General features: G+C 40.1%; 52 protein-coding genes (2 of these 52 running past the window's edge). 35 read left to right on the forward strand and 17 right to left on the reverse strand.

What is annotated here, in order from left to right; genetic code table 11:
- Together glyA and M1F17_RS07660 are read left to right on the forward strand one after the other, a co-directional pair.
- On the forward strand, positions 1-1,027 hold the 3' portion of the coding sequence (gene glyA, locus M1F17_RS07655) for a serine hydroxymethyltransferase (protein WP_004264933.1). It extends 227 nt beyond the left edge of the window; only the last 1,027 of its 1,254 coding nucleotides appear in the window; its start codon lies beyond the left edge, outside the window; the stop codon is at positions 1,025-1,027.
- A gap of 81 nt (positions 1,028-1,108) precedes the next feature.
- Positions 1,109-2,260: a 3-phenylpropionate MFS transporter gene (locus M1F17_RS07660; protein WP_094961706.1), complete on the forward strand. Its 1,152-nt coding sequence runs from the start codon at positions 1,109-1,111 to the stop codon at positions 2,258-2,260.
- A gap of 38 nt (positions 2,261-2,298) precedes the next feature.
- Here the strand turns inward: M1F17_RS07660 and M1F17_RS07665 are convergent, their stop codons facing one another.
- The 10 genes from M1F17_RS07665 to M1F17_RS07710 all read right to left on the reverse strand — a co-directional run bounded on the left by M1F17_RS07665 (position 2,299) and on the right by M1F17_RS07710 (position 13,972).
- Complete coding sequence (locus M1F17_RS07665) at positions 2,299-3,003, reverse strand: molecular chaperone (protein ID WP_318837344.1); 705 nt, start codon at positions 3,001-3,003, stop codon at positions 2,299-2,301.
- 13 nt (positions 3,004-3,016) lie between these two features.
- Positions 3,017-4,096 carry a fimbrial protein gene (locus M1F17_RS07670; RefSeq protein WP_036959002.1) on the reverse strand — a complete coding sequence of 360 codons (1,080 nt, stop codon included), beginning with the start codon at positions 4,094-4,096 and terminating at the stop codon, positions 3,017-3,019.
- An 11-nt stretch (positions 4,097-4,107) separates the two neighbouring features.
- Complete coding sequence (locus M1F17_RS07675) at positions 4,108-6,612, reverse strand: fimbria/pilus outer membrane usher protein (protein WP_318837345.1); 2,505 nt, start codon at positions 6,610-6,612, stop codon at positions 4,108-4,110.
- Positions 6,613-6,626: 14 nt separating this feature from the next.
- The gene (locus M1F17_RS07680) at positions 6,627-7,316 is read right to left on the reverse strand and encodes a molecular chaperone (protein ID WP_168697636.1); all 690 of its coding nucleotides are present in this window, start codon (positions 7,314-7,316) and stop codon (positions 6,627-6,629) included.
- Between the two features lie 49 nt (positions 7,317-7,365).
- Positions 7,366-7,956: a fimbrial protein gene (locus M1F17_RS07685; protein ID WP_036958998.1), complete on the reverse strand. Its 591-nt coding sequence runs from the start codon at positions 7,954-7,956 to the stop codon at positions 7,366-7,368.
- A 419-nt stretch (positions 7,957-8,375) separates the two neighbouring features.
- Entirely contained in the window at positions 8,376-9,653 is a 1,278-nt protein-coding gene (locus tag M1F17_RS07690) for a TRAP transporter large permease (RefSeq protein ID WP_004264925.1), read from the reverse strand.
- A complete protein-coding gene (locus M1F17_RS07695) occupies positions 9,644-10,123 on the reverse strand; it encodes a TRAP transporter small permease (RefSeq protein ID WP_004264924.1) in 480 nt (159 codons plus the stop codon). Before M1F17_RS07695 ends, M1F17_RS07690 begins: the two co-directional genes overlap by 10 nt.
- Before the next feature lie 77 nt (positions 10,124-10,200).
- Complete coding sequence (locus M1F17_RS07700) at positions 10,201-11,205, reverse strand: C4-dicarboxylate TRAP transporter substrate-binding protein (protein WP_004264923.1); 1,005 nt, start codon at positions 11,203-11,205, stop codon at positions 10,201-10,203.
- 51 nt (positions 11,206-11,256) lie between these two features.
- The gene (locus M1F17_RS07705; RefSeq protein WP_172412247.1) at positions 11,257-12,702 is read right to left on the reverse strand and encodes a tagaturonate reductase; all 1,446 of its coding nucleotides are present in this window, start codon (positions 12,700-12,702) and stop codon (positions 11,257-11,259) included.
- A 364-nt stretch (positions 12,703-13,066) separates the two neighbouring features.
- Positions 13,067-13,972, reverse strand: a complete 906-nt coding sequence (locus M1F17_RS07710; protein WP_094961710.1) for a GntR family transcriptional regulator — start codon at positions 13,970-13,972, stop codon at positions 13,067-13,069.
- A gap of 132 nt (positions 13,973-14,104) precedes the next feature.
- Between M1F17_RS07710 and M1F17_RS07715 the strand changes: the two genes are divergently transcribed.
- Positions 14,105-15,133, forward strand: a complete 1,029-nt coding sequence (locus M1F17_RS07715) for a zinc-binding alcohol dehydrogenase family protein (RefSeq protein WP_318837346.1) — start codon at positions 14,105-14,107, stop codon at positions 15,131-15,133.
- 102 nt (positions 15,134-15,235) lie between these two features.
- On the opposite strand, the gene suhB is transcribed toward M1F17_RS07715, so the two are convergent.
- Positions 15,236-16,039, reverse strand: a complete 804-nt coding sequence (gene suhB / locus M1F17_RS07720; RefSeq protein ID WP_004264919.1) for an inositol-1-monophosphatase — start codon at positions 16,037-16,039, stop codon at positions 15,236-15,238.
- Positions 16,040-16,162: 123 nt separating this feature from the next.
- On the opposite strand from suhB, the gene trmJ reads away from it, so the two are divergent.
- The 24 genes from trmJ to rluF all read left to right on the forward strand — a co-directional run bounded on the left by trmJ (position 16,163) and on the right by rluF (position 45,891).
- A complete protein-coding gene (gene trmJ, locus M1F17_RS07725; protein WP_004264918.1) occupies positions 16,163-16,894 on the forward strand; it encodes a tRNA (cytosine(32)/uridine(32)-2'-O)-methyltransferase TrmJ in 732 nt (243 codons plus the stop codon).
- Between the two features lie 119 nt (positions 16,895-17,013).
- Positions 17,014-17,511, forward strand: a complete 498-nt coding sequence (gene iscR / locus M1F17_RS07730) for a Fe-S cluster assembly transcriptional regulator IscR (protein ID WP_004264917.1) — start codon at positions 17,014-17,016, stop codon at positions 17,509-17,511.
- A gap of 121 nt (positions 17,512-17,632) precedes the next feature.
- Positions 17,633-18,847 (forward strand): IscS subfamily cysteine desulfurase, encoded by a 1,215-nt coding sequence (locus M1F17_RS07735; RefSeq protein WP_004264915.1) that lies wholly within the window; start codon positions 17,633-17,635, stop codon positions 18,845-18,847.
- 24 nt (positions 18,848-18,871) lie between these two features.
- On the forward strand, positions 18,872-19,258 hold the full coding sequence (iscU, locus tag M1F17_RS07740) for a Fe-S cluster assembly scaffold IscU (RefSeq protein WP_004264914.1): 387 nt from the start codon (positions 18,872-18,874) through the stop codon (positions 19,256-19,258).
- Between the two features lie 201 nt (positions 19,259-19,459).
- Complete coding sequence (iscA, locus tag M1F17_RS07745) at positions 19,460-19,783, forward strand: iron-sulfur cluster assembly protein IscA (RefSeq protein WP_004264913.1); 324 nt, start codon at positions 19,460-19,462, stop codon at positions 19,781-19,783.
- Between the two features lie 88 nt (positions 19,784-19,871).
- Positions 19,872-20,393 (forward strand): co-chaperone HscB, encoded by a 522-nt coding sequence (gene hscB / locus M1F17_RS07750; protein ID WP_094961711.1) that lies wholly within the window; start codon positions 19,872-19,874, stop codon positions 20,391-20,393.
- A 12-nt stretch (positions 20,394-20,405) separates the two neighbouring features.
- A complete protein-coding gene (gene hscA / locus M1F17_RS07755; RefSeq protein ID WP_262961072.1) occupies positions 20,406-22,256 on the forward strand; it encodes a Fe-S protein assembly chaperone HscA in 1,851 nt (616 codons plus the stop codon).
- Positions 22,257-22,258: 2 nt separating this feature from the next.
- Positions 22,259-22,594: an ISC system 2Fe-2S type ferredoxin gene (fdx, locus tag M1F17_RS07760; protein ID WP_004264910.1), complete on the forward strand. Its 336-nt coding sequence runs from the start codon at positions 22,259-22,261 to the stop codon at positions 22,592-22,594.
- A 757-nt stretch (positions 22,595-23,351) separates the two neighbouring features.
- Positions 23,352-24,545, forward strand: a complete 1,194-nt coding sequence (locus tag M1F17_RS07765) for an MFS transporter (protein ID WP_318837347.1) — start codon at positions 23,352-23,354, stop codon at positions 24,543-24,545.
- Positions 24,542-25,345, forward strand: a complete 804-nt coding sequence (locus M1F17_RS07770) for a hypothetical protein (protein ID WP_196724319.1) — start codon at positions 24,542-24,544, stop codon at positions 25,343-25,345. The genes M1F17_RS07765 and M1F17_RS07770 overlap by 4 nt, the downstream gene beginning before the upstream one ends.
- A 70-nt stretch (positions 25,346-25,415) precedes the next feature.
- On the forward strand, positions 25,416-25,616 hold the full coding sequence (gene iscX, locus M1F17_RS07775) for a Fe-S cluster assembly protein IscX (protein ID WP_004912658.1): 201 nt from the start codon (positions 25,416-25,418) through the stop codon (positions 25,614-25,616).
- Positions 25,617-25,789: 173 nt separating this feature from the next.
- The gene (gene pepB, locus M1F17_RS07780; RefSeq protein ID WP_112308277.1) at positions 25,790-27,085 is read left to right on the forward strand and encodes an aminopeptidase PepB; all 1,296 of its coding nucleotides are present in this window, start codon (positions 25,790-25,792) and stop codon (positions 27,083-27,085) included.
- A gap of 112 nt (positions 27,086-27,197) precedes the next feature.
- Positions 27,198-27,650 (forward strand): enhanced serine sensitivity protein SseB C-terminal domain-containing protein, encoded by a 453-nt coding sequence (locus tag M1F17_RS07785; RefSeq protein ID WP_004264902.1) that lies wholly within the window; start codon positions 27,198-27,200, stop codon positions 27,648-27,650.
- A gap of 316 nt (positions 27,651-27,966) precedes the next feature.
- Positions 27,967-33,006, forward strand: coding sequence for an alpha-2-macroglobulin (locus M1F17_RS07790; protein WP_318837348.1), 5,040 nt, complete (start codon positions 27,967-27,969; stop codon positions 33,004-33,006).
- Positions 33,007-33,084: 78 nt separating this feature from the next.
- Positions 33,085-35,406, forward strand: coding sequence for a peptidoglycan glycosyltransferase PbpC (gene pbpC, locus M1F17_RS07795; protein WP_318837349.1), 2,322 nt, complete (start codon positions 33,085-33,087; stop codon positions 35,404-35,406).
- A 277-nt stretch (positions 35,407-35,683) separates the two neighbouring features.
- The gene (ndk, locus tag M1F17_RS07800) at positions 35,684-36,109 is read left to right on the forward strand and encodes a nucleoside-diphosphate kinase (protein ID WP_004264899.1); all 426 of its coding nucleotides are present in this window, start codon (positions 35,684-35,686) and stop codon (positions 36,107-36,109) included.
- Positions 36,110-36,270: 161 nt separating this feature from the next.
- The gene (locus M1F17_RS07805; RefSeq protein ID WP_004912645.1) at positions 36,271-37,452 is read left to right on the forward strand and encodes a bifunctional tRNA (adenosine(37)-C2)-methyltransferase TrmG/ribosomal RNA large subunit methyltransferase RlmN; all 1,182 of its coding nucleotides are present in this window, start codon (positions 36,271-36,273) and stop codon (positions 37,450-37,452) included.
- A gap of 202 nt (positions 37,453-37,654) precedes the next feature.
- Complete coding sequence (gene rodZ / locus M1F17_RS07810) at positions 37,655-38,599, forward strand: cytoskeleton protein RodZ (RefSeq protein WP_110591955.1); 945 nt, start codon at positions 37,655-37,657, stop codon at positions 38,597-38,599.
- A 192-nt stretch (positions 38,600-38,791) separates the two neighbouring features.
- Entirely contained in the window at positions 38,792-39,910 is a 1,119-nt protein-coding gene (ispG, locus tag M1F17_RS07815; protein ID WP_004264895.1) for a flavodoxin-dependent (E)-4-hydroxy-3-methylbut-2-enyl-diphosphate synthase, read from the forward strand.
- A gap of 219 nt (positions 39,911-40,129) precedes the next feature.
- Positions 40,130-41,407 carry a histidine--tRNA ligase gene (gene hisS / locus M1F17_RS07820; protein WP_004264894.1) on the forward strand — a complete coding sequence of 426 codons (1,278 nt, stop codon included), beginning with the start codon at positions 40,130-40,132 and terminating at the stop codon, positions 41,405-41,407.
- 10 nt (positions 41,408-41,417) lie between these two features.
- Positions 41,418-42,041, forward strand: a complete 624-nt coding sequence (locus M1F17_RS07825; RefSeq protein WP_004264893.1) for a YfgM family protein — start codon at positions 41,418-41,420, stop codon at positions 42,039-42,041.
- A 20-nt stretch (positions 42,042-42,061) separates the two neighbouring features.
- Positions 42,062-43,234 (forward strand): outer membrane protein assembly factor BamB, encoded by a 1,173-nt coding sequence (bamB, locus tag M1F17_RS07830; protein WP_094961718.1) that lies wholly within the window; start codon positions 42,062-42,064, stop codon positions 43,232-43,234.
- A 129-nt stretch (positions 43,235-43,363) separates the two neighbouring features.
- Positions 43,364-44,842 (forward strand): ribosome biogenesis GTPase Der, encoded by a 1,479-nt coding sequence (der, locus tag M1F17_RS07835; protein ID WP_094961719.1) that lies wholly within the window; start codon positions 43,364-43,366, stop codon positions 44,840-44,842.
- Between the two features lie 179 nt (positions 44,843-45,021).
- The gene (rluF, locus tag M1F17_RS07840; protein ID WP_094961720.1) at positions 45,022-45,891 is read left to right on the forward strand and encodes a 23S rRNA pseudouridine(2604) synthase RluF; all 870 of its coding nucleotides are present in this window, start codon (positions 45,022-45,024) and stop codon (positions 45,889-45,891) included.
- 121 nt (positions 45,892-46,012) lie between these two features.
- Here rluF and M1F17_RS07845 read toward each other — a convergent pair whose 3' ends face one another.
- Together M1F17_RS07845 and hemF are read right to left on the reverse strand one after the other, a co-directional pair.
- Complete coding sequence (locus tag M1F17_RS07845; RefSeq protein WP_164455470.1) at positions 46,013-47,149, reverse strand: M4 family metallopeptidase; 1,137 nt, start codon at positions 47,147-47,149, stop codon at positions 46,013-46,015.
- Between the two features lie 158 nt (positions 47,150-47,307).
- On the reverse strand, positions 47,308-48,225 hold the full coding sequence (gene hemF, locus M1F17_RS07850; protein WP_004264888.1) for an oxygen-dependent coproporphyrinogen oxidase: 918 nt from the start codon (positions 48,223-48,225) through the stop codon (positions 47,308-47,310).
- A gap of 136 nt (positions 48,226-48,361) precedes the next feature.
- Here hemF and M1F17_RS07855 point away from each other — a divergent pair, with 136 nt between their 5' ends.
- The 3 genes from M1F17_RS07855 to M1F17_RS07865 all read left to right on the forward strand — a co-directional run bounded on the left by M1F17_RS07855 (position 48,362) and on the right by M1F17_RS07865 (position 50,632).
- A complete protein-coding gene (locus M1F17_RS07855) occupies positions 48,362-48,793 on the forward strand; it encodes a GNAT family acetyltransferase (protein ID WP_004264887.1) in 432 nt (143 codons plus the stop codon).
- A gap of 91 nt (positions 48,794-48,884) precedes the next feature.
- A complete protein-coding gene (locus tag M1F17_RS07860; RefSeq protein WP_050763802.1) occupies positions 48,885-49,490 on the forward strand; it encodes an RpoE-regulated lipoprotein in 606 nt (201 codons plus the stop codon).
- Positions 49,491-49,732: 242 nt separating this feature from the next.
- Complete coding sequence (locus tag M1F17_RS07865) at positions 49,733-50,632, forward strand: Dyp-type peroxidase (RefSeq protein WP_094961722.1); 900 nt, start codon at positions 49,733-49,735, stop codon at positions 50,630-50,632.
- A 65-nt stretch (positions 50,633-50,697) separates the two neighbouring features.
- Here the strand turns inward: M1F17_RS07865 and M1F17_RS07870 are convergent, their stop codons facing one another.
- Complete coding sequence (locus tag M1F17_RS07870) at positions 50,698-51,111, reverse strand: type II toxin-antitoxin system HicB family antitoxin (RefSeq protein ID WP_318837430.1); 414 nt, start codon at positions 51,109-51,111, stop codon at positions 50,698-50,700.
- A gap of 49 nt (positions 51,112-51,160) precedes the next feature.
- Complete coding sequence (locus tag M1F17_RS07875) at positions 51,161-51,346, reverse strand: type II toxin-antitoxin system HicA family toxin (protein ID WP_318837350.1); 186 nt, start codon at positions 51,344-51,346, stop codon at positions 51,161-51,163.
- 322 nt (positions 51,347-51,668) lie between these two features.
- Here M1F17_RS07875 and M1F17_RS07880 point away from each other — a divergent pair, with 322 nt between their 5' ends.
- The 5 genes from M1F17_RS07880 (at position 51,669) to cysM (ending at position 56,730) form a co-directional block, all read left to right on the forward strand.
- Positions 51,669-52,691 carry a sulfate ABC transporter substrate-binding protein gene (locus tag M1F17_RS07880; RefSeq protein ID WP_094961725.1) on the forward strand — a complete coding sequence of 341 codons (1,023 nt, stop codon included), beginning with the start codon at positions 51,669-51,671 and terminating at the stop codon, positions 52,689-52,691.
- A complete protein-coding gene (cysT, locus tag M1F17_RS07885; RefSeq protein WP_004264883.1) occupies positions 52,691-53,521 on the forward strand; it encodes a sulfate/thiosulfate ABC transporter permease CysT in 831 nt (276 codons plus the stop codon). The genes M1F17_RS07880 and cysT overlap by 1 nt, the downstream gene beginning before the upstream one ends.
- Positions 53,521-54,381, forward strand: a complete 861-nt coding sequence (gene cysW, locus M1F17_RS07890) for a sulfate/thiosulfate ABC transporter permease CysW (RefSeq protein ID WP_004264881.1) — start codon at positions 53,521-53,523, stop codon at positions 54,379-54,381. The genes cysT and cysW overlap by 1 nt, the downstream gene beginning before the upstream one ends.
- A gap of 2 nt (positions 54,382-54,383) precedes the next feature.
- Positions 54,384-55,472 (forward strand): sulfate/thiosulfate ABC transporter ATP-binding protein CysA, encoded by a 1,089-nt coding sequence (gene cysA / locus M1F17_RS07895; protein WP_206277523.1) that lies wholly within the window; start codon positions 54,384-54,386, stop codon positions 55,470-55,472.
- A 373-nt stretch (positions 55,473-55,845) separates the two neighbouring features.
- On the forward strand, positions 55,846-56,730 hold the full coding sequence (gene cysM, locus M1F17_RS07900; protein WP_036958988.1) for a cysteine synthase CysM: 885 nt from the start codon (positions 55,846-55,848) through the stop codon (positions 56,728-56,730).
- A 98-nt stretch (positions 56,731-56,828) separates the two neighbouring features.
- Here the strand turns inward: cysM and crr are convergent, their stop codons facing one another.
- Both crr and ptsI read right to left on the reverse strand, forming a co-directional pair.
- The gene (gene crr, locus M1F17_RS07905; RefSeq protein ID WP_004264878.1) at positions 56,829-57,338 is read right to left on the reverse strand and encodes a PTS glucose transporter subunit IIA; all 510 of its coding nucleotides are present in this window, start codon (positions 57,336-57,338) and stop codon (positions 56,829-56,831) included.
- A gap of 48 nt (positions 57,339-57,386) precedes the next feature.
- A protein-coding gene (gene ptsI / locus M1F17_RS07910) for a phosphoenolpyruvate-protein phosphotransferase PtsI (RefSeq protein WP_004264877.1) crosses the window boundary here: on the reverse strand, positions 57,387-57,671 show its 3' portion. It continues 1,443 nt past the right edge of the window; only the last 285 of its 1,728 coding nucleotides appear in the window; its start codon lies beyond the right edge, outside the window; its stop codon occupies positions 57,387-57,389.

Here is a 57,671-nt window from a genome sequence, read left to right on the forward strand (position 1 = left end):
ATTAGCGATTGACCGTGCGAAAGAACTATTTGGTGCTGACTATGCGAACGTGCAGCCGCACTCAGGTTCACAAGCTAACGCTGCAGTTTACATGGCGTTACTACAGCCAGGTGATACCGTTCTGGGAATGAACCTAGCACATGGTGGTCACTTAACTCACGGTTCACCGGTTAACTTCTCAGGTAAACTGTACAACATCGTGCCTTACGGTATTGATGAAAGCGGTAAAATTGACTACGACGATATCAAAGCGCAAGCGGAAAAACACAAACCAAAAATGATTATCGGTGGTTTCTCTGCGTACTCAGGTGTCGTTGATTGGGCAAAAATGCGTGAAATCGCAGATGGTATCGGCGCTTACCTGTTTGTTGATATGGCTCACGTTGCAGGTTTGATTGCTGCGGGTGTTTATCCAAACCCAGTTCCTCATGCACACGTTGTGACAACAACAACGCATAAAACTTTAGCGGGTCCACGTGGTGGGTTAATTTTAGCTAAAGGTGGTGACGAAGAGTTGTACAAAAAAATCAACTCAGCGGTATTCCCTGGATCTCAAGGTGGCCCTTTAATGCATGTTATTGCAGGTAAAGCGGTTGCTCTGAAAGAAGCGATGGAACCTGAATTCAAAGTTTATCAACAGCAAGTTGCTAAGAATGCGAAGGCAATGGTCGATGTTTTCCAAAAACGTGGCTACAAAGTGGTATCTGGCGGAACTGAAAACCACTTATTCTTAGTTGATTTGGTTGATAAAGACATTACAGGTAAAGATGCCGATGCTGCACTTGGCCGTGCGAATATCACTGTTAACAAAAACAGTGTACCGAACGACCCTAAGAGCCCATTTGTAACGTCTGGTGTACGTATTGGTTCTCCTGCGATTACGCGTCGTGGCTTCAAAGAAGCAGAAGCGGGTGAGCTAGCTGGCTGGATGTGTGATATTCTAGACAACCTCAATGACGAAGCGACCATTGAGAGCGTGAAGCAAAAAGTATTAGCAATTTGCAAAAAATACCCAGTTTACGCATAACATAACGTATTATTAATTACTGAAACCCGCTTCTACATGTATGTATGAGCGGGTTTTTTGCATTGAAAAAACGGAGGAGTGATGGTCATTCCATCAACGCGTTGGCTAGCTATTGATTATTTTACCTACTTTTTTGCCTACAGTATTTTCTTGCCATTTTGGTCAGTTTGGTTACAAGGTGAGGGAATTGATGCAGAAATGATTGGTGTTTTGTTAGGGGTAGGGCTAGCAGCCCGTTTCCTTGGTGCGATGTTTATTACTCCTTTAGTTAAAGAGCCCTCGAAACTTATTACTGCTCTACGCTTACTCGCAGGGCTTTCACTTATTTTTTCTGTCGGTTTTGCTCTGGGTTCTCACTGGGCATGGCTGTTGTTTGTAATGATTGGGTTTAACTTATTTTTTGCACCAATGGTTCCACTGGGTGATTCACTGGCGGGGACATGGCAAAAACAATTTACCTTTGACTACGGCAAAATTCGCGTTTGGGGTTCGATAGCTTTTATTATTGGTTCCTCACTGATGGGGTATTTAGCCGGTGTTTGGGGAAATAAAGCCATCATGGTGGCCTTGATAGTAAGCTGTTTAGCATTATTACTAGGCGCAATGCTGAAACCAGCAATTATGCCAATGGGGGCAGCGAAAGCGGATGGTGGTAATAAGGTTACGTTTAAACAATTGATTGCGGATAAAAACGTCGTTAGGTTTCTTATCTGTGTTACGTTACTGCAAGGGGCTCATGCGGCTTATTATGGTTTTGCTTCCCTATTTTGGAAAGAAGCCGGCTATTCAGATTTAGTTATCGGTAATTTATGGTCGCTCGGTGTGGTTGCTGAAGTCATTGTATTTATGTTAAGCCACCGTTTATTTAGGCGTTGGAGCGCTCGAAATTTACTGTTGTTATCTGCCTTCTGTGGAATTATTCGTTGGGGCTTGATGGGAGCGTTTACTGCATTACCGGTATTAATCGTGGTACAAATTCTTCACAGTGGTACTTTTACAATTTGCCACCTAGCCGCAATGCGCTTTATTAGTGCAAGAAAAGAAAATGAAATTATCCCATTACAAGGTGTTTACTCCGCACTCGCAACTGGCGGTGGGTTAGCCGTACTGACTATTATTGTCGGATACATTTATGAGCGAGTGCCTGCTCATCATGGTGTGGTGTTTTACTTAATGGCTCTTCTCGCTGTCCCTGCCGTGTTTATCCGCCCTAAAGTGGTGGCTCAATCTTAATATTCACCTGCCAAGTTATAGAAGCGGTTAAGCCTATTTTATAGCTTGGTTTGGTATTGAATTTGTTTTCCAGTATCGTCAATATAAATCATTGTTATATTTTCTCCGTGATTAATATCAGCGGTTGAAAAGTAAGTTTGTGATGAAAATGGCTCTACCATCGAGCTTTTTGCAATAGAACGACTTTTATTATTAGCTAGATAGATATTGGCAATATTTAAAAAATAAGGGGTCGGGTTGTTGACGACAATACCGTCTTTAGCTAAATGAAATTGGATGTTTTTGATGACATTGTTTGGCTTTTCTGTGAGGTTTGTAGGGCGATAAAAAACTTTAATTCGTGTTTGAATGGCAAACTGTAGCATATTGGCACTATTTATTTGCTTTGGCTTTGGCGCAATATCTAATACATTTAAATAAAATACAGACTCTTTATTCGTAGGGAGTTTGTCACCAATAAAACGTATTTGTAATTGAACTCCGTCATTTGCTGCGATTTTAGTGACGGGGGGCGTTACAATAAATGGTGCGTTCGTCGTTTCTGGTGTCGAGTCCGGATTACCTTCATCCACCCAGCTTTGAGTTAATGTGGCTTGTTCACTGTAATTAGTAAATTGAATTCTGACGGATTTTTTATCACTAGGGAAAATAATTCGTGTTCCTTGCAAAACAAGACTTGCACTTGTTTGGAAGCTAAAAAATAGTAATGTAGCGAACCCTGTAATTTTAATGAATTCCACCATGGTATTTTCCTTGTTAATTATATGACATCACAACTGTTGCCGTACTTGAGACTTGCCCTTGAGTGACACTATTGGTGTTGTATGCATAGTAATAAGCACCTAAATTTACTGAAAAAGAAGGGGAGATTGGATTTCCCTTGAGGACAGTAAAAATATTTGTCGCTCCATTTTTAGCTGCCACGCTATCTGAAAGCACTAACGGTGTATTGAGATTACTTGCGCTAACTAATCGGAAGCCAACGCCTTTAGCGCCTTGGCTAATGGTATTATTCAATGTTGCTTTATCATTTGAGAGCAAATTGCTACTGGATAAAAAAATAGATACATCACGAGAAGCATTACCGCCTGCTAAAAAGTCTTGGCAAGTAAAATTAAGTGTGAATGGCGTGTAGCCCGCTCTGGTTGCAGTTTTCACTGCATTGATGCTTACTGGGGGTAGCGAAACGACTAAACCTTGGTTAACAAAATTACAGGTAGTGAGGATTGGATTATAAGTTAAGGTAATTGGTTGTAAGTAGATATCATCAGCACTGGTTGGCCATTGCAGCGTTAACAGAAAAGTGACTAATTTAGATACAATATCTAATAGCCACTGTAAAATTCCCAAGCTGGATGCATCAGAGGCGAGTACGATAGGGGTAACTGTGGCGGTGCTTCCTGATACTTCGACATAGTTGGTTCCGGGTTTAGTCGCAAGCAAATTAAATTGAACGGTAAAATTTGTATCGAGTTCACTACCTTGATGTACACCTTCCGTAAGGCCGATAACCCTATCTTTTTCTAATGCAGTGACTGTAATTGAGACAAACTGCTTTCCACCATTAAAACCAATAGTGGCGGTTCTGCCTTGGAAAGGAGATGCGATACCAATAGAGTTAGGAAAAAGTATCCCTCTTGCAGTACAGGTAAAAGTCCCAGGGTAGATGGTTCTACTATTTTTACTAACTTGAGTCGATGTACTGGTGAGCTCTGTCGATAAATCAAAAGCAAGAGCGGGAGCCGTCACAGTAGAAGTTTGTCTACAATGTGCTGAGGAAAACTGGCTGTAAGCCAATATACTGGAAAACATCAGTGCTAAAGTGATTTTTTTCATCATATTTTCCTTTATCGACAGAGGTTTTTGTTCTTATCCATCGTGTTGAGTAGTGGCTCAATAACACATGTCTGTTTCCCTTTAAGCTTTATGTGTAATGCCATCGGTAATTGCTCACTTTTGATATACATCACGCCAGATTGGCCGACATAACCAATACTCTGTTGTTTAGCATCTGTGATTTCTGTTCCAAAAGGTAAGCTATCGCCATTAGCAAGAGCGCCACGGATGATATAAGTTTGTCGAGTATCGGTCTCGAGTTTGATGTAATTTACCGCCCCTTGATATGGACTTACATTTGCCATATTACCGAGCACCTCAGCGCCTGCGGTTTTCTCTGTATCTGTCAAGGTATAGGTATTGGTTCTATAGGGTGTGGAGTTAGCGACTAAAACAACACCTTGTTGATTAGTTAAAGTGGTTTTATCGGCATTGACCATCATGTCACTGGCCATTGGAGCATCAATGATGGTGTAGGTCTGTCCTGTTTCTCCTGAAAAAACAATATGTCCAGGAATAGCAACCAGAGTTCCTTTGGCACCTAAACCCGTTTGGCGGTAATTATTGGCCTCTGTGTAAGATCCTGAAAGCGTGCTAGAGGGAAGCTGATAGCTGACGTTCCCACCAACTAAGTTATTACCACCGCTTTGGTTCGTTGCAGTTAGCGTATAATTGACTTGGTCATTTTTACCTGCAATACCACTGACACTCAGCGTAGTTTGTTGATAACGAGAGTCGGTGAAATAGCTTCCCATACTAATATTGGCGCGTTTTTCAAATAAAGAAAAAGGAACACTAAAGTTGGCATAAATACGAGTTTCTTCTTCGCTGTCGTAATTGCGAACACGTGAAACAGACACACTATAGGAAATATCGTTATAATTGTTTGCATAACCGGCTTGATATTCACGGCTATTACCGTTTGCATTCCAATAATCACGGTGTGTACCCGATATGAATACCGAACCATAACCATCAGCTAATTGTTGGTTTAAATTCAACGTAAATGTGTTTTTAGCACGTGAACCACGTAAAGCGTCATAATTAGTGAGTGAAAGCTCAGGTGGAATATTATTGCCGAGTTTTTCTGATAACTGGTCTTGATAAGCTTTCCAAGCGCGATAATTATCTTGGGAATAAATGGCATCAATAAAGCTATAGTAACCACTAGTGGAATAACGATATGACGCCAAGGTTAAATTGGTCGATGTTGCATTAATATATTTGTTATAAGTCAGGCGGTAGCTTTGCCCACTGTGATTTCCTGAATCCAATTTAGTATTTGCTTGCGTAATGTCAGCTGAAATGGCCCCAAAACTAAAATTCCAACCACTCCCTATAACGCCAGAATAGTATTTTTCGCTAAATAGCATTCCTGCATAAAGTGTCACTAAATTATTTAATCCATAGTGAAACTCACCTTGAGTAAATTTGGGTTGATAATGGGTATTGTCGATTTTAGTTTGCCCAGCAATAAGGCTGTAATTATAAACGCCCTGTTTGAGCATGTCAGGTACAGCAGAATAGGGCACAGTAAAGGTTTCTTGCCTTCCATTAGCTTCTTGGACAACGACGAATAAGTCACCTCCACCAGCACTAGGCTGCAGGTCATTAAATGCAAACTCACCAGGGGGAACGCTTTCTTGATAAACCAGATTATTATTTTGGTACACGCTGACTAAGGCATTTGTTTGAGCGACACCGCGTATAATAGGTACAAAATTTTGACTTGAATTTGGCAACATACTAGCTTCTGTTGCCAATGCAATCCCTCGAACTCGAATACTATTAAATAGGGCTGCGGGTGTATAAAAATCACCTAATTTCAACCCGGATTTGATTGCACTAAGAGGACGATAAATATAACGGGTATTGTTTTTCCATTTTTGGCTACTATGAGAGCTATGTCGATAGCTGGATTCATCTCTAAATTGCCAAGCGCCTAAATTAACGCCTGAATTTAAGGTAGCAAAAAAATTGTCACTGCTGGTTTTAGAGTTTTTTTTCTCTTTGTAACTATAATAATTTGTATTATAAGAAAAAATAATTGCAGGTTCGCCATAATTCCAGAGACTGGGGTCAACATAGTTAGCTTCGAGTTGTTTCAGAGCGATTTGAGGGACGGTAATATCGAGTCGTAGGTCGTTGATATTGAATTTATATTTTATATTGGCCACTAAATCATCAATAGGAATAAATGGCTGTTGTTTGGTTTGTTCAATCACCTCAGAAGATAAATTCAGGTTTAACTTCTGCACATCATCAGCAGCAAGGCTAATCAGTTTACCATCATTATTGATATCAATTTCAAATTGGCCTTTCCAACTATTATTTACATAAAGCTCGGCTAATTGTTTACCTGATGGAATTTTACTGTCGGTATAGAATCGTGAAATATCTCCTTGTGCAGATTTGCCTACCAATAGGGAAGTCTCAAACTCGTCCGCTATTGAGTTCTTTTGATAACTTTGTAGTCCTATTAAGATTAGGAGGTAGAGATAGTTTTCTTTTTTCACGATGATTTCTTCTATTAAAGTTTAATGTTTTTAGATTTGAAAACACCATAGTCATCCACATACATTAAAATAAGATCGTGGCTTTTCATTGTTCCTTTAATAGGTAATTCTTTTTCAGACATAGGGGCAATCATCGCAGAATCAATTAATGAATTATTTTTATCGTCCGATGGTGTGATAGCTGCAATAGTTAAATGGTATTGCGAGTTATTTTTAACTAATATGTTATTATTTTTAATCTGGTAGCTCGCATGATTAATGACTTCATCGGAGGATTCGGTTAGACCAATAGGACGATAAAAAATTTTAATTCGTGAGCGTGTGGCTAGCTGAATTGCATTTTTGCCTTTAGCAGATTCTGGCGTTTTAGGAATATCTAAAACATTTAAGAAAAATACACTTTCAACATTGTCAGAAAGTTTTCCGGGTATTTTTTTTATTTTTAATTGCTGACCTTGTAAACCTTCAATTTTAACAATAGGAGGGGACAAATAAAAAGGCGCTTCAGAATTCTCAGGTGTGGAATTTTCATCACCGTTATCAATCCATGACTGAACAAGAGACGATGTTTTGCTATTATTGGTTAATTGTACAGTAATACTATCAGCGTCAGCAGGATATATAATTCGAGTGCCTGTAATAATAACATTAGAAAATGTTGAGCTCGAAAATAAAATAGTGAGTAATAAAACTAGAGTTTTCATAATAGTATCCATTTAAAGCCAGGCTAATAAAAGCCTGGCTAAGTCATAATTATAAATAGGAAACTGTATATATTACATTTGATTGCAAAAGACCGACTTTGGCAGCAGTTGCATTAGTTTTATAATAACTGGCTATTAAATTGAGTGTAGCTCCTGTCGCGCCACCAGTGTCAGCCCCTGTAAGGTTAGTATCAAAGGCCACATTGAGTGGAATTGCGGTTGTTGGAGTGCTGGTTTTAGATAAACTAAATCCAACATTTTTAGCAACGGAAGCATCATTTTCATTGACGGAAGTATTCACTAAATACAAACCGGAAGGGGAAATATTACTTGATGAATAAAAGTGTAATTTCAGATTACTTACAGGAGTGCTCGCAGGTGCGCAATCAGAGAAAGTTAAAGAAAATTGTTTTTGATTTTTAGAAATAACCGTCGCGGCAGTGGTCCCTGCATCTGTTACGGTTATTGGGTCAAGAACAACAGTCATATCGGCACTATTTCCGCCATTAATTGTACAAGTTGTATCGCTTATTGCTCCAGAAATTGAAATAATTCCTCCAGCACTGTTAGTTATTGCAAGTGCTGAACCTGATATAACAGATAACGAAAGTAAAGACAGAGGTAGTATATATCTAGACATAATTAACCCCATAAGGTCAAAGTAAAATAAAGTGATATAACTTTGATTAACAGCTGAATGTAAATTAGCTGTGTTATTTTATGCTAGATATAAAGTATATTTTTTTCAAATTAAAAATTAAAAAAATATTTAATGAGATTAATGTCTTTTTTATATGCATGAATTTAATATGATATTGTTTTTCTAATTATGTCAGTGTGACTCGTAATAAGTGTAATTTTTTGATGATCAGTAGTTTATCTTTTTGAGTATTTCTTGTTGTGCATGTTATTGTGACAAGGATAAAGATCAATTAACTTAACAATAAACAAAAGTAATATTAATTTGTGAAATTAAATAAAATTTAATTTATAAAAAATTAATTGATAATAAAATGGCAAGTCATAGTTAATGACTTGCCATTGAGATATAATTTTATCTTATAAGCTAGGTAGGAAAGTCGTAAATACAGGCATAAAAGTGACTAAGAGTAATACGATAATTAATGCAAAGAACAGTGGCATGACCTCACGAATAAAGTCTGAAATACGTACACCAGTAATCGATGTGGCAACAAACATTACCGTTCCCATAGGGGGTGTTAAACATCCGATAGCTAAATTAAGGATCATGACAATGCCAAAATGGATAGGGTCAATTCCTAAAAGTTTTACTGTAGGCATTAATAATGGAACAAGGACAATAATTGCTGCATTACCTTCAATAAACATACCTAGAATTAAAAGCACCGCATTGACAATCATTAAGAAGACATATGGATTATCAGAGAAACTGGTCATCATTTTGGCAACATCTTGTGCCACTTGCTCGTTCGTCAATACCCATGCTAACGCAGAACAAGTCATAATAATGAGCATGATGCTTGCTGTTGAACGAGCTGTTTCTAAAAATGAGGCCGCAATGTCTTTTAACTTCATTTCACGATAAAAAAAGGTACCAATTACAATAACGTAAAGTACAGCAATAGCACCAGCTTCTGTCGGTGTAAAAATACCAAAGCGAATTCCGCCAATAATAACGAGGACTAAGAGGAAAGCTGACATTGCTCCTTTACCTGTTTGGTAAACTTCAGCAAATGTAGGCGCTTTGTCTCTAGCAGGTTTGTATCCACGTTTTTTGGCAATAAGATAAATTGTAACCATTAAAGCAACGCAGCACATTAAACCAGGAATGATCGCAGCCATAAACATCTTACCAATAGAGACATCGGCAACAAATCCATAGATGATTAATGCAATACCCGGTGGAATTATAGGTGTTATTAATGATCCTGCAGCAGTGACAGCGGCAGAGAAGCTTTTCCCATAACCTAATTTGGTCATTTCGGGTACTAACATTTTAGATAACATGGCACAGTCAGCAAGGTTAGATGCAGAGAGCCCGCCCATCATTGTACTTAATAATACGTTAGATTGGGCAAGTCCCCCTGGGTAGTGCCCAGACAGTGTGCCAGTAAATTTTAACATTCGGCTAGTGATACCCGTGTAATTCAAAAGGTTACCTAACAGAATGAAAAAAGGAATAGCAAGTAACGTGACATTTTCTCCTGCACCAATAATGCGCTGAACTGCAATAAGAGGAGATATATCACCAGCAGAAAAGAAATAAGTGAGTAATGCAATTAGCACACTTAAAAAAATGGGAACATTAATTAAAAAGCAGAATATTAATACAATACAGGCGATAATTACTGACATGGTTTATCTCCTTTTATTAATTTACTCATGTCTTCCAGTAAATGTTGGATAGAAAATAACACCATGATGGATGCGCCAATGGGAACAGAAAGGTCGATATAGTAATAAGAAACACCAATAATTGGTGTTATTTTATCTTCTGCGATAATCGAGAGTTCATATCCAAGATACCCAAAAATTGATAAAGCAATAATGGCCATAATATGCGTAATGACCGCGATAGCTAATTGTACTTTTTCAGGAAATAAAGAGGTAATAGCATCAATACTGACGTGCATTCTTTTACCCGCAGCGGATGCTGCTCCAATCATAACCAACCATATGTAGCAAATAATTAAAACTTCCTCACTCCACATTAAAGGGTCATTAAGAAGCCAACGCATGAATACAGCAAGAATGGTAATAATGACGATAGCGGCAACGGCAAGCGATGCCACTATATCACTTAATTTCCCCAGAAATTTAAACATAAAAGATCCTTGCGAGAATAATAGTCAACCATTTGTATTGTAAAAATATTGGCGGTGTTAACCGCCAAGTTATAGGGTTAATTATTAATAATATCTTGAGTTTGTTGATATAAATTCGCAGACCACTCAGGGAATTCATTATAGAAAGGCTTAGATTTTTCTTTGAAGAGCGCTCTGTCTACTTCAACAACAGTAACACCTTCACTTTTCATTTTCTCAATGATCTCTTTCTCTTGCTGTAAGACTAAATCTGTTAAGAATTGCCCAGCTTCATTTCCTGATTCAACTAAAGCCTGCTGAATATTTTCAGGTAATTTAGCGTAGGTTTTGCTGCCCATGACTAAGTTGGTTACGTTTTCTACATGGCCAGTTAGAATTAAGAATTTGGCAGCTTCATGGTGTTTTTGCCCATATAGCACTGGAATTGGGTTTTCTGCACCATCAATAATTTTGAGATTAAGTGCAGTATAAACTTCAGCTAAAGGTAATGGTGTTGGTGTGGCTCCCATTGCCTCTAAACCTTTAATTTGAATTTTATTGTTGGGGACGCGAATTTTTAAACCTTTTAGGTCATCTGGGGTTTGGATCATTTTATTGGCTAAGATATGACGTGAACCATATAGCCAATCTTTAGAAACCACATGAAGGCCTTTTTTGTCTAACTGTTGTTCTAAGGAACCATACCAAGGTGAGGCATTTAATTTAAAAATATCTTTATAAGATAGCCCTAAGTACGGCCCAAACATAATACCGTAATCAGGTACATAATCAGAAAAGAAGGCACCATCTGCTAAGGTAATTAATGGACTACCTAACTTCATTTGTTCGATGACATCTTTTTTAGAACCTAATTGTGAGCTTGGGTAAGGAATTAACTCACCTTCACCATTAGTTTTTTCATTGAATTTCTTTGCCCATTCGTGGATAGCTAAGTCAAAAGGCTCTCCGGGGTTATTTTCATAAGCGACTTTTAGCTTATATTTAGCATCGGCGAATGCGGCACCTGTCATGCTGCCCATTAATAGCATTGTGCTGAGTGTTAAGCTAAGAAATGTTTTTCCGTTTAATGTGCTCAGTTTCATAAAGGTATCTCCTGTAGGGGATTTATTGTTTTAAGTATTTAGTTTCTTTTTCTAACCAATGTATTTTTTGCGTAGCATTGCTTCTGTGCCACAATTCAGAATATCTGTGATTTTTTGGCTCACATCATCCTGTAATTGTGGTATTTCGTTGAGGTTTAATCCCCATAAATCAGACATTGCTAGCACATTTTCAGTCAGTTGTTTTACATTTGAGTCATAGAGCTCATTCCAAGCTTTAAAGCGTTCGAGTAAATAATCATCATCATTTAAAGGAATGAGTTGTTCACCCTGTTTTCCTCGATAGAAAACAATAAGTGCAGCAAGTGAAAATGAAATGCAATAAGGAATTTTATTGTATTGCTTAACATAAGAGATTAATTGAGGTAATAAACGAGTTTTAAATTTAGTTAGCGAGTTTAGAGAAATTGAAAGTAACTCATGCTCTATATATGGGTTATTAAAACGGTCAATTACTGCGGAGGCAAAAGCCATGAGCTCCGAAGGGCTTTGAGATAAAACAGGAATAACCTCATTATCAATTAAATCTTTGATGAAAGATAAAAAGATTGGGTTGGTAGTGACATCACGAACAGTTCGAATCCCTGCTAAATAAGCAACGGGAACCATCGCAGTGTGTGCACCATTTAAGATTGCAACTTTACGTTCTTTGTAGGGTTTTATGTCATCTACTACTTTGATATTTAATGGCAATTCATTTAACTTTAGCTTCTGCTCTAGTATTTTTGGCCCTTGAATAACAAATAAATAGAAATATTCAGCAGTGACGAGAAAATCGTCTTTATAGCCTAATTCTTTTTCCAGTTTTTCAATTTCATTTTTCGGGTAGCCAGTAACAATTCTATCGACTAACGTAGAACAAAACGTATTACTGCTATTTAGCCAAGCGATAAAATCCGTGGGAAGTTGCCAGTCTTGTGCATGTTGATTTACAAACTCTTGTAATTTATCGCCATTATAGTCAATTAGCTCACAGGGGATGATGAACAACCCTTTGCTACTATCGCCATTAAAATGTTGAAAGCGGTGAAATAAAAATTGAGTAAGCTTTGCAGGGAAACTACTTGCTGGTGTATCTTCTAAGCGTACGTCGTGCTTATATACGATCCCTGCTTCCGTAGTATTAGAGAAGATCCATTGTAATTCGGGATTTTCTGCACACTTTAAAAATTTATCGTATTCAGAATAAATAAGTATTTCACGGTTAACCGAATTAATAATCCTTATATTAGAAACGCTTTGTTTTTGTTCATTAATTCCCCTGGTGATGGCAGTATAAAGTCCATTTTGTTGATTAATTGAGGGATGAGATGAGTCAATTGGCCTGACAAGCGTAATGCCACTATTGAAATCTGTCTTTTCATTCAGTTGGTCAACCATCCAGTCGATAAAAGCACGTAAAAAATTACCTTCTCCGAATTGTAAAATTCTCTCTGGGTATTGCTTATTAGCCATTGACTGTCTATTTAAGTAATCCATGACCATTCCTCTAGTTATTATGTGTATTAATCATCTGGTGTTGATTCAGACTAGAAGTATTTTTTTCTATGGACTATTAATTGCATCAATTTTGTGGAATGAATGGCTTTTTGATGTTTTTAATGTGTTTTTTATCAGTTAAAAACAGATGAATTATTGATAGATTAAATCTGTTCAATAAATATGTCTTTTAATTAATTGAAATATAGTGATAATTTTATTTTCTATAATTTTTGATAATAATAATTTTATAATTAAGCTGTTTTTTTACTGAAAAATTCAGGTTTTGTTTGATGTGTACCATTATAGACCCAAAGAAATAATTCGTCATTGGCCATCCATTGGCCTTGTAAACTAATGTTATTTATTCATAAGTTTGCTGTATGGAGTTGATCATAGTTCGTTTAGCGGTATCTAAATGATGTCTAAGTTCATTCATCGCGACAATATCATTACGGCTAATTAACGCACTTAAAATGGTCATGTGTTCTTCAATTGCAAGTACATTTCTTTCTTTTAAATCTGATTCATCCCATTGATATTGAAAATGAAATATCACAGTGATGATTTCAAGAGATTGATTAAAAAATGGGTTGTTGGCACCCGATAAAATAAGGCTATGTAGTTCATAATCTAGTTGAGAAAATTCGCGGTAATTGATAGTAACGGTTTCACGCAGTGTTCTATGCTTGAGTAATAGCTCTTTCGCTAAAATCCAACGATGGTCATCTGGTGGTAAATTTAAAAAATGAGTCAATGCATTGGTTTCTAGTAACTCCCTAAACTCAAAAAGTTTTTCTGCGTATTCACGTGAAAACTTCATCATATGCCAATTTCCTCGGTGGGTGTTTTTAATTAACCCATAACGGGAAAACTCCACTAAGAACTCCCGAACAACACTAGAACTTACATGACTTTTTTTTGCTAATTGTAATTCAGTAAAAGTATCTCCGGGCATTAATTCTTTGCGTTTAATCATTTGATAAAACGCTTTTTCGAATAAGACGATTTGTTGATCAGGGAGACTTGATTCAACAGGAAAGAAATCAGTTTTATTGGGATAGCGAATGACATGATATTCATTCCCTTGTTTTTCAATGATTTTCTTTTCTAATAAATATTCGAGGGTATGTCTCACGGTGGTTCGACTGATATTAAACATCTCTGCTAAAGAAGATTGTGAGGGGAAGGGGGATGTTAATAAATTTTTATGTATGGCATCTAAGAATTCATTAATTGACCCATAGCGTATATTTTTACTCCTCACCATTTAAATACTCCTTGAATCTGATTTTTATTCTTTAAAAACCGATTTAAAACCGATTTAAAAACATTTAATCACAAAATTCGGTTGTTAATTATCTAGTCTATGTTTTTTAAATTAAAAAAGACAGATAAATTGATGGAGGGAAATATGAAACAATTGATTTGCCAAGAACCTAAACAATTAGTCTATCAACAAGTTGTTGAACCTACAGTTCAAACTGGGCACGTAAAAATAAAAATTCATGCGGTTGGTATATGTGGAACTGATATTCATGCATGGGGAGGAAACCAGCCATTTTTTCAATATCCACGAGTATTAGGACATGAAATTTCTGGAACTATTTGTGAGGTTGCATCAGATATCACGCAGTGGAAAGTCGGGCAACGTGTTGCGGTGATGCCTTATGTCGCATGTTACGAATGTGGTGCATGCAAGGAAGGAAAAACAAATTGTTGCGAAAAAATTTCAGTTATTGGCGTTCACGAAGACGGGGGTTTTTGTGAATATTTAAATGTTCCAGAGAAAAATGTATTAGCGATTGAAGACACTGTCACAGATATTGATGGCGCCTTGATCGAACCATTTTCAATCAGTGCTCATGCCGTCAGGCGTGCGGAGGTTAAAGCGCAAGATACTGTTTTAGTCGTAGGGGCTGGACCGATAGGGCTTGGCGTTGCTGCAATTGCCAAAGCGGATGGTGCTAACGTATTAGTGGCTGATACCAGTGAGGCACGTCGCCAACATGTTGAAAAGGTCTTAGGCTTAAAAACGTGTGACCCAGCGGCTGAAAATTACTTATCAAGCATTGAAGGCCATTTTTCAGGCATGCTTGCTGAGAAAGTCATTGATGCTACGGGGAATCAACACGCAATGAACACCGCGGTGAATTTAATTCGTCATGGTGGTTTAATTGTATTTGTTGGCCTATTTAAAGGTAATTTATCGTTTCCAGACCCCGATTTCCATAAAAAAGAGACAACAATGATGGGGAGTCGTAATGCAACGCCTGAAGACTTCAATAAAGTTGCAAGATTAATGGCTGAAGGTAAGTTATCTAGTGGGATGATGCTAACACACCAATTTGACTTTGATACCATTGGTGATGTTTATGAAAGTGATGTCATTAATAATCGTGAATTAATTAAAGGTGTTATTTTGTTTTAAATAGCAATTTATTTTAAACAAACATTTATTTTAAATAACAACAAAAACCCACAATAAGAGTGGGTTTTTGTTTGGCGCTAATTTATTTCTAGTCTGAATGAATTAGCGTTTTAATGCTTCCGATAACTCATCTTTCATGACGGACAGTATGTCTCTAACAACACGTGGGCTACCAGCGACTAAGTTACCAGATGCGATATAATTATGGCCGCCAATAAAGTCAGTCATGATACCGCCAGCTTCACGCATGATTAGCTCGCCGCCTAAGAAATCCCATGGTTTTAAGCCGATTTCAAAGAATGCATCAACACGACCAGAAGCAACATAACACAGGTCTAACGCCGCAGAACCCGTACGACGGAAATCAGCGCATTTGTCGAACATTGCGGTCATGATATTCATATATACCGCAGCGTGCTGTTTTTGTTTGAAAGGGAAACCTGTCGCAACGATAGCGCCATCAAGGTCACGCTTTTCATCAATGCGAATACGATAACCGTTAAGCTGAGCGCCTTGTCCACGTACTGCGCTAAATAATTCATTACGCATTGGGTCGTAGACAACAGCAACTTCTGTACGGCCTTTAACGCGTACAGCGATAGAAACAGAAAAATGAGGGAGGCGTTTTGTGAAGTTGGTGGTGCCATCCAGTGGATCGATTACCCATTGAATATCATCATCTTTACCAATTAATTCACCGCTTTCTTCAGTGATAATAGTGTGGTCTGGATATGACTTGCGGATGATTTCAATTATTAGTTGCTCAGATTCTTGGTCAACGTTAGTAACGAAATCGTTAGTGCCTTTCTGAGTGACTTTAATGTTGCTAGGCATTTCATAGTTTTTAGCTATGTGATTACCGGCCTTACGTGCTGCACGTATGGCGATGTTAAGCATCGGATGCATGGGCTTTTTCCACTGGAATGTTAAAGAACGAAAAACTTGAGTGCCGAAGTATATAGATGTTCGTCACAATAAGCAATTTTGTGTTAAGCTATTGCGATATTTTTTTTATGAAACGTATAAACCATGTTAGATAATATCCGTATTGTTCTTGTTGAGACCTCACACACTGGTAATATGGGCTCAACGGCCCGCGCAATGAAAACCATGGGGCTTTCTAATCTTTATCTTGTTAACCCTCTTGTTGAACCAGACTCACACTCTATTGCGCTTTCTGCGGGAGCAAGTGATGTTATTGGTAATGCGACAATCGTTAAAACTCTCGACGAAGCTTTAGAAGGCTGTAAACTAGTGATCGGCACTAGTGCGCGTTCTCGTACTTTATCTTGGCCGATGGTTGAGCCCCGTGAATGTGGCGTTAAATCTGTTGAGCAATCCAAAGAATCGCCGGTTGCGATTGTTTTTGGTCGTGAGCGAGTGGGGTTGACCAACGAAGAATTACAAAAATGTCAGTATCATTTATATATCCCAACGAATCCTGAATACGGTTCTTTGAATTTAGCGATGGCGGTTCAGTTGGTGAGTTATGAGATACGTATGGCGTATCTTTCAATGAATGAAAAAAATACGGTAATTTCCGCCGATGATGAGGTAGAATACCCGCCGTCAGAAGATGTTGAGCGGTTTTATGTCCATCTTGAAAGCGTATTGAATGAATCCGGTTTTATACGTAAAGCCCACCCTGGCTTAATTATGAATAAATTACGCCGTTTATTCACTCGAGCGCATATCGAAACCCAAGAGTTACATATCCTGCGGGGTATTTTAACGTCAATGGAAAAATGGGCGAAAAAGTGAGGCGAAATCCGTGGTAAAATCAGGTGAATAATACTTGAGTAAATTAGTCAGGTAAATAGTTGACTAAATTACTCAGGAATGTCACAATCTGACCATAATTTACCACGGAGTAATATCTTATGAGACTCACTTCCAAAGGGCGTTACGCAGTAACTGCGATGTTAGATGTCGCATTACACTCTCAGTCAGGTCCAGTGCCTTTAGCTGACATTTCTGAACGTCAGGGAATTTCCCTCTCTTATCTTGAGCAACTTTTCTCTCGTTTACGCAAAAACGAGTTGGTTTCGAGTGTGCGCGGTCCAGGCGGCGGTTATTTGCTTGGTAGAGACGCAGACCAAATCTTTGTTGCTGAAGTAATCGCTGCGGTAGATGAATCTGTTGACGCCACCCGTTGCCAGGGTAATAAAGAAGGTTGCCAAAATGGCGATCGCTGCTTAACTCACGCACTATGGCGCGATTTAAGCGATAGAATTACAAGTTTCCTTAGCAGCATTAGCCTTGATGAGCTGGTTAAAAACCAAGAAGTCATGGTTGTTGCTGATAGACAAGATAACGAACAGCGTAAAACCATGCCAAATGGGATTACACCTGAATCGATTATCAATGTACGTGCTTAAAAATATTAAAAAAATTGCAGTCGGTACATCTTGGTGAGTTGTTAGACGAAGAGCTAATTTCCGCTATTTGTATCTTTAAAAATTAAAGGCAAGTTACCTTGTCCTTTGGAGTAAGTGAGCAATGAAATTACCAATTTATCTTGATTATTCAGCAACAACACCGGTTGACCCGCGTGTGGCTGAAAAAATGATGCAATGTTTAACAATGGATGGGAACTTTGGTAACCCAGCGTCCCGTTCTCATCGTTTCGGCTGGCAAGCGGAAGAAGCGGTAGATATTGCTCGCAATCAAATCGCCGAATTAGTGGGCGCTGACCCACGTGAAATCGTGTTTACTTCAGGCGCAACTGAGTCTGATAACTTAGCGATTAAAGGCGCTGCTAATTTCTATAAAAAGAAAGGCAACCACATTATTACCTGTAAAACGGAACACAAAGCCGTTTTAGATACCTGCCGCCAATTAGAGCGTGAAGGTTTTGAAGTGACTTACCTGTCACCGCAAAGCAACGGTTTAATTGCTATGCAAGACCTACAAGACGCTATCCGTGAAGACACTATTTTAATTTCTATTATGCATGTTAATAATGAAATTGGTGTAGTGCAGGATATCGAAGCTATTGGTGAATTATGCCGTAGCAAAGGGATTATTTTCCACGTCGATGCAACTCAAAGCGTGGGCAAGTTGCCCATCGACCTGAATGCGTTAAAAGTTGATTTAATGTCGTTCTCTGCGCACAAACTCTATGGCCCAATGGGCATTGGTGCACTGTATGTCCGACGTAAACCACGTGTTCGCCTTGAAGCGCAGCAGCACGGTGGTGGTCATGAGCGCGGTATGCGTTCTGGGACATTACCTGTACACCAAATCGTTGGTATGGGCGAAGCTTACCGTATTGCCAAAGAAGAAATGGCTGCGGAATCTGAGCGTTTACGCGGTTTACGGTTACGTTTGTGGAACGGTATTAAAGATATCGAAGAAGTTTACCTCAATGGTGATTTAGAACACGGTGCGCCGCACATTCTGAACGTCAGCTTCAACTATGTTGAAGGTGAATCACTGATGATGTCATTAAAAGATTTGGCTGTATCTTCAGGTTCTGCATGTACTTCTGCAAGCCTAGAACCTTCTTATGTACTGCGCGCTTTAGGGATGAATGATGAGCTGGCACATAGCTCAATCCGTTTCTCTTTAGGTCGTTTCACGACAGAAGAAGAAATTGACTATGCAATCAAAATGATTCATGGCGCAATTGGCCACTTACGCGAGCTGTCTCCTTTATGGGAAATGTTTAAAGACGGCGTAGATCTTAACAGCATCGAATGGTCTCACCATTAATCAGACGGTTTCAGGAGTTTAAAAATGGCTTACAGTGAAAAAGTTATCGATCATTATGAAAACCCACGCAACGTTGGTTCGTTTGACAACAGCGACCCAAGCGTCGGTAGCGGTATGGTAGGCGCACCTGCCTGTGGTGACGTCATGAAATTACAGATTAAAGTAAATGATGACGGCATTATTGAAGATGCACGTTTTAAAACTTATGGTTGCGGTTCAGCAATTGCTTCAAGTTCACTCGTGACTGAGTGGATGAAAGGCAAAAGTTTGGACGAAGCAGAGTCAATCAAAAATACAGCCATTGCAGAAGAGTTAGAATTACCACCAGTGAAAATTCACTGTTCAATTCTAGCGGAAGACGCAATCAAAGCTGCTATTGCTGATTACAAAAGCAAACGCCAAAGCAAATAAGTTTTTAATCAGTCTATAGGGCAAGCCATATTAATAAATAACAACAAGTTATCGTCCTATAACTGGAACAATACTCATGCCTTCTAGGCTAAACATCGCTGAGTTTCTTAGCTTAGAAATAGGGTGGGTATAAAATAATTTGAAGGCGGATGCGACTCATGAGTAGCATCTGCCTTGTTTGTTTCTAAAGTGAGGTTTGCAATGTCTATTTCTCTTACAGAAAGTGCTGCGCAGCGTATTCAATCCTTTCTGCAAAATCGTGGAAAAGGCGAGGGCTTGCGTTTAGGTGTAAGAACTTCAGGTTGTTCAGGGATGGCTTATGTTCTTGAATTCGCTGATATAATTAATGAAGAAGACACAGTTTTTGAAGATAAAGGCGTAAAGGTCATCGTCGATGGCAAGAGCATTGTTTATCTTGATGGTACTGAGCTGGATTTCGTTAAAGAAGGCTTAAACGAAGGGTTTAAATTTAATAACCCTAACGTCAATAGTGAATGCGGATGCGGTGAAAGTTTTCACGTATAATGCGTTCAATTAAGCCTAATTTTCGGCCAATCTCACTAATATTAACTTGTTAGTGGTATTGGTAACCGGTTCGAGAAACTGAGCACTTATGGATTACTTTACTCTTTTTGGGTTGACCCCAACTTATGCCATCGATAGCGAACAACTGACGTTACGTTTTCAAGACTTACAGCGTCAATACCATCCTGACCGGTTTGCAACCTGTTCTGAACAGGAAAAAATGCAAGCACTGCAAAAAGCAGCAACCATTAATGCTGCCTATCAAGCCCTTCGTCACCCGCTAAAACGCGCGGAATATATGCTTTCATTACATGGTTTTGATATTAATAACGAACAACATACCATGCATGATACGGCATTTTTAATGGAGCAGCTTGAGCTACGTGAAGAGTTAGACAATATTGAAAACAGTGATGATGCACTTGATTTATTAGCTAAATTTATGCAAAACGTCAAACAAATGCAGCAAGCACGAAGCGCACTGATGGTGACAGAGTTAGATGCCATGCAGTGGGAAAAAGCCGCTGATACCGTACGTAAACTACGTTTTCTCGATAAGCTTCAGCAGCAAGCTGAGCAACTCGAAGAACGGTTACTAGATGAATTTTAAGAGAAAACGATTATGGCGTTACTACAAATCAGCGAACCCGGTATGACAGCAGCTCCGCATCAACGCAAATTGGCTGCTGGCATTGATTTAGGTACCACCCACTCTTTGATTGCGACAGTGCGCAGTGGTGAAGCTGCGGCTTTGCCTGACAATCAAGGGCGTTTTTTATTACCATCGATTGTTAATTATCAGCCTGAAAGCAAACTAGTGGGATGGGATGCTAAGCAACTTGCCGAGCAAGACCCAGTCAATACCATTATTTCAGTGAAACGCATGATGGGGCGTTCATTGGCCGATATTCAAAAACGCTACCCTGACTTACCTTATCAACTAAGTGCCAGTGAAAATGGTTTGCCATTTATTCAAACTGCGGCTGGCCAAGTCGACCCAATCCAAGTGTCTTCTGACATTCTAAGAACATTAGCAAAACGTGCGGAAGAAACCTTAGGTGGCGAAATGGATGGCGTAGTGATTACGGTACCGGCTTATTTTGATGATGCACAACGCCAAGGTACAAAAGATGCGGCGCGCCTTGCAGGCTTACATGTATTACGTTTACTGAATGAACCGACTGCCGCTGCGATTGCTTACGGGTTGGACTCTGGGCAAGAAGGCGTGATTGCGGTTTATGACCTTGGTGGTGGTACTTTTGATGTTTCTATTTTGCGTTTAAGCCGCGGTGTATTCGAGGTGTTGGCAACGGGCGGCGATACCGCACTTGGGGGCGATGATTTCGACCAAGTACTGGCACAGTGGATTGCTGAGCAAGCAGGCGTTTCATTACAAGGCGATCATCATTTAAATCGTCAACTATTAAATATGGCGACAGAAACGAAAGTCGCGCTCAGTGACGCAGATACAGTAACTATTCAGCTTGCCAATTGGCAAGGGGAAATTCGTCGTGAGCAGTTTGAAACGTTAATTGAAAATTACGTGAAACGTACACTGATGGCTTGTCGTCGTGCATTGAAAGATGCAGGTGTTGAAGCATCAGAGGTGCTGAACGTTGTTATGGTTGGTGGTTCGACTCGCGTACCCTTAGTACGTCAAAAAGTTGGGGAGTTTTTTGGTAAATCACCTCTGACATCCATCGACCCAGATAAAGTGGTGGCAATTGGTGCCGCAATTCAAGCAGATATCTTAGTAGGGAACAAGCCCGACAGCGAAATGTTGTTATTGGACGTGATCCCGTTATCCCTTGGTCTAGAGACCATGGGGGGATTGGTTGAAAAAGTGATCCCGCGCAATACGACGATTCCAGTTGCTCGAGCTCAAGAGTTTACCACATTTAAAGACGGCCAAACGGCAATGAGTGTGCATGTGGTGCAAGGTGAGCGTGAAATGGTGGCAGATTGCCGCTCGTTAGCGCGCTTTACCTTACGTGATATTCCAGCAATGGCAGCCGGTGGGGCTCATATTCGCGTCACTTTCCAAGTCGATGCTGATGGGCTGTTGAGTGTCAGTGCTATGGAAAAATCCACTGGTGTAGAAGCCTCGATTCAAGTTAAGCCATCGTATGGGTTAACGGATAACGAAATTTCAAACATGATTAAAGATTCAATGACTAACGCGCAAGATGACTTAAATGCGCGCCGCTTAGCGGAGCAAAAAGTTGAAGCTGCAAGAGTGCTTGAAAGTTTAACGAGCGCATTAGCCCAAGATGGCAATTTACTGACGCCAAAAGAAGAGTCAGAAATTGATAATGCGGTCAATGAGTTAATTAAAGCGGTTGAGGGTACAGACCCAATCGTAATTGAAAATGCCATTAAACAACTGGATAAGCAATCGCAGGAGTTTGCAGCGCGTCGTATGGATACGTCTATTCGCCAAGCGTTGTCAGGCCATTCTGTGGATGAGATATAATTATGCCTAAAATAGTTTTTTTACCTCATAGTGATTTATGCCCAGACGGTGCTGTCGTTGAAGCACAAGAAGGCGAGTCTATTTTAAATGTTGCATTACGCAGCGGTATTGAGCTTGAGCACGCCTGTGAAAAATCCTGTGCTTGTACAACCTGCCATTGCATCGTTCGCGAAGGTTTTGACTCACTAGAAGAAAGTAGTGAACTCGAAGATGACATGTTAGACAAAGCATGGGGGTTAGAACCAGAAAGTCGTTTAAGTTGCCAGGCATTGGTGGCGGATGAGGATTTAGTGGTGGAGATACCACGTTATACTATCAATCACGCCCGCGAACACTGATTTTTGTCATACTTCACGCTGTAGCGTTGTTGGCTTCTTTCGCTAACCCTAGTCACATACTTATGTATGCTCCTAGGGATTAGCTCAATTGCCGCCTAGCTACAACGTGAATTATTTAAAAAATCAAAATACATGTCATGCTTCACACTGTAGCGTTGTTAGCTTCTTTCGCTAACCCTAGTCACATACTTTTGTATGCTTTCCAAGCTACTCTCAATCGCTGCCTAGCTACAACGTGAATTATTTAAAAAATCAAAATACATGTTATGCTTCACGCTGTAGCGTTGTTGGCTTCTTTCGTTAACCCTAGTCACATACTTTTGTATGCTCTCCAAAATACTCTCATTTGCCGTCTAGCTACAATGTGAATTATTTAAAAAATAACAGTAAATCGTCCTTAATATTTATTCATATATGTAATAAGAGTGAATTTTTGTATTTTAATATTTTCCTTATTATTTATTTTTGTTTTTTTTTGAAAGTTAAATTAAACTCTTAATATTTTATTTAATTTTGATAAATTAATTATTTGTATATTATGAAATGTTCTTATTTTATTTATCTGCTGTTTTAAAGTTAATAATTAAATTTTCACTTTGTACACTTTATTTTTTATGTTATAGATAATATCGATATTGAGTGGTTATTTTTGGCTTAAAAGATAATGATTTAATGATTTAATGATTTAATGATTTAATGATTTAATGATTATGTAAATGCTAATTAAATAAAGTTAGAGATAAAAAGGAACTTTATCATGAAATGGAAATATCGGTTTGGCGTATCACTTGGCAATATGCTCGAACATTACGATATTGCAGTGTTTGCTGCAATATCCGTTTATCTTATTAAAGAATTAAACAAGTTGAATATAGAAAATGCACCTGAAATTATTTGGGGGATATTCGCCTTGAGATATATATTACGGCCCTTTGGTGGATACGTTATTGGCCGCTTTGCCGATAAATCAGGAAAGAAATCAGCTTTAATTTTAACAAGTATGGTGACGGGTTTTGCAACATTACTAATGGCTTTGTTGCCTATTGAATTATTAGGTAACTATACGCCGATAATAATACTGATGTTACAATCTGCATTATGTTTTAGTTTTGCTGGAGAATATCCATCATTAATTAATTATCTACTGTATAATTGCCCTGAAAATGAACGTTCAAGAATTTCTGCTTTAACAGCTATAAGTTCATTATTGGGTTTTACAATGGCATTTTTGATCATTTATATATTAGAAAATACATTGACGATTAAAGAAATGGAAGATATTGGTTGGCGTATTCCTTTATTACTTGGTTTAATAAATATTTTTATCAGTTTTTGGTTTAGGAGTAGGTTACCCGACCAGCCGACTATTGCTATAGAGCAGCGAAAAGTTGAAATGAGAAGGGTTTTAAGTATTTTCATTGTAGCTATACCTGCGACAGTCACCTTTTATACCCAAAATATATCATGGTCTTTAATTCTAGAGTATTTACCATTAGGTGAGAACAAAAAATATTACTCTTTGCTATCATCATTATTGTTACTGGTTTCTGTATTTGTTTGTTCTTGGATAACGGATAAAGTTAGTTCGCCAGTGAAAGTTTTTAATATTGGAGTTACAGCTCTAATTGTTTTATCTATTCCGCTATATTATATGATGACATTGGGTGAGGTTTGGTTAATTATATTATCTCAAATTATCATGACTATTTATATAGCCATGATTTGGTGTAATTCTGCTGTTATCCTTGTTCAGGCTTCAGGTGGTAAAGTATCAACGTTAGGGGTTGGCTTTAATTCTACGGCTGTAATATTCGGTGGTTTAACTCCATTAGTTATTAATCAGTTACTAGGGTTAGGAATGGTGTATGTAGGAGTATTTTTGTGCTGTTGTGGTTTTGTTTTTTTACTTAATTGGAAGGTTAACAAAATAGCTAATAAGGTGACCTCATGAATATAGAAAGTAATTTTATAGAGAATACATGTAATGAATTAAAAAAAGATTTTATGAGTGTTTTTGATTGGAGTGAAATAGATGTTACTATCAATAAAATAGATGTTAAAAAAAAGTGTGTAAATATCATATCTAATAATTATGAGTGGCAGTTAATAGCTTGGGGCGATGATTTAGATTTACTGGTTAATGAGAGATTGAAATCTAGAATTCAATATTGGGATTCTTATACTAGCCCATTTAAAAAAACGTTGGCAAAGGCCGAAAAAAATAAATTCAAAATAGATATTTGTAATAGATATGGGGATATTTTTGAAATTACAACAATAAATGCTAATAGGCAATTGACGTTGTCTGATATGATCCAATTTTACAGTTTAAAACCGATTTTAGCAGATTATGCTCATAGAATATGGTCAAAAGCCCCTGAGCTGTTATTACCTCTCAGAGCATGTGTTCCTATGGCTTCGGAGCTAGAAGGTATAAAAAGCAATGAAAGATCTCTGCTATTATCTGAACACAAATATATGCGTTTTGGCCATATTCGTTTTACACGAAAAGAGATGATAACCATACGCCTACTGCTTTCGCACTGTAAGGTAAAAGAAATCAGTTATATTCAAGGTTGTTCAGAAGCCAGTGAAAATAGACGAATTCAAAAGATCAAAGAAAAGTTGGGTTTCCCTTATGTTTCATCAAGCGGCTTGTTTACAGCATTAAAAGAGCAAGGTATTACACTAGCTTGTTTGGAAACACTTATCGATTTACCTCTCACAAACAGTATAATGAAGAATAACTGAAAAAGATCCGTTGGTATGATTCAAAGGGCTATAATTCGAAAAATAGTTGTTCATATAATGAGAGAAAATGATGAGTTTAAAATGGTCAAATAGCCGTGAAATCGGTGAAGCACTGTATGACGCATTTCCAGATGTTGATCCAAAAACGGTGCGCTTTACCGATATGCACCAGTGGATTTGCGATTTAGAAGAATTTGATGATGATCCGCAAAAATCGAACGAGAAAATCCTAGAAGCGATTTTGTTAGTTTGGCTGGATGAATTCGAATAAGTAGGGTTTTCCCCTAAAAACCGAGTGACTGCCAGAAATAGTGCTCGGTTTTTTATTTTATATCAGCACTATAATGATATCCCTATTGGTATTTATCAGTTAAGGTAATGCCATCTGCCGACAGAATAAATGGGCTTTTACTGTCTGCAAAAATAGACAAAGTGAGAAAAACGATGACAAAACAAATTATGCCAGTAATGATTTCTTGTGAGCCTGCTGCACCTTGTTGGGGCGAAGGCGCATTGTTAAGCTCTAGCGATAAAGGGATGACAATCCACCTGAAACATGCAGGTAAATTATGTGCAGTACAAAGCGCTGGCCGTAAATTAGATGGCCAAGGGATCCGCAATGTAGCTTTGGCTGGCGAAGGCTGGGATTTAGAAAAAAGCTGGGCATTTTGGCAAGGTTTTCGTGCGCCAAAAGGGGCTAGAACGATTGAATGGCCAGTGTTGCCAGAAGCGGATCGTAAAGAGTTAGAAAACCGTATTCGTACCATTGATTGGGTACGTGATGTGATTAACGCACCGGCAGAAGAGTTAGGCCCAGAACAACTCGCACAACGCGCCATCGATTTACTCTGCACTGTCGGCGCACAAGACATTAGCTACCGTATTATTAAAGGTGATGATTTATTAGAACAAGGTTATACCGGTATTCATACGGTTGGTCGTGGTTCAAGTCGTCCACCTGTATTTTTGGCGTTGGATTACAACCCAGGAGCCAACCCAAATGCCCCTGTATTTGCTGCGTTAGTGGGTAAAGGAATTACTTTCGATTCAGGCGGCTATAGCATCAAACCATCATCCTCAATGAATTCAATGAAAGCCGATATGGGCGGTGCAGCAACATTGGCAGGTTCATTGGCATTGGCGATTTCACGTGGCTTACAAAAACGTGTGAAAATGTTCCTGTGCATTGCTGACAATATGGTTAGCGGCAATGCATTCAAATTGGGTGATATTATTCGTTACCGCAATGGTAAATCCGTTGAAATAATGAATACAGATGCTGAGGGTCGTTTAGTCCTAGCCGATGGCCTGATTGATGCGAGCAAAGAAAAACCAACGTTAATTATTGATGCAGCAACCTTGACGGGCGCAGCGAAAACTGCCGTGGGTAATGACTACCATTCTGTATTGAGTTTCGATGACAAGTTAGTTGCTGATTTAATGAACGCTTCAGACGCTGAGTTTGAACTGTTCTGGCGTTTACCACTGGCAGAGTTCCATCGCCAGCAATTACCGTCTAGTTTTGCGGATTTGAACAATATTGCGGCACCATCGCACACAGCAGGCGCAAGCACCGCTGCGGCATTTTTATCGCATTTTGTCGAAAATTATCGTCAAAATTGGGTGCATATTGACTGCTCAGCGACTTACCGTAAATCTGCAGTTAGCTTATGGGCAGAAGGCGCAACGGGTACAGGTGTAAGAACATTAGCTAACTTATTAATCAGTAAATCAAAGTAGCGAATGTTTGATTGATAACAGGCACGGGAAGGTGACTTTTCGTGCCTATTTTTTTACCTTGACGTATTTGCGAGTATAATAAGCGATTATTTTTAATAGCAGGGGATTGGCAATGTCGCAGCAATCGAATAATAACAGTTCCAACCAAGAAACTGAGATCCAATTTACTGAATTAACAGTGCCGAAAGGCTCATCACTTAAATTAAGTGTGTTAGAAGATCAGCCACAAGCCATTGTTGACGCGCTTACTGAATTTTTTAAACAACACAAAGTGGTCAGACGCGGTTTCATGGTCTCCGCAACAGAGAGCGATTCTGCTAAAGAAGCGCCTATCTTAATGATAGCGTTGGAGTTTACCACAGGAGCAGAAAATATTGATTCAATTATCCATGGGGCTGGGACGCTTGCTTGTGAGTTTTTAGCTGATGACGAGTCTATTGATTTTTGTGTGGTGAATGAAAATGAACAAGGTGTTAGCCATTTTATTACTCAACACGTTCAGCCTTTTTACCAGCGTCGTCTTGGTAGCTTCTTGCGGGACACAATCCCAGTAAAAAACACCTAATAATTCCATGTATAGAGTGAGGGAAATATTTTTTCTCACTCATAAAATGCATATTGCTCATTGATTAAATATATATTCTGCTTACTATTTAAAAAATATTATTTCATTTCTCTGTTTTTCTCTCCCATCATTTTTTCCGTTTTGTCTGATAGGTGTTCTAATCACATTCTGTTAAATTGTTTCGATAATTGAAATAATATCAGCAGTATTTATCTGTGTGTGTTTTTAAACATTTCTAAGTATGTAGAGGGTTTTAATCTCCTGTTAAAACCTTAAAAAACAGAATCAATTTTAACTAATTAAAGGGCGGGCGGTAATGAAACAACAATCAAGTTGGGCTTCATTGGCGGGTCTCAAAACCAAAAAGCGTTATTTAGCACTTGCGTTGGCATCGGTAGTGGCATTGGCTGGTTGTGATAATACAGATGAAACAACCAAAAATGAGCCAAATGTTTCAACCACAGCGCCAGAAAATCAAACCAAAACAGCGCCAGTTGCAGAACAGAAAAAAGCAGCACCGAAACTTTCCACTGAAGAAATGATAAAAAAATATGCAGGGAAAGATTTAACTATTTTGGATGCGTCTGAATTACAGCTTGATGGTGCGAGTGCCATGGTGGTGACATTCTCGGTTCCACTACAAGCAAACCAAGACTTTGGCCAGTACATTAACCTCATTGATGTTAAAGCGGGTAAGTTAGATGGCGCTTGGGAACTGTCTGATAACCAAATGGAACTCCGTTTTCGCCATCTTCCGCCATCTAAAGAGTTAAACTTAACCATTAACCCGGGTATTAAAGCGGTTAATGAGCGTACGACGACCGAAAATTTTGAGAAAAAATTGACCACTGCACAAATCATCCCAACCGTTGGTTTTGCAAGTAAAGGCTCTTTATTACCTAGCAAGGTTGCCCAAGGCTTACCTGTGATTGCCTTGAACGTTGATAAAGTTGACGTCAATTTCTTCCGTGTAGATGAAAAGCAACTGCCACAATTTTTAGCACAGTGGCAGTATCGTAGTAATTATGAGTATTGGTATTCCGAAGAGTTTCTCGACAAAGTGGAGCTGGCTTATACCGGCCGCTTTGACTTAAATCCAGATAAAAATACCCGCCAAACCATTTTACTGCCGTTGAAAGATGTCAAAGAGTTACAGCAAGATGGCGTGTATTTGGCCATCATGCAAAAAGCAGGCAGCTATAGTTATCAATTCCCTGCAACTGTCTTCACATTGAGTGATATTGGTGTATCACTACACAGTTACCAAGACCGTGTCGATGTTTTCACTCAATCCTTAGCGAAAGGCTCTGCAATTAAAGGCGTTGAGCTGCGTATTTTGGATGAAAAAGGCCAGTTAGTAACAAAAGGTACGACAGATGGCGATGGCCATGCTCAGCTAGATAAATTAGCGGGTGGAAAATTATTGCTGGCAACCCATGAAGGGCAAACCAGTATGATTGACCTCACTCAGCCAGCGCTTGATTTATCTGAATTCGATATTTCAGGGCCAGAAGGCTACGCAAAACAATTTTTCACCTTCGGTCCTCGCGATTTATATCGCCCAGGTGAATTATTGCTAGTAAATGGTCTATTGCGTGATGGCGATGGTAACCCAGTCAAAACTCAGCCAGTTAAAGTTGATGTATTAAAAACTGATGGGCAAGTGGTTCGCAGTTTTGTTTGGCAGCCAGAAGAAAACCAAAATGGCTTATATCAATATCAATTTGAAATTCCTAAAAATGCAGAAACAGGCGGTTGGTCGCTTCGCTTTGATTTAGGTGATGGTTCACCACTGCGTTACTACAAATTTAATGTTGAAGATTTTATGCCAGAACGTATGGCTCTGGAAATTGAGGGCAGCGATGTCCCTCGTTTAACAACTCAATCTGTCGATTTTGATATTCAAGGTCGTTATTTATACGGTGCGCCAGCGGCTGATAACCAGCTACAAGGGCAAATTGTCTTAAAAGCAGCTCGGGAAGCGGTCGCAAAATTACCTGGTTTTGAATTTGGTGCTGTCAATGAAGAAGGTTTACCACGTAAGTTGGACGAGTTTGACTTGACGCTGGACAGTAATGGTGAAACTGTGATTTCAATTCCAAATAGCAATTGGAGTTCAACACGTTCACCTATTTCGGCTGTTTTACAAGCAAGTTTGCTTGAGGCTGGCGGACGTCCTGTGACGCGCCGTGCCGAGCAAGCCATTTGGCCTGCGGAAAAACTGGTCGGTATTCGCCCATTATTTGCGAAAAAAGAAATTTATGATTACCGCACTGACCGTTATGTAAAACGTCACAATGTGGATGAAAATTCACTCGCAGAATTTGAATTAGTCATGGCTGATGCCGCAGGTAATAAACTGGCAGCAAAAAACTTAACCGTGCGTTTAGTGTATGAGCGTCGTGATTATTACTGGAGTTGGTCTGAAAGTGGTGGTTGGTCTTCAAATTATGACCAAAAAGACCTCGTTATTGCGAATGAAAATATTGCTATTGCTAAAGACGGAACGGCGAAAGTGTCTTTCCCTGTGGATTGGGGGGCATTCCGCCTAGAAGTTGTTAACCCAGAAAATCAGCTAGTGTCGAGCGTCCAGTTTTGGGCAGGGTATTCATGGCAAGATAACACAGGGGGAAGTGGCTCAGTTCGTCCTGACCAAGTGAAACTCAGCCTGAATAAGCCTGCGTACTTACCGGGTGAAAAAGCTAAAGTTCGCATTGAATCTCCTAAAGCCGGTAAAGGGTATATATTGCTCGAATCGAGCAACGGTCCATTGTGGTGGGAAGAAATTGATGTGCCAGAAAAAGGCTTAGACGTTGAAATCCCAGTCAATAAAGAGTGGGCTCGTCATGACTTGTACGTCTCAGCAGTTGTGGTGCGCCCAGGAGACGATTCTAAAGAAGCAACGGTAAAACGTGCGGTGGGTGTGTTGCATTTACCAATCGCAGATGAAAACCGTAAGATTGCTTTAGCACTCTCCGCGCCAGATAAAATGCGTCCAAACCAAGACTTAACGGTAAAAATTAAAGCGACAGCACAAGATGGCAAACCGTTACCTGAAAAAGTGAATGTGTTGTTATCTGCGGTTGACACTGGCGTATTGAATATCACAGATTTCAAAACCCCAGACCCGTATGATGCCTTTTTTGGCCGTAAGCGTTATAGCGTTGACCAATATGACGTTTATGGTCATTTAATTGAAGGACAAGGTAAGGTTGCTAACTTGCGCTTTGGTGGTGACAGCGAGGATGCTGCATTAGAGCGTGGTGGTATGAAGCCACTCACTGAAGTGCAAATTATTGCGGAGCAAGCCAAACCTGTCACATTAAATAAAGACGGCGAGGGTGAAATTAGCCTCGCTATCCCTGATTTTAACGGGGAATTACGTGTGATGGCCCAAGCATGGAATGAAAAAGAGTTCGGCCATGCGGATAGCAAAGTGATTGTGGCGGCACCATTAGTGACACAAATGTCGATGCCACGTTTTATGGCTGGTGGTGATAAGTCTTACTTTGCGCTTGATTTGACCAATATGACGGATAATACACAAAATGTGACCGTCAATTTCAAGGCATCAGGAATGGTGAAACTTGATGGTGTCAGCAGCCGTGAGTTGGAGTTACCAAAAGGCAAACGTACCACGATTAATCTACCTGTCAGAGCAGACTACGGCTTCGGTGAAGGCGAAGTGTCAATGACCATTAATGGTGTGAAAATTCAAGGCGAAGCCAACAAAGATTACAGTAATAGTTGGAAAGTCGGGGTTCGTCCGGCACAACCAGCAGAAACTGTTTCTTTTGCAACTGCTATTGAGCCAGGCACCTCATGGGCGTTACCGACTAACCAAATTGCCGGGTTACAGCCCGATACTCTAGAAGGGCAAGTGTTATTAACTAGCCGTCCTCCGCTAGATATTTCTCGTTATATTAGAGAGCTATTTGCTTACCCATATGGCTGTTTAGAGCAAACTATCAGTGGGTTATATCCATCATTATTCTCAACTCAAGCTGAGCTAAATAAGATAGGAATTAAAACGCAAACAGATGCAGATCGCCATAAAGCGATTGAAATTGGTATTCCGCATTTGTTAAGTATGCAACGTAATGATGGCGGTTTTTCGTTATGGGATAGAAACGGTCGCGAAGAGTATTGGTTAACTGCATATGCGGCGGATTTCTTGAATAAAGCGAATCAGCGTGGGTTTACGGTTCCCCAAGAAGCTATCAGTAACGCGAACACGCGCTTATTGAGCTATTTACAAGATGGTAGCCAAATCAATTATCCTTATACGGAAAATCAGGCAGGTGCGCGTTTCGCAACTCAAGCCTACGCTGGCTTAGTGTTGGCGTCACAGCAAAAAGCACCTCTAGGTGCATTACGTCAACTTTATAACCAAAGAGATCATGCCGCTAGTGGTTTACCGCTCGTTCAGCTTGGTGTTGCATTGAACTTGATGGGGGATAAATCACGTGGTGAGAGCGCGGTGATTGACGGACTGAAAAAACAACGTAACCGCTACAGCTATGTAGGGGATTACGGTTCGGTGATCCGTGATGACGCGATGATTGTTGCGCTATTAAATGAATATAATTTAATGCCAAAATCCCGTGACCAAAAACTGCAAACTTTATCTAATAACTTGACTTCTCAACGTTATTTCTCAACACAAGAGAGCAATGCGTTGTATTTAGCGGGTCGTTTCTACTTAAATGAAAGTGAAGCGCCATGGAAAGCAACGATTAATGGCCAAGAACCTCCGATGGTTTCAGATAAACCCGTGAGTGAGTTCTTGAGTAAAGCACAATTAGAAACAGGTTATAGCATCGAAAACACGGGAACCAATACGCTATACACACGCCTAAACGTGGTGGGTTATCCACAACATTCGCCGAAGCCAAGTTCGAATGTGCTGGGTATCACTCGTAGTTACTATGATATGAAAGGTAACCGCATTTCGTTAGATAGGCTAAGAAGCGGTGAAATGGTGGTGGTTAAACTGGAAATTCAAGCATCCCAAAGCGTACCAGATGCGCTAGTGGTTGACTTACTACCAGCGGGCTTAGAACTGGAAAACCAAAATTTAGCGAACAGTAGCGCTAATTTGAGTGAGTCTGCGCCGAACCTGCAAGAACTGATTGATGATATGCAGCAATCACAAATTCGCCATATGGAATACCGTGATGACCGTTTTGTGGCTGCCGTTGAAGTTCAGCAGTATCGCCCAACGACATTAGTCTACTTAGCACGTGCAGTGACACCGGGTGTATATAGCATTCCAGTACCACAAGTTGAATCAATGTATGTCCCTGATTGGCGCGCGACGGGCTATTCTGATGGCCAATTAGAAATCGTTCGTTAATCACCGCTAAACTGAGCCCTTATATATTGATATATAAAGTATAAGGGCTCTTTTAATTTATTTTCGGTACTCCCATCAATGAAAAAATGGTTACGCCGCACAGGCATTGCACTGGTTCTGTTGGTCATTATTTTGCCACTGGCTTTTCTAGCGGCTGATAAAATATGGCCGTTGCCGATTAAGCAAATTGAAATGGCTCGAACTGTGGTTGCTGCGGATGGCACACCATTGTGGCGCTTTGCAGACAAAGAAGGTATTTGGCGCTTTCCGGTTACACTCGATGAGGTTTCTCCTGATTTTATTGAAGCGTTATTAACGTATGAAGACCGCCATTTTTATCGCCATCCGGGGGTAAACCCGTTTTCGCTAGTTAGGGCCGCGGGGCAGTTTGTGAGTTCAGGGCGTATTGTGTCGGGCGGTAGTACCATTTCGATGCAAGTTGCACGGTTAATTGATCCCCATGAAAGAACATTGGGCGGTAAGCTGAAACAGCTTTGGCGTACGGCTCAGCTTGAGTATCACTACTCAAAAGATGAAATTTTAGAAATGTATTTAAACCGTGCTCCGTATGGTGGAACCATTGAAGGTATTGGAGCCGCTAGCTGGGTATATTTGAATAAGTCACCCGTAAAATTGACGGCGAGTGAAGCGGCTCTCTTTGCTGTTCTACCTCAAGCTCCTAGCCGTTTAAGGCCAGACCGTTATCCACAAAGGGCACAAGCCGCTCGTGATAAGGTGTTAGACAGGTTAGAGGAATACCAAGTTTGGAGCCCTGAAAAAGTTGCCGATATTAAACAAGAACAAATTTGGCTAGCACCGCGGAAGAATCCGCATTCTGCTCCTTTGCTTGCAAGGCGTGTGACTAAAAATACGCAAAACCCCATCATTGAAACCACTATCGACGCCAGTTTGCAAAGGCAACTGGAAGACATGGCAATGAATTGGAAAAACCAACTACCAAAACAAACTTCACTGGGGATTTTGGTGGTTGATCATACGGATATGGCAGTAAAAGCTTATATTGGCTCAATTGATTTCCAAGATGATAGCCGTTTTGGTCATGTGGACATGATTAGCGCTTGGCGCTCTCCAGGCTCAACGTTAAAACCTTTTTTATATGCATTAGCGATGGATGACGGGCTCATCCATGCGGAGTCGTTATTACAAGATGTACCGAGGCGCTTTAATGATTACCGTCCGGGGAACTTTGACAGTGGTTTTAATGGGCCAGTTAGTGTTAGTGATGCACTCGTTCGTTCATTAAATTTACCCGTGGTTCAGTTATTAGATGTGTATGGTAGTAAACGATTTACGGCTCAACTGCGTAATGTTGGGACTGAGTTGCGCTTTCCGTTAGGGAGTGAACCAAACTTGTCGCTGATTTTAGGCGGCACAGCCACACGGATGGAAGATTTGGTTTCCGCTTACAGCGCATTTGCGAGAAAAGGTAATGTGTCGCCGCTACGTTTTAAACCAACCGATAAAATTCGCGATAGAGCGCTGATGTCACCGGGAGCCGCGTGGATAGTGCGCCGTATTATGGGCGGGGAAGCACGCCCTGTTCCTGAGGCTAATTTATCAGGGCAACTTAATTTAGCATGGAAAACGGGAACCAGTTATGGTTATCGAGATGCGTGGGCGATTGGTGTTAATCCGCGTTATACCATCGGCGTTTGGGTCGGACGACCGGATGCAACGCCTGTTGCAGGGCAGCTAGGCTTTGCCACTGCTATCCCGATTATGAATCAAATCAATGGAATGTTACTGAGCAAAATTTACCTATCTCATGAACCGTTACCGAAAGATGTGAAGCCTGCCAGTGTTAGCCAAGCAGTGATTTGCTGGCCGGGAGGAACGGCATTACTGAAAGATGATAATAATTGCCGCCAAAGGCGCCTAAGTTGGATCTTGGATAATACGATCCCACCCACTTTAATGGCACGAGACCAAGAGTCACTCTTAGGGTTAAGACAAAAAATCTGGGTAAATAACAAAGGGCTACAAGTGGCGGCAGATTGCCCGAATGCACAGGAAAAAGAGGTACATTTATGGCCGATCACGGTGGAGTCATGGTTACCGAGTAGTGAAAAACGGGAAAATCGATTACCTAAAGCAGATTTAGCTTGCCCTCCATTGAAGTTAGAAACGCCGCCATTATTGATTTCCGGTATACGTGATGGTGAAGTATTACAGCGCTTGCCAGGAAAAACCAGTTTAGATTTGCGTTTAGTCACACAGGGTGGGCAGGGGCAGAAATGGTGGTTCTTAAATGGAGAACAGGTGAACACAACAGAGCAAAATGGTTCTATTTTGCTGACACTCGATAAAAGTGGAAACTACCAAATTTCAGTATTGGATTTAAGCGGCCAAGTGACGGCAATGAGTTTTAGAGTGAAGTAATAGATGAAAAACGTGACTTACCCGAAAAAATAGTGTTTTTTGCTATAAAAAGTTTAACAAAATGTTGTTGTGACTGTAGGAAATTGTAATCAGAGCCCCTATAATCATCGCCTTATTTTTCTTTTTCCTAGACATGGTTGCTTTTTAAGTTTAAAAGCCTAACAATAGAATTAGAAATAATATAAAAAACTACAACATGCCTATTTTAAGTTCTTGCATCCTAAGTTACAGGGAAGAATAAAGAATAAAGGCCTAATGAATCGCTAAGAGGTTATTTATGACTGTTCAACGTACATTTTCTATTATTAAACCAAACGCTGTGAAGAAAAACGTTATTGGTGCAATCTACAACCGTTTTGAAAGCGCGGGTTTCACAATCATCGCCGCTAAAATGATGCATTTAACTCGTGAGCAAGCTGAAGGCTTCTACGCTGAACACAAAGGCCGTCCTTTCTTTGAAGGTCTGGTTGAATTCATGACTTCAGGCCCTATCATGCTGCAAGTGTTAGAAGGTGAAAATGCAATCCAACGTCATCGTGACCTGATGGGCGCAACTAACCCAGATAACGCGTTAGCAGGTACTTTACGTGCAGACTACGCAGACAGCTTCACTGAAAACGCAACTCACGGTTCAGACTCTGAAGAATCTGCTGCTCGTGAAATCGCGTATTTCTTCACTGCTGATGAAATCTGCCCACGCTAAGACTTCTTTAACTAATGCATTAGCATTATTGTTATAAAGTTTGTACAATGCGACGCCCTGCTATGATTAGCGGGGCGATTATATTTTTAAGACTGCAAAAATTACGTCGTGCTATACTCATTACTAGCACTGCCGAAAGTGTAACAACGAGGCAATACACCATGTCTGATATGACGACAGATGCACAATGTGCAACTTCTTCTGCTATTTCTGTCACGCCAGAAAAAACGAATCAAAAAACCAATTTACTTGATTTAAACCGCAAGCAAATGCGTGAGTTCTTTGCCCAAATGGGTGAAAAACCGTTCCGCGCGGATCAGGTCATGAAATGGATCTATCATTATTGCTATGATGATTTTGACCAAATGACCGATATTAATAAAGTTCTTAGAGCAAAACTAAAAGAAGTCGCGGAAATCCGTGCACCGGAAGTCGCTGACGAACAGCGCTCATCAGATGGTACCATTAAGTGGGCTATCAAAGTGGGTGACCAACTGGTTGAAACTGTATATATCCCAGAAGCAGATCGTGCAACATTGTGTGTCTCTTCACAGGTTGGTTGTGCGCTGGAGTGTAAATTCTGTTCCACGGCGCAACAAGGCTTCAACCGTAACTTACGTGTTTCGGAAATCATTGGCCAGGTTTGGCGAGCTGCAAAAATTATTGGTTCACTGAAATCCAGTGGACGCCGTCCAATTACCAACGTTGTAATGATGGGAATGGGTGAACCATTACTGAATTTGAATAATGTCGTCCCTGCGATGGAAATTATGTTAGATGACTTCGGTTTTGGTTTATCTAAGCGCCGTGTCACGATTTCCACTTCCGGTGTTGTACCTGCACTGGACAAATTAGGGGATATGATTGATGTCGCGTTAGCGATTTCATTGCATGCGCCAACAGATGATATCCGCGATGATATCGTTCCAATTAATAAAAAATACAATATTGAAACCTTCCTCAACAGTGTGAATCGTTATTTAACGAAATCGAATGCCAATGCAGGACGAGTAACCGTTGAGTATGTGATGTTAGATCACGTGAACGATAGTGTTGAACAAGCTCATCAATTAGCGGAATGTTTAAAAAATACACCGAGCAAAATCAACTTAATTCCATGGAACCCGTTCCCTGGAGCGCCATACGGTAGAAGTTCGAATAGTCGTATTGACCGCTTTTGTAAAGTATTGATGGGATATGGTTTTACTACGATAGTACGCAAAACACGCGGTGATGATATAGATGCAGCTTGTGGGCAACTTGCTGGCGATGTGATCGACAGAACAAAACGAACGTTGAAAAAACGCTTAGCAGGGGAACCTATCAAGGTAAAAACAGTCTGATTTATAAATATGTTTGAATCAGTGAATTAAGTTATGGTTTAGGGCGTTTTAGAGTTAGGCAAAACGCCTTTGTTCACCTACAATAGTAGAAGCAATAAGAAAAATTTAATTGTTGTTTCAACATGATGATAAATTATTGACGAGTAAAGCTGCTCAATGCTTGCTTTATATATTTTTAACTTGGAAATAGTGTTGCCAGCAAATGACTATCGAAAATAATACCGAACAGACTACGACGACAGTAGGACAATTATTGACGCAAGCACGTGAGCGCATGGGGCTAACCCAAGATGTTGTTGCAGAGCGATTATGCCTTAAAATCAGTACGGTAAAAGAGATAGAACAAGATATTGCTCCCGCTGGTGTAGAACCGACGTTTTTACGTGGTTATATTCGCCTTTATGCACGCATGGTAGGTATACCAGAAAGCGAATTAAAAACGTATATGAAAACGGAAGAGCCCGTCACATTAGCCAAAGTTTCTCCTATGCAAAGCTATTCTTTAGGGAAAAAGCGTAAAAAGCGCGAAGGTTGGTTAATGAAACTGACTTGGTTGATTGTGATCGTCCTCATTGCAATGGTTGGTGTATGGTGGTGGCAAGATCATAACGCACAAAAAGATGAATTAGTTTCAATGGCAAATCAAAATGATTTGATTTTGTCTCAGCAAGATAACAGCACAACCCCCGTTGAATTGCCGGCTTCAACAGAGATAGTCTCAACGGATACAGCGCCTGTTACACAGGAAAATACACTTGAATTACAAGGCCAAGAGCCCGTATTAACGGCTGACTCTGTTACAGAGCCAGTTAGAACAATTCCATTACCGAATGCACCACAATCTTCAGTTGCATTAGACAGAACACAAAATACAGAAACGACTGAACCTGTTGCAGTGAGTAGCCAAGCTCTGGTCTTGAATTTTACTGGGCAGTGTTGGTTAGAAATTCGTGATGCGAATAATAAAATTTTATTCAGTGGTACCAAAAATAATGGGGATAAGCTGGAACTTGATGGTCCGCAACCTTATCGTCTGAACATTGGTGCGCCGGCGAATGTGACGGTACAGTTCCAAGGTAACGCTGTTGATTTAAGCCGTTTTATTAAAGCGAAACGTCCAGCAAAATTGAAGTTACCTGAAGCCTAAAAACAAATAGGCAAAAAGAAGCAAACTATATCCGAAAACATCTTTTTTGATAGGCTATGGTTTGCTTTCTTGTGTATAGTTGAGCGTATAAAAATAATCGTTAAAACTATACCACGGTAACAAAGAGTACTATAGGCACAAAAAGTACCACGGTAACAAAGAGCACATGGACGTTCGGAGAATTAAACCAAAATGCATAATGAATCACCGATAAAAAGACGTAAATCCACCCGTATTAATGTAGGTAGCGTACCCGTAGGCGATGGTGCTCCTATCGCTGTCCAGTCAATGACCAATACTCGTACAACTGATGTCGAAGCCACAGTTCGCCAAATAAAATCCCTTGAGCGCGTGGGTGTTGATATCGTGCGTGTTTCTGTTCCTACCATGGATGCTGCTGAAGCATTTAAATTGATTAAACAGCAAGTTAGCGTTCCACTGGTGGCTGATATCCATTTTGACTATCGTATTGCATTAAAAGTCGCAGAGTACGGTGTTGATTGCTTGCGTATTAACCCAGGTAATATTGGTAGTGAAGAAAGAATTCGCCAAGTTGTTGATTGTGCACGCCATTACAATATTCCTATTCGTATTGGGGTCAATGGCGGTTCCCTTGAAAAAGACATTCAAGAGAAGTACGGAGAACCAACACCTGAAGCCTTAGTTGAGTCGGCAATGCGCCATGTGGACATCTTAGATAGGCTGAATTTCGACCAATTCAAAGTCAGTGTAAAAGCTTCTGATGTATTTTTAGCTGTCGGCTCTTACCGTTTATTAGCAAATAAAATTGATCAACCTCTGCATTTAGGTATTACAGAGGCGGGTGGCGCACGTGCAGGATCCGTAAAATCGGCGATTGGCTTAGGAATGTTACTGTCTGAAGGTATCGGTGATACTCTGCGTATTTCTTTGGCTGCAGACCCTGTTGAAGAAGTTAAAGTCGGTTTTGATATTTTAAAATCACTGCGTATTCGTTCGCGTGGCATTAATTTTATTGCTTGTCCAACCTGCTCACGGCAAGAATTTGATGTGATAGGCACGGTGAATGAGTTAGAACAGCGCTTAGAAGATATCATTACGCCAATGGATGTGTCGATTATTGGTTGTGTGGTCAATGGCCCCGGTGAAGCGGAAGTTTCTACGCTAGGTGTTGCAGGCGCAAAAACCAAGAGTGGTTTCTATGAAGACGGTAAACGTCAAAAAGAGCGCTTTGATAATGACAACATCATCGACCAATTAGAGGCTAAAATTCGAGCAAAAGCAGCGATGATGGATGAAAGCAAGCGGATTGAAGTCAACTTAAAAGATTAATTTTGTGTATTCTAATGCCAAGCGACTCATAGAGTCGTTTGGCGTATTTAGAACAAACGCTATATCAATTATCCGCATTTTTTTCTAAAATCGGTCGCTCACCGTACAAATTAACAGATAAATCCCGATTAGTATCAGTAATTGGTGTTTGTTGATTGAACCAGATGATATTTCGCTCTTATAATCAAACTAATGTAATTCTGAAAATAGAGAAATAAAGTGGGAAAAAATATCCAAGCCATTCGCGGCATGAATGATTACTTGCCAGCTGACACGCGTGTATGGCAGAAAATCGAGGCAACATTAAAAAATATTTTACAGGGTTATGGTTTTAGTGAAATTCGTACCCCGATTGTAGAGCAGACCCCGCTATTTCGCAGAGCGATAGGTGAAGTGACGGATGTCGTTGAAAAAGAAATGTACACTTTCAATGACCGTAACGATGAAAGTCTGACATTACGCCCTGAAAATACCGCAGGTTGTGTACGTGCAGGTATTGAGCATGGTTTGCTGTACAATCAGGAACAGCGTTTGTGGTATTTAGGCCCAATGTTCCGTTATGAGCGCCCACAAAAAGGTCGTTATCGTCAATTTCACCAGTTAGGGGCTGAAGTTTTTGGTCTTGCAGGCCCTGATATCGATGCTGAAGTTATTTTAATGACAGCGCGCTGGTGGAAAGCGTTAGGAATTAGTGAGCATGTAACATTAGAGCTGAACTCGATTGGTTCATTAGAAGCGCGAGCTAATTACCGTGAGGCTTTAGTTGCTTTCTTAGAACAGCATAAAGATAAGCTGGATGAAGACTGCAAACGCCGGATGTACACAAATCCTTTACGTGTTTTGGACTCAAAAAATCAAGAAATTCAGGCTTTATTGAATGATGCACCTGAACTGTTTGATTACCTTGATGTCGAATCACGTGAGCACTTTGATGGCTTATGCAAGTTGTTAGAAGCTGCTGGGGTTCAATACCGCGTAAATCAACGTTTAGTTCGTGGTCTTGATTACTATAACCGCACTGTTTTTGAGTGGGTAACCACGGCGCTGGGTTCACAAGGCACTGTTTGTGCGGGTGGCCGTTATGATGGCCTAGTTGAACAATTAGGCGGTCGTGCAACACCTGCGGTTGGTTTTGCCATGGGTATGGAACGCATGGTGTTATTAGTCCAAGAAGTGAACCCTGAATTTACTGCGGATGCTTCAGTCGCTGACGTTTATCTCGCTTCTTTTGGCGAAAATAGCCAACAAGCAGCGATATTAGTGGCTGAAAAAGTCCGTGATGCACTACCAACACTACGGTTAATGACTAACCACGGTGGTGGTAACTTCAAGAAACAGTTAGCAAGAGCGGACAAACAAGGCGCTAAAATTGCACTGATCTTGGGGGAAGATGAAATTAAAAATAACCAAGTCACAGTGAAAGACTTACGTACTGGCGTACAAGAAACTATTTCGCAGCAACTTATGGCGTCACGCATCGCCGAATTATTAGGTTAAGGAGAGACAAGTGGAAGTCTATACAAACGAAAATGATCAAGTCGATGCGATTAAACGCTTTTTTGCGAATAATGGCGTGGCATTAGTTATTGGTCTCGTCATTGGCGTTGGCGGTGTATTTGGTTGGAACTACTGGCAGTCCCATAAAACCAATGTACTGCAAGAAAGTGCACAAAAATTTGAAACAGTAAACGCCCAATTACGTTCGGGTTCAGATCAGGCTATTGCTGCGGCGCAAAAATTTGCGGCTGAAACTGACGATGTATACAGTGCGATGATGGGTTTAGAGCTTGCGCAAATTGCAGTGGATAAAGGTGATTTAGCTAACGCACAAACTGCATTGACCAATGCATTAGCCAAAGCAAAAACTGTGGATATGCAAGATTTAATTAACTTGCGTTTAGCACGAGTACAATTGGCTCAAGGTAATGCTGATGGTGCGATAGCGTCAGTGGCAAATATTAAAAGTAAGTCATGGCAAGCAACGGCACAGGATGTCCGTGGCGATGCATTACTCCACAAGGGTGATAAAGCAGGCGCAAAAGCCGCTTACACTCAGGGGTTAGAAAGTGAAGGCTCTCAATCTATTAGAGGTATTTTGACTCTGAAGTTGAACAACGTATCTAATTCATAAGAAGAAAGGAAACGACAAACATGCAGTTGCGCAAAACACTTTTAGTTGGCCTAGTCGCTTCAGCTTTACTTGCCGGTTGTTCCAGCGAAACTGATTCTATTATTATGGCGCCACTTCCACAGGTTGAAAATCAATTCACCCCATCAATTGTTTGGGATAAATCTGTTGGAAATGGTGTTGAACAATTTTATTCTGAATTATCACCGGTTTGGGATGGCTCAGCCGTTTATGCAGCAGACCGCAAAGGTTTAGTTAAAGCCTTTGAACTCGACAGTGGTAAAGAACTATGGTCGGTAGATTTATCTAAACGAACGGGTTTTCTTTCTGCTAATTTATCTGCATTATTATCCGGTGGTTTAACCGTTGATGGCGACAAAATCTTTGTGGGTACTGAGCGTGGAACAGTTATCGCTCTTAACAAAGAAGATGGTCAAGTCGCTTGGGATGTCGAAGTTGCAGGTGAAGCCCTTTCTAAACCTGTAGTGAGTAATGACCTTGTTGTTATTCATACCAGTAATGGTCAACTGCAAGCTTTAGACGTCAATAGCGGGGAAATCAAGTGGACTGTTAACATGGATACCCCATCGTTGTCATTACGTGGTGAATCTGCTCCAGCAGTTGCCTTTGGTGCTGCGATTGTGGGGGGGGATAACGGTCGTGTCAGTGCAGTGTTATTGTCTCAAGGCCAATTAATTTGGCAGCAACGCATTTCGCAAGTGACCAGTTCGACAGAAATCGGCCGCTTAAACGATGTCGATATGACACCAATTATTGATGACGGCAAAGTGTATGCGATTGCTTATAATGGCACATTGGCAGCACTGGATATGCGTTCAGGTCAAATCCTATGGAAACGTGAACTGGGCTCAATCAATGATATGGTAATGTCAGGTGAAAACCTGTACCTCGTTGACCAAAGTGACCGCGTATTGTCTGTTCGTAAAAGCGATGGTGTGACACTGTGGACACAGGAAGACTTACTAAACCGCGGGTTATCTGCACCAGAAATGTATAATGGCTATCTTGTTGTCGGTGACAAAGAGGGTTATCTGCATTGGTTAGACATGAGTACGGGTGGGTTTGTTGCACAAAACAAACTAAACAGCTCTGGTATTCACAGTCGCCCAGTGGTTGCAAGTGATAAACTAATGGTTCAGACAAAAAACGGAACAGTTTACCTGTTAACACGTTAATTTTCTGACAAACCGCCAATTTATCGATAAAATCAACGGTTCCTGAACACAGGAGCCGTTTCGTTTTTTGTTTTCTGAGTTAAAGCCTCAGAATTCCTTTAGTTAATAAAAGTTGTGAGGCATCTAAGAATGATACCCGTCGTAGCGCTGGTAGGGCGTCCAAACGTAGGAAAATCCACGTTATTTAACCGTTTAACCCGTACCCGTGACGCATTAGTAGCGGACTTTCCCGGTCTGACTCGTGATCGCAAATATGGTCGTGCAGAAGTTGAAGGTCACGAATTCATTATTATCGACACGGGTGGTATCGATGGGACAGAGGAAGGCGTAGAAACGCACATGGCCGCACAGTCCTTGCAAGCAATTGAAGAGGCAGATATTGTTCTGTTTATGGTCGATGCAAGAGCAGGGCTAATGCCTGCGGATGAAGGCATTGCTAAACATCTTCGTAGCCGCAAGAAAAAAACTTATTTAGTGGCAAACAAAACAGATGGTATTGATGTCACAACAGCAATCGGGGATTTTTACTCTCTTGGTTTAGGGGAAATTCATCCGATCGCTGCATCACATGGCCGCGGTGTCACTCAGTTAATAGAACAATCGTTAAAACCTTTTGTTGCTGAAGATGAAGAAGAAGTCGAACTGACCGAAGAAGAAGAAAATGCGGCATATTGGGCAGAGTTAGAAGCTCAAGGTGAGCTTGATGAAGACGAAGAAGATGACTTCGATCCAACAACATTACCGATTAAATTAGCCATCGTTGGCCGTCCGAATGTCGGTAAATCGACATTAACCAACCGTATATTGGGTGAAGAAAGGGTTGTTGTGTTTGATATGCCAGGCACAACCCGTGACAGCATTTACATTCCAATGGAACGCGATGAGCGTGAATATATTCTAATTGACACGGCTGGTGTGCGTAAACGTGGTAAAGTTACTGAAACAGTCGAAAAATTCTCTGTAATTAAAACATTACAAGCGATTGAAGATGCGAACGTCGTATTATTAGTTATCGATGCACGCGAAGGTATCTCAGACCAAGATTTATCTTTACTTGGTTTTATCCTCAATGCAGGTCGTTCATTAGTTATTGCGGTTAATAAATGGGATGGTATGAAGCCCGAGGACCGCGAGCATGTGAAGGATATGCTTGAACTGCGTCTTGGTTTTGTTGATTTCGCACGAATTCACTTTATTTCTGCATTGCATGGCAGTGGCGTGGGTAACCTATTTGAATCAGTGCAAGAAGCTTATGAATCTGCAACTCGTCGAGTGGGAACGGCATTATTAACGCGCATCATGAAGATGGCAGAAGATGAGCACCAACCGCCGCTTATTCGTGGTCGTCGTGTTAAAATGAAATATGCCCATGCTGGGGGGCATAACCCACCGATTGTTGTGATCCATGGTAACCAAGTCTCTGATTTACCAGACAGCTACAAACGTTATTTGATGAATTACTTCCGTCGTTCATTACAAGTGATGGGAACGCCAATTCGAATTCTGTTTAAAGAGGGTGAAAACCCATATGCAGATAAGAAAAATAAGCTAACGCCAACTCAGTTACGTAAGCGTAAGCGTTTAATGCAGCATTTGAAAAAACGTTAGTTAATAAGGCACTAATGTAGGTTTAGTTGACCGTATTAAATGCATAAAGCCGTAACAAAACCATTATGTTACGGCTTTTTAATATTATTTAGATTGATACTTTAAGAATAAATATCGCCCTTACGTTATCAAAATATATCATGACGGACAGGGGGAAGAATTAAAGATTGAGGGAAATTATGGACACTCGTTCTTCTACACGTTTAAACAAATATATTAGTGAAAGTGGTATTTGCTCAAGACGTGAAGCTGACCGTTATATTGAGCAGGGTAATGTATTTATTAATGGTAAGCGTGCAGGAATAGGCGACCAAGTTTTTTCTGGTGATGTGGTAAAAGTTAATGGGCAATTAATTGAGCCGCGTAATGAAGAAGATTTAGTGTTAATCGCTCTGAATAAGCCAGTCGGTATTGTCAGTACGACAGAGAGTGGTGAAAAAGATAATATTGTTGATTATGTTAATCACAGTACCCGAATTTTCCCAATTGGCCGTTTAGATAAAGACTCTCAAGGGTTGATTTTCCTCACAAACCATGGGGATTTGGTGAATAAAATTTTACGGGCAGGAAATTCCCATGAAAAGGAATATTTAGTTACTGTCAATAAACCCGTTACAGATGAATTTATCCGTGGAATGGGTGCTGGAGTACCGATTCTTGGCACAATGACTAAAAAATGTAAGGTTAAGAAAGAAGCCCCATTTGTTTTTAGAATTACTCTTGTGCAAGGGTTAAACCGTCAAATTCGTCGCATGTGTGAACACTTTGGCTTTGAAGTCACTAAACTTGAACGCGTTCGCATCATGAATGTTAGGTTGACTGGTATTCCTGTCGGGGAGTGGCGAGACTTAACAGATGATGAATTAATTGAATTATTTGATATGATGGAAAAATCTGAGTCAGATATTAAACCGAAAAAAACACAGAAATCAGTTTCTGCTAATAAAGGTAATACAAAGCAAGCATCGCCAAGTAAACCCAAAGTAAAAACAGAAAACCCGACACGTAAAAAGTTTACACAACCAGGTAGAAAAAAGAAAAAACGTTAACGTGCAGGTTTAATGAATAAGGCTGAATAAAAGAGTTGATTAATGCTCTTTATTATCGGCCTTTGTATTTTACAGAAAAATTAATTTCAAATGGTTTAATGCTATCTAGCAATATATTTTTTTACAGGTTTACTATCAGCCCAACATCTAACCAACTCTGTTGTGTTTTTTGCGCAATATTATCATCAAACAGTTTCTTAGCTGCACGGATCGTGGCATCAGCAAATTCGATAAATGTCGCTTTTTTTGTCACTCTATTGTCAGACACTGCTTCCAGCCAAATTTTACCGGCGATATCCCACGTATAGCCACCAAGGCTCTTAGCTAATAGGTAAAAGGCTCTATTTGGAATGCCTGAATTAATATGTACGCCGCCATTATCAACAAAAATAGGTAAATCTTGATATTGAGACATATGGCCAACTTGTGGATCTCTGACCTCATCAGAAAGATAATAAGCGTCGCCTGGATTTATCATCGAACGTAGGGCAGGTGCATTTATTTGGTCAATAAATAAATTTTCTCCAAGTAGCCAATTAGAGGTATTGGCTGTTTCATTATTTAAATATTGTTTGACCATAATCCCAAGTACATCTGCGACAGACTCATTAAGAGCACCAGACTGGAAAGAATATCTAAAATTAGCTTTTGAACTAATAAAACCATGAGCAAGTTCGTGAGCAATTATATCAATGTCGTTATAGAATGGGCCAAAAACGATTCCATCCCCGTCACCAAAGAAAATAGCTTGAGAATTCCAAAATGCGTTAGCGTAGTTTGTTCCATAATGAATAACCGCATTAATATCAGCAGAACAGCCAAAAATTTGGTCAATATTTAATTTTTCCTTGAAAAAGGTACGAATAACACCAATTGAATTAAATACTTGCCCAGCGGGTTTTGATGGTGCTTGAGTGTCTTCTTCGCACATAATTACCGCATAGTCATCATGTGGCATATGACTATCTGGAGAAAGCCCTGAACGTTCACAAATTGGCAGGTCAGAATGCCAGTGATGTTTATGTGGAATAGGGCGCTGAGCATCACGAATAAAACGGTTATAGCGCTTTCCTGTCGTATCTATAGGGCAAGATGAAAGATTATTGCGATGAAATAATGCATCTTCATGTGAATAGGTTCGGCTCATAATATCATTGATATGAGTGAGCGTTGATTTTAAGTCAGTATGACCTGCTTTAGTCACTAAATTGGCTAATAAGCAAGGTGAGAGTAAAGAACGGCCTAAAATTTGATTCATATTATAACTCCATTCAGTTGGGTGAAATGGAATCATAATCTGTTGTGATAATTTTGTAACTAGTTGATATATAAGCTTTAAAATCAATTGCTGTTATTTTATATTAGAAAGGTAGAACGGTTATCTTTCTACCTTAATTTATAAACTAATGTTATTAATTATGGCGAAACCCACTCTTTATTTAGGATTAAAAATTCAGTATAGAGAGCAGCTTCTTGGCTATTAGGTTCAGGATGATAGTCGTATTCCCAGCGGACAAGTGGTGGCATTGACATTAAAATTGATTCTGTTCGGCCTCCACTTTGTAAGCCAAATAATGTACCTCTGTCCCATACCAAATTGAACTCCACATAACGGCCACGACGATATAATTGGAATTGACGCTCTCGTTCACCCCATGAATGATCTTTGCGTTTTTCAACAATCGGCACATAGGCATCTAAAAAGCCATTACCAACGGCTTGAGTGAAGTTAAAACAGGATTCAAAACCCCCTTGGTTAAGGTCATCATAAAATAGCCCACCGACACCACGAGGTTCATTTCTATGCTTCAGGAAAAAGTATTCATCACACCAATTTTTATATTTAGGATAAACATCAGTACCATAAGGGCGGCATAAATCACGAGCAACAGTGTGCCAGTGGATGACATCTTCATGAAAGCCATAAAAAGGGGTTAAATCAAAACCGCCACCAAACCACCAAACAGGCTCGCAACCTTCTTTTTCAGCAATAAAGAAACGGACATTAGCATGGGTTGTCGGAATGTAGGGATTCAGAGGGTGAATGACGAGAGAGACGCCCATTGCTTGATAGCTACGACCAGCAAGTTCAGGGCGATGGGCTGAAGCAGATGCAGGTAATTTTTCTCCTTTAATATGAGAGAAATTAACCCCAGCTTGTTCAAATAATGCCCCTTTGGTTAATACTCGGCTACGACCCCCACCACCTTCAGAGCGTTCCCATGTTTGTTCTAGAAAAGTTTCCTTACCATCTAGCTCAGTGATTTTTTGACAAATAGCCTCTTGCAAGCTTTGCAAATAGGTTTTTACACGTTCAATATCTGGGTAATTCATTGTTTTATAATAGAACCATAGGTAAAAAATAATGGTTAAAGTATACCCTTTTGCTCGAAGAAAGGCATATTGAATATTGATTGTGTGGCAAAAGCAGAGATAATGGCAGAAAGATTAGTTTAAGCAGGCAAATGAGATGGAAATACGAGTCTTTCGACAAAGTGATTATGAAGACGTCCTGACATTATGGGAGCGTTGTTCTCTTAATGAATTTTCAGGGGATCCTGAACTCGATATTGAACGCAAATTACAGTGTGGAGCAGACTTATTTCTAGTGGCTGAAGTTGCCGGGGAAGTCGTTGGTACTATTATGGGGGGGTATGATGGTATTCGTGGTACTGCTGTTTACCTTGCCGTTCACCCTGAATACCGTGGCCGTGGTATTGCGAATGCATTAGTAAGTAGACTAGAAAAAAAACTGATCGCCAGAGGTTGCGGAAGAATCGAGCTGTTAGTGAGTGAAGAATCTGATGCTGCTATCTGTATGTTTGAAAAAATGTTGTATGAAGAAGAACAACCTGAACGTTTAATTTATTCGAAAAAATTAACGCACGAAACGGATTTTTAAGTTAATTGACTATTTATTTAACTATTCATGGGAATGTTTTGATAAATAGATTGTCACAATATGCATTATGCGACTCATAAAAGAGGATGATATGTCCCAACATGCAAAGTTGAATAGAAATAATGGATTATCGCCGTTGTTGAAGGCTTCTCTACTCTGTGGAACAGTTCTGTTATCAGGGTGTGCGGGTGTGAAATTCTTTTCGCCATCGACTTGGTTTAGTGGCCCACTGGTGGTTTCTAGCTCAGGACTTGGTCAAGTGACTAGTTTTACACCAATGCAAGCGGATATCATTAAGAAACAACTTGATGACCGCTATACATTACGCAGCGGTATGCAAATGGAAAATGGGGATGTGGTCACAATTTTCCAAGGAATGGATGATAATGAAGTAAAATTAGAAATAGTTGGCCCAGAGCACGGCTATGTATCACGAATTATAGTGAGTGACCCCGATATTGCAACTGAATGGGGGCCAACAGTGGGTACTGAATTTAGTGAAATTTATCAAAAAGCATTCGGTATTTGCGGTCTAGGCGAGCGAGTCAATGACGTTCCAACCATTGAATGTAATTCACCGCAATCAAGTAAAGTGGTTTACCGTTTTACAGGTAAATGGCAAGGGCCAGAAGATTTAATGCCTTCAGATGATGACCTGAAAACATGGAAAATCTCGCAAATTATTTGGCATAAATAATCTCATTTCGTTAATAATATCGTCAGGGCTATCTATACTGGCGATATCTTTCCATTAGTGTTTCTTTTTCCTTGTTTTCAAAGAAATTTACCCTTTCTTAAATTTTCTTTCTTATAATAGACCGGAAACCTATATTCCCTTGCGTTAAAACAAGGTGAACATCATAGCGATAAGATAAGATATTAAAATCGCTTATATAAAAAATAGGTTATATAACATATTCATTTTACGAGGTTTACCGTATGTCTCATTCTCAAAGTGGTATTTTGAAAGAACATAGCCGTTTTGGTATTTTTATTGAAGCGCAAGTGCAAGAGGGATCTCTGGATGAAGTTAAGTCTGGATGTAAAAGCTTTGTCGAGGCTTTAACCAAATTACAAGCGCAATACCCAGATGATCGCCTTGGTGCAGTTATCGCGTTTGGCTCTGATATCTGGAAACAGCTCGGTAAGGCAAATACTGCTCCTGAATTGAAACCATTTCGCACTCTGGGTAAAGGGCTTGCTCCCGCCACTCAACGGGATATGTTTATTCATATTCAATCACTGCGCCACGATATTAATTTTTCTTTAGCACAAGCTGCTTTAAAAGCATTTGGTAAATCTATCTCTGTGGTTGAAGAAATTCATGGATTTCGTTGGGTAGATGACAGAGATTTAAGTGGTTTTATTGATGGAACAGAGAACCCGCAAGGGGAAGAAATTGCAGAGGTCACATTAATCGAAGACGGTGAAGATAAAGGCGGAAGCTATGTTTTAGTCCAACGCTATGAACACGATTTACGAAAATGGGATCGTTTTTCGGAACATGAACAAGAAAAAATGATTGGCCGTACGAAAAAAGATAGCGTTGAATTAGATGAAGATGCGCGCAATGTCACCTCTCATGTCTCACGCGTGGTGATAGAAGAAGAGGGTGAAGAGCTTTCAGTTATGCGTCACAGCTTGCCATATGGTACAGCAAGCGGCAAACATGGCTTATTCTTTATCGCTTATTGTGCAAGGTTACACAATATTGAACAGCAGTTACTCAGCATGTTTGGTGAAAAAGACGGCAAATACGATGATTTGCTGCGTATGACGAAAGCCGTTTCGGGGAGTTATTACTATGCTCCGTCGATTGAGACATTGACGTCTCTTTGATCAATAAGTTGCCGCAAGGATGCGGCGATTGATAATTATTTATGTAATCTATTATTTTCAATGTATTAATCGGTTTTTTTTAATTCTTTACGAGTTGCAGCAGCAATAAAACCACTACGGCTACCATATTCAGGATTAACCTTCACTAAAGCATCAATACGATGTAATAAACGATGCGGCAAGGTGATATTAATACGCTCAGTACGGCCATCGTATTTATCCATATCGACATCCACAAATAACCATATCCCATGCGCATATTCAGGTTGTATTGGGTTCAATAGCGTTTGCTGAGATTTCGATAATGGGATCTCGAAGCCTTTTTCACTCAATAATTCAAAATGAGCATCAATTGCTGATTTTGCTTCTGCGTAAGCCTCTTCTATATTGCTGCCCGCGAATGTACATCCTTCAATATCAGGAAACCAGCCACTTGCGCTGCCATCATCATCAATTTCAATAAAGGCGGTATAAAGCATTAGGTTATCTCCATTAAAGATAGCGCTCATGCGTGAACGCTTTTCTTATTTAATGTTTTAGTTTCGCAGCCTTCAAAATGTGATTTAGTGTGCCTATCTTTAAATCTTTTTGTGGATGCGGAACAGTAATTACAATTGAAAAATGTGGGTGGGAAAACTGATGGTGACTTCCTTTTATTCTTTCAAGTTTCCAACCGTTTTTTTGCCGTATGTTTATCAGTTCCGAACTTTGCACGATCCCTCCATTTCGTTAACTGATATACACATAATACACACTCTGAAGAGTGCTTACAATATTTAAAGTGTGTGTTATGTGTATAAAAAAGAGAGAGGGGGAAAATGTTTAAGGTGTCTTTGCTTCGCTAAACTTAAAAATGAAACGCATTCATATCACTAACTAATTAAAAAATCAGTTAATTTTCCTGCTTATGACGTTCATTTCTTTGTTATTCTAATTTGATATATAAAAAGGTGATTGATAGCTACACAGTTATAACCAAAACATATACAGTGGTTCCAATGTCAGTCATTTGGGTTTAGTTACGAATAGGTGTGGAATGAAAAAATCATTTTTGAAAAAAACAGCACTAGCGAGTTTGGCAACGGTATCATTACTCGGAAGCTCACCATTAGTTGCAGCTGAACTGCTTAATAGCTCTTATGATATTGCCCGTGAATTATTTGTGGCGTTGAACCCTTCATTTGAAAAACAATGGAATGAAGCCCACCCTGACGACAAACTCACAATTAAACAATCACACGCCGGCTCATCAAAGCAAGCTCTGGCTATTTTACAAGGGCTGAAAGCGGATGTGGTGACCTATAACCAAGTCACGGACGTGCAAATTTTGCATGACAAAGGGAATTTGATCCCTGCAGACTGGCAAGCTCGCTTACCAAATAATAGCTCGCCTTATTATTCAACAATGGCGTTTTTAGTTCGTAAAGGAAACCCTAAAGGGATTAAAACGTGGGATGATTTAGTCCGTGAAGATGTTAAATTAATCTTCCCGAACCCAAAAACTTCAGGAAATGGCCGTTATACCTACCTTGCGGCATGGGGCGCTTTTAATCAAGAAAATAAAGATGATAAAGCAAAAACCCGTGAGCAAATGAAACAGTTTCTGAAAAATGTAGAAGTATTTGATACCGGTGGGCGTGGCGCGACGACGTCATTTATTGAACGGGGGCTCGGTGACGTCCTTATTAGTTTTGAATCAGAAGTGAATAATATTCGCTCTCAGTATGGTGAATCAGACTACGAAGTTATTGTACCGCCGGTGGATATCTTAGCGGAGTTTCCCGTCGCTTGGGTCGATAAAAATGTACAAAAAAATGGTACTGAAGATGTCGCTAAAGCTTACTTAAATTATCTCTATAGCCCACAGGCCCAAGAAATCATCACTCAGTACAATTACCGAGTGAATGACAAAGCGGTGATGAGTGCGAATAAGGATAAATTCCCAGAAACTCAGTTGTTTACGGTTGAATCACAATTTGAGAGCTGGCCAAAAGTAATGGACGTTCATTTTGCCACCGGTGGGGAATTTGACCAATTAATGGCTGAAGGGCGCCGTTAATGAATCGTTCAGGAAAGCGTTTTTTGCCAGGCTTTGGGCTAACGCTAGGTAGCAGCCTTTTTTATACCTGCTTGATTTTGCTATTACCCATGAGCGCTTTGGTGATCCAATTATCGGAAATGACATGGCAGCAATATTGGGCTGTCATTAGTTACCCGCAAGTGGTTGCCGCGTACAAAGTGACGTTACTGTCTGCATTAGTCGCAAGTTTGTTTAATGCGGTGTTTGGCATGTTATTAGCGTGGATTTTAACGCGTTATCGCTTTCCTGGGCGTTTGTTTTTAGATGGTTTAGTAGATTTACCCTTTGCATTACCTACTGCGGTAGCGGGGCTGACATTGGCAACCCTGTTTGCAACCTCGGGCTGGTATGGGCAATATCTGCACCAGTTTGATATTAAAGTCGTCAATACTTGGCTGGGAATTGCGGTTGCGATGGCTTTTACCAGTATTCCGTTTGTTGTTCGTACGGTTCAACCTGTGTTGGAAGAGCTAGGCCCTGAATACGAAGAAGCTGCTCAAACCCTAGGTGCGAGCCGTTGGCAAACCTTTCGTCGAGTGATACTACCAGAGCTTTCACCGGCCTTATTAGCCGGAACGGTTTTGTCCTTTACACGGAGTTTAGGCGAGTTTGGTGCCATTATATTTATTGCGGGTAATATTGCGTGGCAAACCGAAGTTGTCTCATTAATGATTTTTAGTCAGCTACAGCAATTTGATTACCCGGCAGCCAGTGCTGTGGCTTCAGTTATTTTAGCGGTTTCATTGTTACTTCTATTTAGTGTTAATTTAGTGCAAAGCCGCTTTGGTAAACGGTTGGGGGGCAAGTAATGGCGCAAATTACACCAATTCACACTACTAGCCGTACCCAAATTAACTGGGGGAAATGGCTACTAATTGCGATAGGTTTATTGTTTTCGTTTTTACTATTAGTGATTCCAATTGTTTGGATATTTATTACTGCATTTCAAAAAGGGTTAGATGCCGTTTTACTGAATTTGGCAGACCCAGATATGCTACACGCTATTGGTTTAACAGTATTAATTGCTTTAATTACCGTTCCTGTAAATTTAGTTTTTGGCACCATGATGGCGTGGTTAGTGACACGGTTTCAATTTCCTGGTCGCCAATTATTACTCACCTTGGTAGATATCCCGTTTGCGGTTTCACCTGTTGTTGCGGGTTTGCTGTACTTACTTTTTTATGGCTCGAACAGCTGGTTTGGTGGGTGGCTTGAAGGTTTTGATATCCAGCTAATGTTTTCATGGCCAGGTATGGCGTTAGTGACCATTTTTGTAACGTGTCCATTTGTCGTACGTGAGTTAGTGCCCTTGATGTTAAGCCAAGGTAGCCAAGAAGATGAAGCCGCGGTGTTACTGGGAGCGTCAGGATGGAAGATGTTTTGGCGTGTGACATTGCCCAATATCCGCTGGGCATTATTGTATGGCGTGGTTTTAACTAACGCCCGTGCAATCGGTGAATTTGGTGCGGTTTCGGTGGTTTCAGGAGCTATTCGTGGTGAAACATACACCTTGCCATTGCAAGTTGAATTATTGCATCAGGATTATAATACAGTAGGGGCGTTTACGGCCGCAGGGATCTTAGCACTGCTGGCAATTATCACCTTAATACTTAAAAGCGCATTGCAGTGGCATTTAAGTCGCCAGCAATCTGAATCAGGAGTCCATTAATCATGAGTATTGAAATTGAAAAAATCGGTAAGTTATTTGGTAAAACCCAAGTACTCAGCGATATTTCACTGGATATTGCATCGGGTGAAATGGTTGCCTTATTAGGGCCTTCCGGTTCAGGAAAAACAACCTTATTGCGGATTATTGCTGGGCTTGAACAACAAAGTCAGGGGTTATTGCGCTTTCATGGTCACGATGTTAGTAAAATCCATGCGAAAGATAGGCGTGTTGGCTTTGTATTTCAACACTATGCACTATTTCGCCACATGACAGTGTTTGATAATGTGGCATTTGGTTTAACGGTTTTACCCAGAAAGCAGCGCCCATCAGCTCAGGCTATTAAAGATAAAGTAACAAAATTGCTGGAAATGGTTCAACTCGCCCATCTGGCTTCACGTTACCCCGCGCAACTTTCAGGGGGGCAAAAACAGCGAGTGGCACTGGCAAGGGCTTTAGCCGTTGATCCACAAATTTTATTATTAGATGAACCTTTTGGTGCGCTTGACGCACAAGTGCGTATTGAATTACGCCGTTGGTTACGTCAATTACATGATGAATTAAAATTTACCAGTGTTTTTGTGACTCATGACCAAGAAGAAGCCATGGAAGTTGCAGACAGAGTGGTGGTGATGAGCCAAGGTCATATTGAGCAAGTTGGCACACCGAGCGATATTTGGCAGCGCCCAGAAACCCGTTTTGTGCTTGAATTCATGGGGGAAGTGAACCAAATTTCTGCCCACATCAAAGGTTCAACATTAAATATAGATGGCTATGAATTCCCCCTTAACCATACCAGTGTTCAACAAGGTGAAGTCGACGTATTTTTACGTCCCTGGGATATCTCATTACAAGCTGAAGTGGATGAACAGCACCGTTTACCTGTTAGAATTACGGAATCGGGGCCAAGAGGGCATTTTTGGCAATTAACCGTTCAACCATTAGGTTGGGGGAAAGAGCCTTTGTCAGTGATTTGGCAGTCCGAAAAAACGATACCAACGCGAGGTGAACGTTACTTTTTAGGTAGCCAGCAGGCAAAGATCTATCAAGGAGATCAGGCGTTAATTTTCCCACAACTTGCTGAAAGTGCATGAATATAAAACTCAATAACTTATAACACTAATAAATATATTATTGGTGTTATCTTTTCTATTACTTTCTAGGTATATGACCGATGATTAGACTTTATATTAAAAATATTTAGTCTATTTCCCCTTATGATCAAATCCACCATAACCAATTGATATAAAAGATTTATTTATCATATTTTTATATGAAATATAACTGGTAATTCTATAAACTTATTGTAATATAATATATCAATTAGCTATATCAGAAATAGTAATTAAGATAATCTATTTTTCTAATATTAATGTGAAGAGATTTCAATTTTCACATATCAATATTGGGGTAATATCTTATCTCTATTCTTTCTTATTTATATATAAAAATTATAAGGATGGTAAAGTGTCGGCTCTGGAACAATTTATCGGTAATACCCCATTAGTAAAGCTTCAGCGTTTAACACAAGGGATTGAAGCTGAAATTTGGGTGAAACTTGAAGGTAATAACCCCGCAGGTTCAGTGAAAGATCGCGCGGCATTTTCAATGATTAATGAAGCGCAATTACGGGGTGAAATTAAGCCAGGTGATACGCTAATTGAAGCAACTAGTGGAAATACAGGTATCGCGCTTGCGATGATAGCCGCAGTAAAAGGCTACAAACTGAAATTACTCATGCCAGATAACATGAGCAAAGAGCGGCAAGCTTCAATGCAAGCCTATGGTGCAGAACTCATTTTAGTGAGTACGGCTGTTGGTATGGAAGGTGCCCGCGATTTGGCTAAGGAAATGGAACAAAGAGGTGAGGGGAAAGTTTTAGACCAATTTAACAACCCTGATAACCCATTAGCTCATTTTAAAACAACAGGCCCTGAAATATGGCAGCAAACCAATGGTCGCATTACCCATTTTGTATCGAGTATGGGAACCACCGGGACCATTACCGGGGTAAGCCGCTATTTAAAATCCCAGTCAGATGATGTCCATATTGTTGGGTTACAACCTGCGGAAAAAAGCCAAATTCCGGGTATTAGGCGTTGGTCACCAGGTTACTTACCCGGTATTTTTGATGGCTCATTAGTTGATAGTGTACTGGATATAAACCAGCAAGAAGCTGAAGAGACTATGAGAGCTTTAGCTAAAGTTGAAGGCATCTTTTGTGGAGTGAGCTCGGGTGGAGCGGTTGCCGGTGCGTTAAAAGTGGCGAAAGCTAACCCTGGAGCGGTCATTGTGGCAGTAATTTGTGACCGAGGAGACCGTTATTTATCAACAGGTGTATTTAATGAGTGAGATAATTTAATGGCAAGTCTGTGCTCAATAAAAAATCCCCACAAATGAAAAACCATCAGGCAAGGCCTGATGGTTTTAACTAAATATTGGCAGTTAAGTTATTTCTTAATACGCATGATGACAGTTTCACCGACTGTCACTGAGCCTGTCAGTTTGTTTAGTTCTTTGATTTCGTCCATATTAGAAATGACAACTGGCGTTAGAACAGATTTTGCTTTCTCTTCTAACAGCGCTAAATCAAACTCGATGATTAAGTCGCCTTTCTTCACAGTTTGGCCTTCTTCAGCGATGCGTTTAAAGCCTTCACCTTTAAGTTCAACGGTATCAATACCGAAGTGAACAAATAGTTCTATACCATCATCTGATTCAATAGAAAACGCATGGTTAGTTTCAAATATTTTACCAATTGTACCGTCTACAGGGGCAACGATTTTGTTACCCGCGGGTTTAATCGCAATACCATCACCAACAATTTTTTCTGCGAACACAACGTCTGGAACATCTTCAATATTGACAATCTCACCCGATAAAGGTGCGATAATTTCAATACTGCCACTGCTACTTTTGTCTTCCGAAACGAGTGATTTCAGTTTGTCAAACAGACCCATGGACCTTCTCCTAATCGTTTTATATGGGACCGAACTAATGTGCTGTTCTTAGCATAACGTTTTTTCTTGGATAAAGGTATCTACAAGTTTCATCAATTCATCCGCTGTGGGTTGAGCAAGTGCTTGTTCAGCCAAAGCTTGGGTATCAGTAAAGCTCGCATTGCGAATTAACTTTTTGATACGCGGAATTGAAATCGCGCTCATACTAAATTCATCCAGCCCCATGCCAAGTAGCAATAAGGTTGCACGCTCATCTCCAGCTAACTCCCCACACATCCCAGTCCATTTACCTTCAGCGTGTGATGCATCGATCACTTGCTTAATTAAGTTTAG

It is taken from the genome of Providencia sp. PROV073 (assembly GCF_033688125.1).
In the GTDB taxonomy this organism is placed as follows: Bacteria; Pseudomonadota; Gammaproteobacteria; order Enterobacterales; family Enterobacteriaceae; genus Providencia; species Providencia hangzhouensis.

Excerpts from the sequence above, each read along its gene's own strand:
- M1F17_RS07865 (WP_094961722.1), top strand. The coding sequence starts at position 49,733 with ATGTCTCATTCTCAAAGTGGTATTTTGAAAGAACATAGCCGTTTTGGT.
- iscU (WP_004264914.1), top strand. The coding sequence starts at position 18,872 with ATGGCTTACAGTGAAAAAGTTATCGATCATTATGAAAACCCACGCAAC.
- fdx (WP_004264910.1), top strand. The coding sequence starts at position 22,259 with ATGCCTAAAATAGTTTTTTTACCTCATAGTGATTTATGCCCAGACGGT.
- M1F17_RS07870 (WP_318837430.1), bottom strand. The coding sequence starts at position 51,111 with ATGCTTTATACCGCCTTTATTGAAATTGATGATGATGGCAGCGCAAGT.
- rodZ (WP_110591955.1), top strand. The coding sequence starts at position 37,655 with ATGACTATCGAAAATAATACCGAACAGACTACGACGACAGTAGGACAA.
- M1F17_RS07805 (WP_004912645.1), top strand. The coding sequence starts at position 36,271 with ATGTCTGATATGACGACAGATGCACAATGTGCAACTTCTTCTGCTATT.
- M1F17_RS07660 (WP_094961706.1), top strand. The coding sequence starts at position 1,109 with ATGGTCATTCCATCAACGCGTTGGCTAGCTATTGATTATTTTACCTAC.
- ispG (WP_004264895.1), top strand. The coding sequence starts at position 38,792 with ATGCATAATGAATCACCGATAAAAAGACGTAAATCCACCCGTATTAAT.
- M1F17_RS07685 (WP_036958998.1), bottom strand. The coding sequence starts at position 7,956 with ATGTCTAGATATATACTACCTCTGTCTTTACTTTCGTTATCTGTTATA.
- der (WP_094961719.1), top strand. The coding sequence starts at position 43,364 with ATGATACCCGTCGTAGCGCTGGTAGGGCGTCCAAACGTAGGAAAATCC.
- trmJ (WP_004264918.1), top strand. The coding sequence starts at position 16,163 with ATGTTAGATAATATCCGTATTGTTCTTGTTGAGACCTCACACACTGGT.
- M1F17_RS07680 (WP_168697636.1), bottom strand. The coding sequence starts at position 7,316 with ATGAAAACTCTAGTTTTATTACTCACTATTTTATTTTCGAGCTCAACA.
- iscX (WP_004912658.1), top strand. The coding sequence starts at position 25,416 with ATGAGTTTAAAATGGTCAAATAGCCGTGAAATCGGTGAAGCACTGTAT.
- pepB (WP_112308277.1), top strand. The coding sequence starts at position 25,790 with ATGACAAAACAAATTATGCCAGTAATGATTTCTTGTGAGCCTGCTGCA.
- M1F17_RS07710 (WP_094961710.1), bottom strand. The coding sequence starts at position 13,972 with ATGGTGAGGAGTAAAAATATACGCTATGGGTCAATTAATGAATTCTTA.
- M1F17_RS07715 (WP_318837346.1), top strand. The coding sequence starts at position 14,105 with ATGGAGGGAAATATGAAACAATTGATTTGCCAAGAACCTAAACAATTA.
- M1F17_RS07690 (WP_004264925.1), bottom strand. The coding sequence starts at position 9,653 with ATGTCAGTAATTATCGCCTGTATTGTATTAATATTCTGCTTTTTAATT.
- M1F17_RS07695 (WP_004264924.1), bottom strand. The coding sequence starts at position 10,123 with ATGTTTAAATTTCTGGGGAAATTAAGTGATATAGTGGCATCGCTTGCC.
- iscR (WP_004264917.1), top strand. The coding sequence starts at position 17,014 with ATGAGACTCACTTCCAAAGGGCGTTACGCAGTAACTGCGATGTTAGAT.
- rluF (WP_094961720.1), top strand. The coding sequence starts at position 45,022 with ATGGACACTCGTTCTTCTACACGTTTAAACAAATATATTAGTGAAAGT.
- M1F17_RS07765 (WP_318837347.1), top strand. The coding sequence starts at position 23,352 with ATGAAATGGAAATATCGGTTTGGCGTATCACTTGGCAATATGCTCGAA.
- crr (WP_004264878.1), bottom strand. The coding sequence starts at position 57,338 with ATGGGTCTGTTTGACAAACTGAAATCACTCGTTTCGGAAGACAAAAGT.
- M1F17_RS07665 (WP_318837344.1), bottom strand. The coding sequence starts at position 3,003 with ATGGTGGAATTCATTAAAATTACAGGGTTCGCTACATTACTATTTTTT.
- M1F17_RS07860 (WP_050763802.1), top strand. The coding sequence starts at position 48,885 with ATGTCCCAACATGCAAAGTTGAATAGAAATAATGGATTATCGCCGTTG.
- cysA (WP_206277523.1), top strand. The coding sequence starts at position 54,384 with ATGAGTATTGAAATTGAAAAAATCGGTAAGTTATTTGGTAAAACCCAA.
- M1F17_RS07855 (WP_004264887.1), top strand. The coding sequence starts at position 48,362 with ATGGAAATACGAGTCTTTCGACAAAGTGATTATGAAGACGTCCTGACA.
- M1F17_RS07785 (WP_004264902.1), top strand. The coding sequence starts at position 27,198 with ATGTCGCAGCAATCGAATAATAACAGTTCCAACCAAGAAACTGAGATC.
- pbpC (WP_318837349.1), top strand. The coding sequence starts at position 33,085 with ATGAAAAAATGGTTACGCCGCACAGGCATTGCACTGGTTCTGTTGGTC.
- suhB (WP_004264919.1), bottom strand. The coding sequence starts at position 16,039 with ATGCATCCGATGCTTAACATCGCCATACGTGCAGCACGTAAGGCCGGT.
- iscA (WP_004264913.1), top strand. The coding sequence starts at position 19,460 with ATGTCTATTTCTCTTACAGAAAGTGCTGCGCAGCGTATTCAATCCTTT.
- hscA (WP_262961072.1), top strand. The coding sequence starts at position 20,406 with ATGGCGTTACTACAAATCAGCGAACCCGGTATGACAGCAGCTCCGCAT.
- M1F17_RS07700 (WP_004264923.1), bottom strand. The coding sequence starts at position 11,205 with ATGAAACTGAGCACATTAAACGGAAAAACATTTCTTAGCTTAACACTC.
- M1F17_RS07845 (WP_164455470.1), bottom strand. The coding sequence starts at position 47,149 with ATGAATCAAATTTTAGGCCGTTCTTTACTCTCACCTTGCTTATTAGCC.
- hemF (WP_004264888.1), bottom strand. The coding sequence starts at position 48,225 with ATGAATTACCCAGATATTGAACGTGTAAAAACCTATTTGCAAAGCTTG.
- M1F17_RS07770 (WP_196724319.1), top strand. The coding sequence starts at position 24,542 with ATGAATATAGAAAGTAATTTTATAGAGAATACATGTAATGAATTAAAA.
- bamB (WP_094961718.1), top strand. The coding sequence starts at position 42,062 with ATGCAGTTGCGCAAAACACTTTTAGTTGGCCTAGTCGCTTCAGCTTTA.
- ndk (WP_004264899.1), top strand. The coding sequence starts at position 35,684 with ATGACTGTTCAACGTACATTTTCTATTATTAAACCAAACGCTGTGAAG.
- hscB (WP_094961711.1), top strand. The coding sequence starts at position 19,872 with ATGGATTACTTTACTCTTTTTGGGTTGACCCCAACTTATGCCATCGAT.
- cysT (WP_004264883.1), top strand. The coding sequence starts at position 52,691 with ATGAATCGTTCAGGAAAGCGTTTTTTGCCAGGCTTTGGGCTAACGCTA.
- M1F17_RS07735 (WP_004264915.1), top strand. The coding sequence starts at position 17,633 with ATGAAATTACCAATTTATCTTGATTATTCAGCAACAACACCGGTTGAC.
- M1F17_RS07790 (WP_318837348.1), top strand. The coding sequence starts at position 27,967 with ATGAAACAACAATCAAGTTGGGCTTCATTGGCGGGTCTCAAAACCAAA.
- M1F17_RS07705 (WP_172412247.1), bottom strand. The coding sequence starts at position 12,702 with ATGGATTACTTAAATAGACAGTCAATGGCTAATAAGCAATACCCAGAG.
- M1F17_RS07670 (WP_036959002.1), bottom strand. The coding sequence starts at position 4,096 with ATGAAAAAAATCACTTTAGCACTGATGTTTTCCAGTATATTGGCTTAC.
- cysW (WP_004264881.1), top strand. The coding sequence starts at position 53,521 with ATGGCGCAAATTACACCAATTCACACTACTAGCCGTACCCAAATTAAC.
- M1F17_RS07880 (WP_094961725.1), top strand. The coding sequence starts at position 51,669 with ATGAAAAAATCATTTTTGAAAAAAACAGCACTAGCGAGTTTGGCAACG.